The organism is Aurantimonas aggregata (genome assembly GCF_010500835.1).
Classification (GTDB): domain Bacteria; phylum Pseudomonadota; class Alphaproteobacteria; order Rhizobiales; family Rhizobiaceae; genus Aurantimonas; species Aurantimonas aggregata.
Window position 1 is genome coordinate 112,837 of record NZ_JAAAMJ010000009.1, and the last position, 42,004, is coordinate 154,840.

The 42,004-nt window shown below is 64.2% G+C and carries 35 protein-coding genes and 3 pseudogenes (1 of these 38 cut by a window edge); 19 read left to right on the forward strand and 19 right to left on the reverse strand.

From position 1 onward, the window contains the following. The 5 genes from solA to GTW51_RS13220 form a co-directional block, all read left to right on the forward strand. Window positions 1-962, forward strand: the 3' portion of a protein-coding gene (gene solA / locus GTW51_RS13200; protein WP_163044402.1) for an N-methyl-L-tryptophan oxidase. 202 nt of this gene lie to the left of the window's left edge; only the last 962 of its 1,164 coding nucleotides appear in the window; the start codon falls outside the window, past its left edge; its stop codon occupies window positions 960-962. 47 nt (window positions 963-1,009) lie between these two features. Then, window positions 1,010-1,822, forward strand: a complete 813-nt coding sequence (locus GTW51_RS13205) for a transporter substrate-binding domain-containing protein (protein WP_163044403.1) — start codon at window positions 1,010-1,012, stop codon at window positions 1,820-1,822. A 63-nt stretch (window positions 1,823-1,885) separates the two neighbouring features. Beyond that, a complete protein-coding gene (locus tag GTW51_RS13210) occupies window positions 1,886-2,635 on the forward strand; it encodes an amino acid ABC transporter permease (RefSeq protein WP_163044404.1) in 750 nt (249 codons plus the stop codon). Further along, entirely contained in the window at window positions 2,632-3,471 is an 840-nt protein-coding gene (locus GTW51_RS13215; protein ID WP_163044405.1) for an amino acid ABC transporter permease, read from the forward strand. Before GTW51_RS13210 ends, GTW51_RS13215 begins: the two co-directional genes overlap by 4 nt. Further along, complete coding sequence (locus GTW51_RS13220; protein WP_163044406.1) at window positions 3,464-4,228, forward strand: amino acid ABC transporter ATP-binding protein; 765 nt, start codon at window positions 3,464-3,466, stop codon at window positions 4,226-4,228. Before GTW51_RS13215 ends, GTW51_RS13220 begins: the two co-directional genes overlap by 8 nt. A 54-nt stretch (window positions 4,229-4,282) precedes the next feature. Here GTW51_RS13220 and argE read toward each other — a convergent pair whose 3' ends face one another. Together argE and GTW51_RS13230 are read right to left on the reverse strand one after the other, a co-directional pair. After that, a complete protein-coding gene (gene argE, locus GTW51_RS13225) occupies window positions 4,283-5,485 on the reverse strand; it encodes an acetylornithine deacetylase (protein WP_163044407.1) in 1,203 nt (400 codons plus the stop codon). A gap of 49 nt (window positions 5,486-5,534) precedes the next feature. Next, window positions 5,535-6,458, reverse strand: a complete 924-nt coding sequence (locus tag GTW51_RS13230; RefSeq protein ID WP_281354605.1) for a LysR substrate-binding domain-containing protein — start codon at window positions 6,456-6,458, stop codon at window positions 5,535-5,537. A 148-nt stretch (window positions 6,459-6,606) separates the two neighbouring features. On the opposite strand from GTW51_RS13230, the gene GTW51_RS13235 reads away from it, so the two are divergent. From GTW51_RS13235 to GTW51_RS13260, 6 genes are all read left to right on the forward strand, one after another. Continuing rightward, complete coding sequence (locus tag GTW51_RS13235) at window positions 6,607-8,208, forward strand: ABC transporter substrate-binding protein (RefSeq protein ID WP_163044409.1); 1,602 nt, start codon at window positions 6,607-6,609, stop codon at window positions 8,206-8,208. Window positions 8,209-8,376: 168 nt separating this feature from the next. Further along, window positions 8,377-9,354 (forward strand): ABC transporter permease, encoded by a 978-nt coding sequence (locus GTW51_RS13240; protein WP_163044410.1) that lies wholly within the window; start codon window positions 8,377-8,379, stop codon window positions 9,352-9,354. Further along, entirely contained in the window at window positions 9,351-10,283 is a 933-nt protein-coding gene (locus GTW51_RS13245) for an ABC transporter permease (protein WP_163044411.1), read from the forward strand. The genes GTW51_RS13240 and GTW51_RS13245 overlap by 4 nt, the downstream gene beginning before the upstream one ends. Next, complete coding sequence (locus tag GTW51_RS13250) at window positions 10,280-11,332, forward strand: ABC transporter ATP-binding protein (RefSeq protein ID WP_163044412.1); 1,053 nt, start codon at window positions 10,280-10,282, stop codon at window positions 11,330-11,332. The genes GTW51_RS13245 and GTW51_RS13250 overlap by 4 nt, the downstream gene beginning before the upstream one ends. Beyond that, complete coding sequence (locus tag GTW51_RS13255; RefSeq protein WP_163044413.1) at window positions 11,329-12,327, forward strand: ABC transporter ATP-binding protein; 999 nt, start codon at window positions 11,329-11,331, stop codon at window positions 12,325-12,327. Before GTW51_RS13250 ends, GTW51_RS13255 begins: the two co-directional genes overlap by 4 nt. Before the next feature lie 61 nt (window positions 12,328-12,388). Continuing rightward, on the forward strand, window positions 12,389-13,822 hold the full coding sequence (locus GTW51_RS13260) for a M20 family metallopeptidase (protein ID WP_163044414.1): 1,434 nt from the start codon (window positions 12,389-12,391) through the stop codon (window positions 13,820-13,822). Window positions 13,823-13,912: 90 nt separating this feature from the next. Here the strand turns inward: GTW51_RS13260 and GTW51_RS13265 are convergent, their stop codons facing one another. Both GTW51_RS13265 and GTW51_RS23935 read right to left on the reverse strand, forming a co-directional pair. Continuing rightward, complete coding sequence (locus GTW51_RS13265; RefSeq protein WP_163044415.1) at window positions 13,913-15,025, reverse strand: FAD-dependent monooxygenase; 1,113 nt, start codon at window positions 15,023-15,025, stop codon at window positions 13,913-13,915. A gap of 257 nt (window positions 15,026-15,282) precedes the next feature. After that, window positions 15,283-15,504: pseudogene (locus GTW51_RS23935) on the reverse strand (winged helix-turn-helix domain-containing protein); the annotation flags it as partial. A 230-nt stretch (window positions 15,505-15,734) separates the two neighbouring features. Between GTW51_RS23935 and GTW51_RS13275 the strand changes: the two are divergent. After that, entirely contained in the window at window positions 15,735-16,448 is a 714-nt protein-coding gene (locus tag GTW51_RS13275; RefSeq protein ID WP_163044416.1) for a GntR family transcriptional regulator, read from the forward strand. Then, window positions 16,445-17,884: an amidohydrolase family protein gene (locus tag GTW51_RS13280; protein WP_163044417.1), complete on the forward strand. Its 1,440-nt coding sequence runs from the start codon at window positions 16,445-16,447 to the stop codon at window positions 17,882-17,884. The genes GTW51_RS13275 and GTW51_RS13280 overlap by 4 nt, the downstream gene beginning before the upstream one ends. Before the next feature lie 324 nt (window positions 17,885-18,208). Here GTW51_RS13280 and GTW51_RS13285 read toward each other — a convergent pair whose 3' ends face one another. From GTW51_RS13285 to GTW51_RS13300, 4 genes and pseudogenes are all read right to left on the reverse strand, one after another. Continuing rightward, complete coding sequence (locus tag GTW51_RS13285; RefSeq protein WP_163044418.1) at window positions 18,209-19,354, reverse strand: adenylate/guanylate cyclase domain-containing protein; 1,146 nt, start codon at window positions 19,352-19,354, stop codon at window positions 18,209-18,211. 49 nt (window positions 19,355-19,403) lie between these two features. Then, a pseudogene (locus GTW51_RS24620) lies at window positions 19,404-19,628 on the reverse strand (DUF2306 domain-containing protein); the annotation flags it as partial. Window positions 19,629-20,355: 727 nt separating this feature from the next. Continuing rightward, a complete protein-coding gene (locus tag GTW51_RS13295; RefSeq protein ID WP_163044420.1) occupies window positions 20,356-20,778 on the reverse strand; it encodes a DUF6220 domain-containing protein in 423 nt (140 codons plus the stop codon). 4 nt (window positions 20,779-20,782) lie between these two features. Next, complete coding sequence (locus GTW51_RS13300) at window positions 20,783-21,364, reverse strand: NAD(P)H-dependent oxidoreductase (protein ID WP_163044421.1); 582 nt, start codon at window positions 21,362-21,364, stop codon at window positions 20,783-20,785. 124 nt (window positions 21,365-21,488) lie between these two features. On the opposite strand from GTW51_RS13300, the gene GTW51_RS13305 reads away from it, so the two are divergent. Further along, on the forward strand, window positions 21,489-22,364 hold the full coding sequence (locus GTW51_RS13305) for a LysR family transcriptional regulator (RefSeq protein ID WP_343034012.1): 876 nt from the start codon (window positions 21,489-21,491) through the stop codon (window positions 22,362-22,364). Between the two features lie 477 nt (window positions 22,365-22,841). Here the strand turns inward: GTW51_RS13305 and GTW51_RS13310 are convergent, their stop codons facing one another. The 5 genes from GTW51_RS13310 to GTW51_RS13330 all read right to left on the reverse strand — a co-directional run bounded on the left by GTW51_RS13310 (window position 22,842) and on the right by GTW51_RS13330 (window position 28,487). Continuing rightward, window positions 22,842-23,441: a TetR/AcrR family transcriptional regulator gene (locus GTW51_RS13310; protein WP_163044423.1), complete on the reverse strand. Its 600-nt coding sequence runs from the start codon at window positions 23,439-23,441 to the stop codon at window positions 22,842-22,844. Between the two features lie 56 nt (window positions 23,442-23,497). Beyond that, the gene (locus GTW51_RS13315) at window positions 23,498-24,064 is read right to left on the reverse strand and encodes a GNAT family N-acetyltransferase (RefSeq protein WP_163044424.1); all 567 of its coding nucleotides are present in this window, start codon (window positions 24,062-24,064) and stop codon (window positions 23,498-23,500) included. A 320-nt stretch (window positions 24,065-24,384) separates the two neighbouring features. Continuing rightward, complete coding sequence (locus tag GTW51_RS13320; RefSeq protein WP_163044425.1) at window positions 24,385-26,022, reverse strand: ATP-binding protein; 1,638 nt, start codon at window positions 26,020-26,022, stop codon at window positions 24,385-24,387. A 122-nt stretch (window positions 26,023-26,144) separates the two neighbouring features. After that, window positions 26,145-26,762 carry a TVP38/TMEM64 family protein gene (locus GTW51_RS13325; protein ID WP_203566061.1) on the reverse strand — a complete coding sequence of 206 codons (618 nt, stop codon included), beginning with the start codon at window positions 26,760-26,762 and terminating at the stop codon, window positions 26,145-26,147. 36 nt (window positions 26,763-26,798) lie between these two features. Next, on the reverse strand, window positions 26,799-28,487 hold the full coding sequence (locus tag GTW51_RS13330; protein ID WP_203566062.1) for an MOSC domain-containing protein: 1,689 nt from the start codon (window positions 28,485-28,487) through the stop codon (window positions 26,799-26,801). A 626-nt stretch (window positions 28,488-29,113) separates the two neighbouring features. On the opposite strand from GTW51_RS13330, the gene GTW51_RS24495 reads away from it, so the two are divergent. The 3 genes from GTW51_RS24495 to GTW51_RS13340 all read left to right on the forward strand — a co-directional run bounded on the left by GTW51_RS24495 (window position 29,114) and on the right by GTW51_RS13340 (window position 31,649). Beyond that, window positions 29,114-29,464: an SOS response-associated peptidase family protein gene (locus tag GTW51_RS24495; protein WP_343034013.1), complete on the forward strand. Its 351-nt coding sequence runs from the start codon at window positions 29,114-29,116 to the stop codon at window positions 29,462-29,464. Further along, a complete protein-coding gene (locus GTW51_RS24500; RefSeq protein ID WP_343034014.1) occupies window positions 29,455-29,604 on the forward strand; it encodes a hypothetical protein in 150 nt (49 codons plus the stop codon). Before GTW51_RS24495 ends, GTW51_RS24500 begins: the two co-directional genes overlap by 10 nt. 1,859 nt (window positions 29,605-31,463) lie before the next feature. Further along, window positions 31,464-31,649 carry a hypothetical protein gene (locus GTW51_RS13340; RefSeq protein ID WP_163044427.1) on the forward strand — a complete coding sequence of 62 codons (186 nt, stop codon included), beginning with the start codon at window positions 31,464-31,466 and terminating at the stop codon, window positions 31,647-31,649. Window positions 31,650-31,732: 83 nt separating this feature from the next. On the opposite strand, the gene GTW51_RS13345 is transcribed toward GTW51_RS13340, so the two are convergent. The 6 genes from GTW51_RS13345 to GTW51_RS13370 form a co-directional block, all read right to left on the reverse strand. After that, window positions 31,733-31,924, reverse strand: coding sequence for a hypothetical protein (locus GTW51_RS13345; protein WP_163044428.1), 192 nt, complete (start codon window positions 31,922-31,924; stop codon window positions 31,733-31,735). A 467-nt stretch (window positions 31,925-32,391) separates the two neighbouring features. Further along, window positions 32,392-35,226 carry an FAD-linked oxidase C-terminal domain-containing protein gene (locus GTW51_RS13350; RefSeq protein WP_163044429.1) on the reverse strand — a complete coding sequence of 945 codons (2,835 nt, stop codon included), beginning with the start codon at window positions 35,224-35,226 and terminating at the stop codon, window positions 32,392-32,394. A 26-nt stretch (window positions 35,227-35,252) separates the two neighbouring features. After that, complete coding sequence (locus tag GTW51_RS13355) at window positions 35,253-36,536, reverse strand: TRAP transporter large permease (protein ID WP_163044430.1); 1,284 nt, start codon at window positions 36,534-36,536, stop codon at window positions 35,253-35,255. After that, the gene (locus GTW51_RS13360) at window positions 36,533-37,027 is read right to left on the reverse strand and encodes a TRAP transporter small permease subunit (RefSeq protein ID WP_203566063.1); all 495 of its coding nucleotides are present in this window, start codon (window positions 37,025-37,027) and stop codon (window positions 36,533-36,535) included. Before GTW51_RS13360 ends, GTW51_RS13355 begins: the two co-directional genes overlap by 4 nt. Before the next feature lie 67 nt (window positions 37,028-37,094). After that, the gene (locus tag GTW51_RS13365) at window positions 37,095-38,117 is read right to left on the reverse strand and encodes a DctP family TRAP transporter solute-binding subunit (protein ID WP_203566064.1); all 1,023 of its coding nucleotides are present in this window, start codon (window positions 38,115-38,117) and stop codon (window positions 37,095-37,097) included. A 32-nt stretch (window positions 38,118-38,149) separates the two neighbouring features. Continuing rightward, on the reverse strand, window positions 38,150-39,016 hold the full coding sequence (locus GTW51_RS13370) for an amidohydrolase family protein (RefSeq protein WP_203566065.1): 867 nt from the start codon (window positions 39,014-39,016) through the stop codon (window positions 38,150-38,152). Window positions 39,017-39,975: 959 nt separating this feature from the next. Between GTW51_RS13370 and GTW51_RS13375 the strand changes: the two genes are divergently transcribed. Next, on the forward strand, window positions 39,976-41,022 hold the full coding sequence (locus GTW51_RS13375; RefSeq protein ID WP_163044433.1) for an SMP-30/gluconolactonase/LRE family protein: 1,047 nt from the start codon (window positions 39,976-39,978) through the stop codon (window positions 41,020-41,022). Between the two features lie 405 nt (window positions 41,023-41,427). Then, window positions 41,428-42,004: pseudogene (locus GTW51_RS13380) on the forward strand (sorbosone dehydrogenase family protein); the annotation flags it as partial.

Genomic DNA, 42,004 nt, shown 5'->3' on the forward strand with positions numbered 1-42,004 from the left:
ACGCGATCTGGCGGGAACTCGAGCGTGAAACCGGCGAGCCGCTGCTGACCGAATGCGGCACGCTGATCGTCGCGACCGCCGGCGGTGAGACCTGGCACCATGGCAAGCCCGCCTTCGTCGAGCGGACGCGGCTCGCCGCCGAGCGCTTCGCCATCCCGCACGAGATGCTCGACGCCAGCGTCCTCCACGCGCGCTATCCACACCTGATCGGGCTCCGCGGCGACGAGATCGGCTATTTCGAGCCGGGTGGCGGCTATGTGCGCCCCGAAGCCTGCATCGCCGCCCAGATCACCATGGCGCGTCGGAACGGCGCCGAGGTGAGAACCGAGACGATCGTGCGCTCGATCCGGCCGGTCTTCGGCGGCAGCGAGATCGAAACCGATCGCGGGACGATGACGGCCGAAAAGGTCGTCGTCGCGGCCGGCGCCTGGATACCCGGCCTGCTCGGCGACGGCTTCCCTCCCATCCTGTCCGTCTCGCGGCAGGTCCTGCACTGGTTCGAGATGGAAGACACGGCACCGCCGGCTACCGACTGGCCGGTGACGATATGGATGCACGGCGCGGGGGAGGAGGATTATCTCTACAGCTTTCCCTCCCAGGAGGGGGAACATACGCTCAAGGTCGCGACGGAGCAGTATTCGGTGACGACAGACATCGAGACCATGAGCCGAGAGGTCACCGCCGGCGAGTCGGCGGTCATGTTCGATACCCACGTCAAGGGACGCCTCGCCGGCGTGTCGCCGCGCGTCGCGAAGGCGGCCAGCTGCGTCTATTCGACGACGCCCGACCGCGGCTTCGTTCTCGATCACCTGCCGACGGCGCCGGGCACGTTCGTCGTGTCGGCCTGCTCCGGCCACGGCTTCAAGCATTCGGCGGGGATCGGCCTTGCGGTCGCCGGCGCCGTCGCCGGACGCTCCGCCGATTTCGACCTGTCCGCATTCTCGATCGCCCGTTTCGGGTGATGGGGATGATACACCACCGGAACGTTCAACAACCCACGGAGAAAGTCATGCGAAACACCACGTCATTCGTCCTTGCGATGGCCGCGACGGCTCTTGCCAGCGGATCGATCGCAAACGCTGCGAGCCTCGATGAAATCAAGGAACGCGGCAAGATCGTCATCGGCGTGAAGGCCGACTACAAGCCGTTCGGCTTCCGCGATCCTTCGGGCGCCATCGTCGGCATCGAGCCCGATCTCGCCGCAGCGCTGGCCGAAACGCTCGGCGTCGAGCTGGAACTCGTGCCGGTCATTTCCGCCAACCGCATCGAATTCCTGCAGCAGGGCCGGGTCGACGCCCTGATCGCGACGATGTCCGACAAGCCGGAGCGCCGCAAGAGCGTCCAGGCGATCGAGCCGCTCTACTATTCCGACTCCGTCAACGTCCTCGTCAACGACCGCGCCAACATCACGTCCTGGGAAGATCTCAGCGGCAAGCCGGTCTGCGCCACCAGCGGCGCCTGGTACAACAAGAACGTCGAGCAGGAGTACGGCGCCGAGATCGTCGCCTTCGACGGGTCCGACAAGCCGCTGCTCGCCCTCCAGCAGGGCAAGTGCGTCGGCTACGTCTACGACCAGAGCTACATCCAGGGCCAGCTTCTCGACCCGTCCTGGGAAGGCAACTACTCGATGCCGCTCGAGGGCATCCTCGAAACGCCATGGATGATGGCCGTCGCCAACGGCAACGACAGCCTGCAGAAGGCCATGGAGGAAGAGACGGTGAAGTGGCTGAAGGACGGCACCATCGTCGAGCTCGAGGAAAAATACGGCATCCAGCCTTCCGCCTATTCCCAGCGCATGCACCAGGAATACGAAAGCAAGTAAGCCTCGATCGGAGCCGGCCGGGCAACGCGGCCGGCTCCCGTCTTCCTCGCCCGGGATTCCTCCATGCTTTTGACCATTGCGGACTGGTTCCGTGAGCTGAACGAGACCACCGGTCTCAACTTCACGGTGTTCTACGACGCCTACGACGCCCGCAATTTCTTTGAAGGCATCTGGGTCACGATCCAGCTGACGATCGCTTCCGTGCTGATCAGTATCGTCATCGGCGTCGTCGGAGCGTTCGTGCAGACGGCCGGCCCGTTCTGGGCCCGCGCGCTGATCGACGGTTTCGTCTCGGTGTTCCGGAACACGCCGCCGCTCGTCCAGATGTTCTTTTTCTACTTCGGCATCGGCAGCCTGCTTCCGGCCTCCTACAACGACATCGGCCTCATCGAGCCATGGCTCACCAGCTTCCAGTGGGCGGTGCTCGCTTTGTCGCTGTTCGCCGGCGCCTTCAACATCGAGATCTTTCGCTCCGGCATCGAGGCTGTTCCGCGCACGACCGCCGAGGCCGCCGAGGCGCTGGGCTACACCAGCTTCGGCCGGTACCGCCATGTCGTCCTGCCGCTGGCCCTGCGCATCTGCCTGCCGGCGCTGACCAACAATCTCGTCAACCTGCTCAAGACGACCACGCTCGCCTACACGATCGCCGTGCCCGAGACGCTCTACGCCGTCAGGCAGATCTGGACCGAGGCCCAGAACGTGCCGGAAATGATGTCGCTGCTCCTGATCGTCTACATCGTCCTGGTCGGGATCCTCGTCTGGATCATGCACATCTGGCAGCGCTCGCTCGAAATACCCGGATATGGCCGATGACCGAGGATTTGCGTTCCGGCCGCCTGGCCGTCCTTCTCCCGCCCCGCCAGAGAACCGCCGCGGTCCGCTCGGGCGCGATCTTCGGCTGCGCCGCCCTGGTCATCGCCCTCGTCGCCATTGCCGGCGTCGCACGCTCGCAGGGCGTCGAGACCGGGCCGGATTCATGGGTGACGGTGCTGATGCGGTGGAGCCCGCTGCTGCTCGGCGGGTTCGCCTTCAACATCGCGATCTCGCTGATCGCCATGACGATCGGCACCGTTCTGGGCGCCGGTCTCGGCATCGGCCTGCTCAGCGAGAACGCGTTCATCCAGAGGGTCTCCTGGTGCGTGATGCAGTTCTTCCGCAACTCGCCCTGGCTCGTCCTCTTGTTCTTCGCCATGTTCCTGGTGCCCTTCCAGATCAGGATCGGCGACACCGTCATCCCGCTGCCCGGATGGATCAAGGCCTGCGTCGGGTTTTCGCTGCCGGTCATGGCCAATGTCGCGGAGATCGTGCGCGGCGCGGTGAAGTCGCTGCCGGCGACCCAGTGGGAAGCGGCGGAGTCGCTTGCCTTCACCCGCCGGCAGACGATGTGGATGATCATCCTGCCGCAATGCTTCCGGCGCATGCTGCCGCCCTGGATGAACCTCTATTCGCTCATCACCATGGCGACCGTGCTCGCCTCGGTCGTGGGGGTCTCGGAAATGCTGACCCTGACCTCCGACGTCCATGCCGCCGAAGGCGGCCGCCCGTCGCTGTTCGCGCCGCTCTACGGCTTCGCACTGGTCTGCTTCTTCCTCTATTGCTACCCGATCGGGCGGCTGACCGTTTACCTTGAGAGACGCCTTCATGTCTGAGAACGCCGCCGCGGATCGGCCGTCGCCCCGCCCCCTCGTCCAGTTGATCGACGTCCACAAATCATTCGGCGAACTGGAGGTGCTGAAGGGGATCGACCTCAGCATCCAGAAGGGCGAGGTTGCCTGCGTGATCGGCCCGTCCGGGTCCGGCAAGTCGACCCTGATCCGGTGCATCAACGCCTTGATCCCGGTGACGTCGGGAACGATCCGCGTCGACGACATCGAGGTGAGCGATCCGAAGGTCGACAAGCTGACGCTGCGCCGGCGCGTCGGCATGGTCTTCCAGCAGTACAATCTCTTTCCCCACAAGACGGCGCTGCAGAACATCATGATGGCGCCCTGCCACGTCCTCAAGCAGGACAAGGCCGAGGTGGAGGTGCGTGCCCGCAAGCTGATGGCGAAGGTGAAGCTGGAAGGAAAGGAGAACGTCTATCCGGGCGAACTTTCCGGCGGACAGCAGCAGCGGGTCGCGATCGCCCGAAGCCTGGCGATGCAGCCCGACGTGATGCTGTTCGACGAGGTGACGGCCGCGCTCGACCCCGAGACCGTCCAGGAAGTCCTGTCGACGATCCGCGAGCTCGCGGAGGAAGGAATGACCTGCGTCCTCGTCACCCACGAGATGGGCTTTGCCCGCGAGGTCGGCGACCACGTCTATTTCACCGACAAGGGCACCATCGTCGAGCACGGGCCCCCGCAGGAATTCTTCGCCGCCCCCAGGGACGAGCGAACCCGGAAGTTCCTTTCGCAGGTTCTCTGAGCGGGCGACGGCCACGCTCGACCGGATGCAGGGGTTGCACGCTCGGCCTGGCGCTCAGGCGCGAAGGCGACGGGGCTCCTGCCGGCCTCCCTGCGCTGCGTCCGCCGCCCAGTTGATCAGGCCGGCGAGGAAGGCGTCGCAGCGTTCAAGCTGGGCGATCTCGACATATTCGTCCGGGCGGTGCGCCTCGGCGATGCGGCCGGGGCCGCAGATGACGGTCTCGATGCCGAGGATCTCCTTGAAACGGCCGGCCTCGGTGCCGTAGGCGACCTTGGCGTGGCCATTGCTGCCGGCAAAGCGCTGGGCGAGCTTGACGAGTCCGCTCTCGGGCGCGGTCTCGATTCCCGGCACGGCGGCGAAGACCTCGATCGCGATCCCCGCCTCGGGGGCGATGGCCCGCATCTCCGTCTCCAGCACGTCCCGGGCGTAAGCCGCGATCTCCGCAACCAGCGCGTCCGGGTCCTCCCCCGGCATGACGCGGAACTCGAACTCGAATTGGCAGGCATCGGGCACGATGTTCAGCGCGGTCCCGCCGTGGATCTTGCCGGTATGCGCCGTGGTGAAGGGTACGTCGTAGGCCTCGTCGCGCTTGCCTTCGCGGGCGAGGCGCGCGCCGATTTCCCGTAATCGGGCGATGAACAGGGCCGCATATTCGATCGCGTTGACACCCTGTGGCGCCAGCGAGGAGTGGCAGGCGCGGCCGGTCACCGTGACCCTCGCCGAGCGCTTTGCCTTGTGCGCGACCACGACTGCCATCGAGGTCGGCTCGCCGACGACGCAGTATTGCGGCAGGGTGGCGCGGCCCTTCAGGGCTTCCAGCAGCCCGACGACGCCGACGCATCCAACCTCCTCGTCATAGGAGAATGCGAGATGAATCGGACGCGCGAGATCGGTGGCAAGCATGTTCGGCACCGCGGCAAGGACGCAGGCGATGAAACCCTTCATGTCGCAGGCGCCGCGGCCATGGAGCCTTCCGTCCCGCTTCGTTAGGGTGAAGGGGTCGCTCCGCCATTCCTGCCCCGCCACCGGCACGACGTCGGTATGGCCCGACAGGACGATGCCCGGCACGTCTGCCGGGCCGATCGTCGCCCAGAGATTGGCCTTCTGGCCGCTGGCGTCATAGACGCGCTCGCTCGCCACCCCGAAACCCGCGAGATAGGCCTCTACGAAATCGATGAGCGCGAGGTTGGAGCCGCTGCTGGTCGTATCGAAGCCGACGAGATGGCGCAGGAATTCGGGGCTCGACTGGAGATGCATGGAAGAAACTCCGACGGGCGCCGTTCGGGAGACGGCGCGGGGACGACGATCAGATGAGGGCCTTGCGCACCAGCGCCATGAAGTCCGCGGCGGCCAGCGACAAGGGCCGGCTGGCGGGCGACAGGAAGCAGGCGCGATAGGGAATGGCCGGCGCGAACGGCCGCACGACGATGCCGCTGCCGAGCTGGTGGACGATCGGGAAGGGATTGAGCAGCGCCACCCCCAGCCCTTCGCGAACAAACTCCGCCGCCGAGACCGCCGTGGCGGTTTCGATGACCATGTGGCGGCGCACCCCGACCTTGTCGAAGAACCGGTCGATCTGGCTGCGGCCGGAATGGCGACGGGTCAGCGCGACGAACGGCTGGCCTTCCAGATCCTGCGGCCGGATGATCTCGTGGTCGGCCAGTCTGTGCCGGCTCGGCAGCGCACAGATCGCCTCCGTCGCGACCAGCAGATCGCTGCGCACGCCGTCGTGCACGACGGCAGTGTCGGTCAGGCCGATATCGTGACGGTCCTCGGCGATGCCGGTCACCAGCACATCGCTCGAAAGGACCTCGAAGACGATTTCGAGTGCCGGATTGGTCTTGGTGAACCGGGCGACGATCGGCGGCAGGAACCGGTGCGCGATCGTCGGCGGCGCGGCGATGCGCAGCGTCCCGCCATGCGAGCTGGCGGCGCTCGAGCGATCGACGATCCGGCCGAGGGCCGCGAAGATCGGGCCCAACTCGTCGTTGACCGCCAGCGCGTCGGGATTGGGGACCAGCCGGCCCCCCGATCGATCGAAAAGCTGCCGGCCGAGCGTCGCCTCCAGCTCGGCGAGCGCCCGGCTGACCGCCGATTGCGACAGGCCGAGCCGCTGCGCCGCAAGCGTCGTCTTGCCGGTCTCGACCAGCGCGCGCAGCACCTCGAGCTCACGAAGCGTGAACCCCGCGCGGCGCGGCTCCTGTCGGACGGGCGATGATTTTTCAGGCATATCTATGCGGTAAATGTATATCTTTTGCTCTTTCAAATTCAACTACAGCATAATAGCCTCACTGCCAACAGTCGGATTGACCCGGCGGTGCGGCGCTCGGACAGAGGTCCGGCGCGCCGGAATCCTCGTATGTTCGTGGAGAGACAAGATGAAAACAGGTGCCCTCTTTACCTGCCTCGTCGCCGGCACTGTCCTTTCCGGCGCGGCCCAGGCGGCTGACCTCGTCGTCGGTCTCAAGTCGGAAGCGACGTCGATGGACCCGCAGTTTCACCAGCTGTCGACCAACACCCAGGTGCTGCTCAACATCTTCGAGGGGCTGACCAACCAGGACGCGTTGCAGAAGGTGACCCCAGCGCTGGCGACCGAATGGGAGGCGGTCGACGACACCACCTGGCGCTTCACCCTGCGCGACGGCGTCAAGTTCCAGAACGGCAGCACGTTCTCGGCCCGCGACGTGATCTACACCTATTGCCGCGTGCCGCTGGTGGAGAACTCGCCCTCGTCCTTCACCATCTACACGGCGACCATCACCGACGTGAAACCCGACGGCGACAATGCCGTGCTGATCAGCACCGACGGCCCGAACCCGCTGCTGCCGACCGACGTCGCCAACCTGCCGCTCCTCTCGGCCGACGCCGCCGGCGCCGAAGACACCGTCACCTACAAGCCGGGCGGCGAATGCGAAGGCATGGGGACCGTGCCGCAATCGGCCGACTTCAATTCGCCCGAGATCACCGTCGGGACCGGGCCCTACCGGCTGGAAAGCTTCGTGCGCGGCAGCCAGATGGTGCTGACGCGCTACGACGACTACTGGGGCGAGCAGCCCGACTGGGACAAGGTGACGCTGCGGCCGCTGACCAGCGACGGGCCGCGGGTGGCCGCGCTCCTGTCGGGCGACGTCGACATGATCGAGTCGCCGCCGATCCAGGATCTGCCGCGTATCGAACAGGCCGGCTACAGCGTCGTCGACGCGCTGTCGAACCGCATCATCTATCTTGCGATGGACCAGGACGGCGAGGCCCCGAGTATCGGCGGTACGGACGGCAAGAACCCGCTGCTCGACAAGAAGGTCCGCGAGGCGATCTCGCTGGCGATCAACCGAGACGCCATCGTCGAGCGCATCATGGGCGGCTATGCCCAGGCCGCCGGCGAATTGCTGCCGCCGCCGATGTTCGGCACCAACGGCCGTGCCGTCGATGCCTACGATCCGGAAAAGGCCAAGCAGCTCCTCACAGAGGCCGGCTATCCCGACGGTTTCGAGATCACGCTCGGCACGCCGAACGACCGCTACATCAACGATGCGCAGGTCGCCCAGGCGGTCGCCCAGATGCTGGCGCGGATCGGCATCCGGACCAATGTCGACGCGCAGACGGCGAGCCAGTTCTTCTCCCGCCGCAACGCGCTCGACTTCCCGATATATCTCGCCGGCTGGAGCGCCTCATCGGGCGAGATGTCCTCGCCGCTGAAGTCGCTGGTCGCCACCTACAACAAGGAAGCGGGGACCGGCCCGACCAACGCCGGGCGCTATTCCAATCCGGCGATGGACGAACTCCTGAAGACGGCGATGACGACGATCGACGATGCGGAGCGCGAGAAGATGCTGCAGGAGGCCGAGCAGATGGTGCTCGACGATTTCGGCATCATCCCGCTGCATTACGAGCAGACGGTCTGGGCCCTCAAGGAGGGGCTGACCTACGAGCCGCGCGTCGACCAGTACACGATCGCCTCGCAAGTCCACGCCGCGGAATAGGCCAGCCCCGATCCGCACCGCCGAACCAGGCAGAGGCGGCCCCGACAGGTGTTAGGCGCCGTCCTCGCCCGACGACTTCGCCACCCCCGGCGAGCCGTCGACCGCCAGCCCCGGGCGCCCTGATGCGCGCCGGTCGCTGGATGGCCCGATCCAACCCGGACGCCGACGATGACCGTCTATCTCCTGCGCCGTCTTGGTCAGAGCCTCATCGCCCTCGCGGCGATGGCGATCATGGTGTTCGTCGGGGTCTTTGCCATCGGCAACCCGGTCGACATCCTGATCAACCCGGAGGCGAGCCAGGCCGAGATCGCCGCAACCACGGCGCGGCTCGGTCTCGACAAGCCGCTATGGGAGCAGTTCGCGCGCTTCGTCGGCAATCTCTTCCAGGGCGACCTCGGCACCTCCTTCGTCTACGGCCGGCCGGCGGCGGAGATCATCCTGGAGCGGCTGCCGGCGACGATGGAGCTGGCGGTGACGGCACTGCTGATCTCCGTGCTGATCGGCGTGCCGCTCGGCGTCTATGCCGGGCTTAAACCGGACAGCATCGGCGGCCGCTCGGTCATGGCCGGCTCGATCTTCGGCTTCTCCCTGCCGAATTTCTGGCAGGGCATGCTGCTGATCCTGGTCTTCTCCGTGCTGCTCGGCTGGCTGCCGGCCGGCGGGCGCGGCGAGACGGTGACGGTGCTCGGCGTCCGGCTGAGCTTTCTCACCTGGGACGGACTGCAGCACATGCTGCTGCCGGCGCTGAACCTGGCTCTCTTCAAGATGTCGCTGGTGATCCGGCTGACGCGGGCCAACACCAGGGAGGTCTGCCTGCAGGAATACATCAAGTTCGCGCGGGCCAAGGGGCTCTCCTCGCGCCGCATCGTCCTCGTCCATATCCTGAAGAACATCATGATCCCGGTGGTGACCATCCTCGGCCTCGAGCTCGGATCGATGATCGCCTTCGCCATCGTCACCGAGACGGTTTTCGCCTGGCCCGGCATGGGCAAGCTGCTGATCGACTCGATCAACCTGCTCGATCGCCCGGTGATCGTCGCCTACCTGATGCTGACGGTGGTGATCATCGTCTCGATCAACCTCGTCGTCGACCTGCTCTACTCGGCGCTCGATCCCCGGATCCGGCTGTCGCAGGTAAAATCATGAGCGACGACGCCTTCGTCTCCGGCCTCGCGCCCGCCGCGACATCGCCTGTCGCGGTCGACAGCCCGCTGAAGCGCATCGCGCGCGCCTTCTTCGAGGACCGGCTCGCCGTCGCCGGCCTCGTGCTTTTCCTCGCCATCCTGCTGCTGGCGGTCTTCGCGCCGCTGATCGCGCCGCAGAACCCCTACGACCTCGCCCAGCTCGACATCATGGACGGCGGCCAGCCGCCGGGCGCGGCGAGCTTCGCCACCGGCGGCACCTATTACCTCGGCACCGACGAGCAGGGCCGCGACATGCTCTCGGCGATCCTCTACGGGCTGCGCATCAGCCTCGTCGTCGCGACGGTGTCGCTCGCCTTCGCCATCGCCATCGGCGTCACCGCCGGCATCGCCGCCGCCTATTTCGGCGGCCGGATCGACGCGCTGATCATGCGGGTCGTCGACCTGCAGCTGTCCTTCCCGGCAATCCTGATTGCCCTCATCCTGCTGGCGCTCTGGGGCCGCGGCGTCGACAAGGTGATCATCGCGCTGGTCATCGTGCAATGGGCCTATTACGCTCGCACCGTCCGCTCCTCGGCGATTGTCGAGGCCCGCAAGGACTACGTCGAAGCGGCACGATGCCTGGCGCTGTCGCATGGCCGGATCATGTTCCACCATCTCCTTCCGAACTGCCTGCCGCCGCTGATCGTCGTCGCCACGGTGCAGATCGCCCAGGCCATCGCGCTCGAGGCGACCCTGTCCTTCCTCGGTGTCGGCGTGCCGATCACCGAGCCCTCGCTCGGGCTGCTGATCGCCAACGGCTACGACTATTTGCTCTCGGGCCGCTACTGGGTCAGCCTGTTCCCCGGCATAGCGCTGGTCGTCACCACCCTGGCGATCAACATCGTCGGCGACCGCCTGCGCGACGTCTTCAATCCAAGGCTGCAGAAATGACCCCGCTGCTCAGCGTCGACGGGCTGCAGACGCATTTCTTCACGCGCGACGGTGTCGCCAAGGCGGTCGACGGCGTCAGCTTCAGCCTCGAGCGCGGCCAGATCCTCGGCCTTGTCGGCGAATCCGGCTCCGGCAAGTCGGTCACCGGCTTCTCGCTTCTCGGGCTCGTCGACCCGCCCGGCCGGGTCGTCGGCGGTACCATCACCTTCGACGGCGAGGACCTTGTGAAGGGCGGCGAGCCGATGCTGCGCACGCTGCGCGGCAAGCGCATCGCGATGATCTTCCAGGATCCGATGATGACGCTGAACCCGGTGCTGCGCATCGACACGCAGATGGTCGAGACGGTGCTGGCGCACGAGAGAATGTCCCACGCCGAAGCGCTGAAGCGTTGCCGCGAGGCGCTGGTGATGGTGGGGATCTCGTCTCCCGACGAACGCCTGCAAAGCTATCCGCACCAGTTCTCCGGCGGCATGCGCCAGCGCGTCGCCATCGCCATCGCGCTCCTGCACAAGCCGGACCTGATCATCGCCGACGAGCCAACGACGGCGCTCGACGTCACCATCCAGGCGCAGATCCTCGCCGAGGTGCAAAAGCTGTGTGCCGAGACCGGCACGGCGCTGATCTGGATCACCCACGATCTCGCCGTCGTCTCCGGCCTCGCCGACCGGCTGGCGGTGATGTATGCCGGCCGCGTCGTCGAGGAGGGCGAGACCGCCCGCGTCATCGAGCGGCCGCTGCATCCCTACACCAAGGGGCTGATCGACTCCGTGCCGCAGGGCAAGACGCGCGGCGCCCGGCTGCAGCAGATCAGCGGCATGACGCCGTCGCTGCTCGCCCTGCCGCAGGGCTGCGCCTTCCGGCCGCGCTGCGCGCGCGCCGACGCGGCCTGCCTCGAAGAGCCGGCGCTCGAGGAAAAGCTTCCCGACCGCAAGGTCCGCTGCTTCCATCCCTGGACGCTCGACGCGGCGGCGGATGCGCACATGCCCACCGTGACGGAAACGGCCGACCAACGGAGCGGGGCCGCCGCCCGGACGGGGACACGGGCATGAGCGAGGCAATCCTCGAGATCGACGGCGTCTCGAAGCGCTTCGTCAAGACTCTCGATCTTGCCGAGAGAGCCGCGCGCATGCTCGGCGCCACGGTGCGCGAATTGACCGTACACGCCGTCGACGGCGTCGACCTGTCGATCCGCAAGGGCGAGGTCATGGGCCTCGTCGGCGAATCCGGCTGTGGCAAGTCCACCCTCGGGCGCATGGTTGCCGGCCTGCACCCACCCAGCGCCGGGCAGATCCGCTTTCGGGGCCGCGACGTGGCAAGCCTGAAGGGCGCCGATGCTCGGGAAGCCGCACTGAAGGTGCAGATGGTCTTCCAGGATCCGATGTCGTCGCTCAACCCGCGAATGCGGGTCGACCAGATCGTCGGCGAGGCGCCGCGCGTCCATGGCCTTGCCGGCAGCGGCGAGATCGACGCCTATGTCGAGGCGGCGCTGCAGCGTGTCGGCCTCGATCCGGCGATGCGCAAGCGCTATCCGCACCAGTTCTCCGGCGGCCAGCGGGCCCGCATCGGCATCGCCCGCGCGCTCGCGGTGCAGCCGGATTTCATCGTCTGCGACGAATCCGTCGCCGCCCTCGACGTCTCGATCCAGGCGCAGATCCTCAACCTGTTCATGGACCTGCGCGAGGAGCTCGACCTCACCTACCTATTCATCAGCCACGATCTCGGCGTCGTCGAGCACATTTCCGACCGCATCGCGATCATGTATCTCGGGCGGATGGTCGAGCAGGGCGCCAGCGAGGAGATCTTCACCGCGCCGAACCATCCCTACACCCAGGCGCTGCTCGCCGAGATCCCGACCTTCGCCACCACCAAGAAGACCTATTCGGCGATCAAGGGCGAGATCCCCTCGCCGATCGATCCGCCCCCCGGCTGCCATTTCCATCCGCGCTGCCCGCACGCGTTCGAGCGCTGCCGCGTCGAGCGCCCGGCGCTGAAGGAAATCGCCGCGAACCGCTATTCGGCCTGCCATCTCAACGACATGAGCTGACCGGCCATGTCTCTCGCCGCCAAGCGCGTCGGGACGCACCGCACAAGCCAAGAGAAAGACCATGACCCAATCCAACGCCGAGCGCATCTGGAACCTCGTCGACGCCAGGCGCGCCGACTACGAGGCGCTGAGCGATCGCATCTGGGGCATGCCGGAGATCGCCTACACCGAATACCGGTCGAGCGCCGAGCACGCGAAGATGCTGCGCGACGAGGGATACAAGGTGACGGAGGGGCCGGCCGGCATTCCCACCGCGGTCATCGGCGAGGCCGGCTCCGGCGGCCCGGTGATCGCCTTTCTCGGCGAATACGACGCCCTGCCCGGCCTCAGCCAGGAGGCCGACATCGCCGAGCCGAAGCCGCTCGACGGCAATGGCCACGGCCATGGCTGCGGCCACAACATGCTGGGCTCGGCGGCGCTCCTCGCCGCCACGGCCTTCAAGAACTATCTCGCCGAGAACAAGCTGCCGGGGACGGTCCGCTATTACGGCTGCCCGGCCGAGGAAGGCGGCGCAGCCAAAGCCTTCATGGTCCGCGACGGCCTCTTCGACGACGTCGACGCCGCCATCACCTGGCATCCGGCGTCGCTGACCCGGGTCGACGACGCCAAGTCGCTCGCCAACACCCGCATCGACTTCACCTTCAAGGGCCGCGCCTCGCACGCGGCAGCGGCGCCGCATCTCGGGCGCTCCGCGCTCGACGCGGTCGAGCTGATGAATGTCGGCGTCAACTATCTGCGCGAGCACGTGCCGGCGGATTCGCGCATCCACTACGCCATGATCGACGGCGGCGGCATCGCGCCGAACGTCGTGCAGGCGCGCGCCAAGGTACGCTACGCCGTGCGATCGCGCGACATCCACGGCATGAAGGCCCTGAATGCCCGGGTGATCGACGTCGCCCGCGGCGCGGCGATGATGACCGGCACCGAGGTCGAGGTCACCATCCTCAGCGCCGTGTCCAACCTTCTGGCCAACACGCCGATGGAGGAGACGATGCAGGCCAATCTGGAGCGGCTGGGGCCGGTCCCCTTCGACGCCGACGACCGGGCCTTCGCCGCCAGGATCCAGGCGACGCTGAGCCAGGAGGACATCGCCAACGACTATCTCAGCAACGGCGTCGACGAGCGCTCCGACACCCCGCTCTGCGACTTCATCGTGCCGTTCGGCTCGGTCGGCGAGCCGATGATCGGATCGACCGATGTCGGCGACGTTTCCTGGGCGGTGCCGACGGTGCAGGCGCGCGTCGCGACCCACGCCATCGGCTCGCCCGGTCACTCCTGGCAGATCACCGCGCAGGGCAAGGCGCCTGCCGCCAAGAAGGGCCTCGTCTACGCCGCCAAGGCGATGGCGGGCACGGCGGTCGACCTGCTCGGCGATCCGGCGCTCCTGGCGCGGGCCAAGGCGGATCATCAGGCGCGGCTTGCCCGCAAGCCCTACGCCTCGCCCATTCCCGCCGAGGTGAAGCCGCCGATCCAGCCACGACCGCAAGGCGGCTGAGGCGCCCGGCGGCGGAACGCGCGATCGTCGCCCCGGCACGCGGGCGCATTCACAGCGTGTCGAGGCGGTCGTCGGAGGCTCCGACGGACGTCAGGCCTCGATCAGCAAAGGCTCGTAGCTTCTTCGGTAGAGAGAGCCGCCGGCAAACCGGAGAAGCCCGCCGCTGAGGGCCAGTGGCAGCCAGCGAATTCTGTCGCGGGTTTGGGATTGCTTCTGGACCCAGGCCACGCGCGATTGACGCCGCGGCGCGTAGGCCTCCAGCGCGGCGTCGAGATCGTGCGTTCCGGTGACCGCGTCGGCCAGCAGAACCGCGTCCTCGCAGGCCAGGCCTGCCCCCTCTGCCATGCTGGGAGACATCGCGTGCGCCGCATCGCCGATCAGAACGACCCGGCCGCTGACGGTGGTTTGCGGCTGCACGGACTCGATCCGGCTGAAATGCATTTCGGTCGCGGGAGGCAACCGGTCCAGCAGAGGCCTCAACGGCACGCCAAAATCGGCAAAGATTTTCTGCAGGTCCGCGGCCGCGCCAAAATCGCTGAAGTCGCCGGAAGGATGGGCGATCCCGGCATTGACGTAGAGCGTCGAGCGATCCACCGGGATGACCAGCAGGGACCGACCTTTGGCCAGCATCACCGTCCAGGAGGAAATCCCGATCATGTTCGGAACGAAGAAGCGCCAGCAAGCATCGCCGGTGTAGGACGGCGGCGCCGGATCGACGGCAAGACGGCGGACCGTCGAGTTCAGGCCATCGGCACCGACGACGAGATCGTAGGTCGCGGTGCTCTGGTCATCGAACGTCACGACGCAGCCGCCGGAGGTCTGCCGGAGGTCCGAAAAGGTGACGCCGGTGCGGATCGGCAGCGTCTCGATCGATTCACGCAGGATCGCGTGCATTTCGGCGCGGGGCAGCGACAGGCAGGGCCCGCAGCCGGCCCAGAAGGCCGCCGCGTCGATGCGGCTGAGCAGCCTGCCGCGGAAATCGAGAAAATCCTGCCGGACGATCGGCACGGCCGACTGCATAATGAGCGGCATCAGCCCGAGTTGGCCGAAGGCTCGCGAGGCATTGCCGGGAAGGAACAGCCCGAAGCCCGGCGTGCGCCAATCCGAGCGCCAGTCGATGATGTCGGCGCTGATGCCGCGGTTCAGCAGCGCGCGCGCCAGCGAGAGGCCGCCGATACCGGCGCCCACGATGAGTATCTTCACGATTGCAGACCTTGTGTTCCGCGGAAAAAAAGATCTCGCCGATGCGAGATGACCGGCACGAGACGGTTGATCGGCCAGATGGCCTTCCCGTTTCGATGGACAGAAAACCTGCGGGAAGATCGCCGCAGGCTCCTCAAGAGGATTGTCCAGACAATCGGTGCCGCAAGTTTGCCGGACATTTCAGTTTGCGCGCGTTCCGCTACATCTGAAATCCTGAGGCCTTGGCCAGCGAAGGTCCCGCGCCTTCCTGTCGCGCGCTACCGGACGGTCTCCACATCGGCGGTCAGCATGTATCCGACCCCCCGCTCCGTTCTGATGAGCCGAGGATTACTCGGGTCGGCCTCCAGCTTGCGCCGCAACCGCAGGATCAGCACGTCTATGCTGCGGTCGAACACCTCCTCGTCGTGCATGCGCGTGGCGGCGATGAGCTGCTCGCGGCTCAGGATCTGCTGCGGCGATCGCAGGAAGGCGATCAGGAGGCCCGGCCGGAGGCGATCGCCATCGTCTGCACCAACATGCGTGGGCCGCTGGTTGCTGCAGCGCTGGAGCGGCGTCTGGGTATCCCGGTTCTCGACTCGGTCGCCTTTACCCTGTGGGGCTGCCTCGACGCCATCGGCGTTCCGACGGAGAAGCTGGCCGGCTTCGGGTCGATCTTCGCGCCGCGCGTCCAGCCGTCAGGGAAGGTATCGACGTTGGCTTTGGAAAGCTGATGCAGGATCTGGAGGACGATCGCCTGAACGAGGCGCCGACGAGGCCGGGCCCGACCAACCTCCACGATCAGGTCATCGCCGAGTTGCGCGACCTGGTGACGAGGGGCGAACTGGTGGAAGGCAAGCGCGTGCCGGAGGCAGCGCTCTGCCAGCGCCTCGCCATCTCCCGCACGCCGTTGCGCGAGGCGCTGAAGGTGCTTGCCGCAGAAGGTTTCATCGCGCTCAGACCCAATCGCGGCGCCGTCGTGGTGCCGATCGACCGCGCGGCGGTCGCAGCGGTGTTCGAGGTCAAGGGCGGACTGGAACGCCTGATCGGGTTGCTGCTGCCGGAGCGCATCGGGCGGCCGCAACTGGCGCATCTGGAGCAGCTTCACGAACAGCTTCGCTCGCACTACCAGGACGGCGGCGTCGCCGCCTATACGCGGCTCAACCACGAGTTCCACGCAGCCCTCGCCGCCGCGACCCGGAACGATGCGCTCGTGCAGGTCTATTCGGGACTGCAGCAGAAAATCCTGCGGGCGCGCTTCGCCATCAACGAGCAGCCGGCACGGATCGGGCAATCGATGGCGGAGCATGACGGCATCATGGTCATGCTGCGCGCCGGCGCGGCCCAGGACCTCGCGCATCGCCTCGAAGAGCACAACCGCCTGACCGGCGAAGCGATCCTGCGCCAGCTCGGCGAGACGCTGGCCGAACCGGGAGCCGCCGGATGATGATCCTTGCGGCCGACCACATCCTGCCGGCCGCCGGTTCCGCCTGGATCGAAGACGGCGGCCTCCTTATCGCCGACGGACGCATCAAGGACAGCGGCAGTCGCGCCGAAATCGTGGCGCGCTGGCCGCAGGTATCGGTAATCGATCTCGGGCATGCGGCGATCCTGCCCGGCTTCGTCAACGCCCACCAGCACGGCCGCGGCCTCAGCCAGATGCTGCTCGGCTATGCGGACGATGCGCTAGAGCCTTGGATCGCGGGGCGTCGCCGCCACGGCCCGCCCGACATCTATGCCGTGACCCGCCTTGCCGCCGAGGCGATGCTGGCGAATGGCGTCACGGCGACGCTGCACGCCAACTATGCCTACGGTTCCGGCGACTACGAGCAGGAACTTGACGCGACGATCCGCGCCTATGCCAATAGCGGGCTCCGGGCGACGATCTGCGTCGGCTACCAGGATCGCGGCCATCGGTTCTATCCTGGAAACGATGGGACGCGGAGCGACGATGTCCCTCTCAATGCGCCTTATGCCTCCAACCTGAAGGCGACATTCGCGCTGATGGACCGGCTGCAGGCGCAGTGGGCGGGTACGCCGACGCTCTCCTTCGCCTACGGCCCGGCCGGGCCGCAATGGGTGAGCGACGAAGCGTGGCGAGCGCTCGCGGCGGATGCGGTGGAGCGGCAGGTCGGGCTGCACTTCCATCTCTTGGAGTCGCCGGCGCAGGCGCAGGCCTGTCGCGACCTCTACCCGGAAGGCACGCTTGCCCGGCTCAGCTCGCTGGGCGTCTTCCATGCCCGCACGAGCTGCGCCCATGGCGTCTACCTCGGGGAGCCGGACCTGCGGGTCGCCCGCGACAACGATCTGGTGATCGTCGCCAATCCAGGCTCGAATTTGCGCCTGTTCAACGGCATGCCGCCGCTGGCCTCGATCCTGGCGGCCGGTTGCACGCTCGCCGTCGGGACGGACAACTGCGCGCTATCCGACGACGAGGATTATCTGCGCGAGTTGCGGCTCGCCACCGTCGCTGCGCGGGTGCCCGGCATCGAGGGCGCGGGACCCTCGGCGCATCAGGCGCTGGCGCTCGCCACCCGCAACGGCGGTCGGGCGGCATTCCTGCCTGAGAACAGCGGCGTGCTTGATGTCGGTGCGCCGGCAGACCTCATCGCCCTCGCCCTCGATCGCATCGCCGGCGCGGAGACCACCCCGCCGATCGAGCTTCTCGACCTCATCCTTGGACGCGGTCACGGCGGCGACGTGGTCCTTACCATGACCGATGGCCTGATCCGCTATCGTGCCGGCGAGGCAGACCGGCAGCGCCTCGCTCGCTGGCAGTCGCTCGCCACTCGGTCGGCCCGAGCAAGATCCGTAGCGGAGACCGCCGAAACGGTCGCGGCTCTCCAGAGCCGGATCCGGGATTACTACACGCGAGCCCAATAGGCCTTGCTGGACGGCGACGCTGGCGCAACGGCATGTTTGCGAGGCGGCAGAAGTCGAGCGTGAGGTTCCGTCGGATATTTCAGCAACCGGATCAGGATCATGGCTCTGAACCGGCGGCAGATAATATGACAAAATCATACCGACGCCGTCGAACGGTGACTTATGTTACAGCTCGGCCGACCCTATTGATGGTCGCTCCGTGGACCCCCGGCCTAGTCCGCCCATGAACGTACCATCCGAGATGTCATGATCGCATCCCATGGGGAAGACACCGACCGATTTGAATTAATCTCGGTGGAGAGAGCATGTAAAGCCGGACAGATTTTATACATTGTCGCATAAACGGACGGATAACATCGTACGTATCAAATTTAACGCTCTTACGTAATCCCACTTGTACTTCAGAAGGCGCATACGTTCATAACGAACCCCTGTGGTAAGCCGCCGGAAATAATTCCCCTCACTAAGCGAATGGACTTTCATAACTTCGTTGCGGCCCCGGAAATGGTGTCCACCGATATCTTCGACTGAAATGTACCGAGGCAGAAACGAAAGTCGGCCCAGCAGATCGCCGGAAATCAAAACGGCCCTTCCGGTCTCACGACAGAGCCCTTCCAGGCGCGCTGTCGCGTTCATCACATCACCGAAATAAGCGATCTTGTGCCGATCAACGCCGACTTCCGCAGTGACGACGCTTCCGCCATGAAGGGCTGCCCGTAGCTCCGGTACGTGGCCGAAGCGTTGGATCCATAGATGGCGATCCCTTTGCAATACGGCCCTGATCGTGAAGGCGCAGGCGACGCAACGTGCGTTCTCCGTTCCGCGCTCGAGCGGCCACGACACGATGATCTGGTCACCGATATAGTCGTCGACTTGCCCTCTATGACGCCGCACCGGTTCCGCGATTGCAGCGAAAACGGCCTTGAGCAGCTCCTGAGCGGCAAAGTCGCCATGCATTTCGGCATAAGCCGTCGAGCCGACGACGTCGAGAAACAGGAACGCCCGTTCCTCGCTGACGGGGCGGTGGTAACGGCCCAGCATCAGTTTGGAAAATGTTCCCGCCCCCAAAAGATCACGCATGCGAATGACGAAAATGAAGGCTGCACAGACGAGAAGCGAATAAGCCACCGCCGATCCGGAAGGGGTGATCGCCTGCGAGAGCGTCTCCCACCCAAGTCCAAAAATCCAGCATATCGAACCGGCAGCGATCATCGCGATCAGCACAATGACAAGAAGGACTGCCTCGGCGGCGAGGAAGGAGACCGGGGCGGGTAGTCCCCGGAGCGAGTCCCGTATCTGCCCGAGAAACAGTCCACGTTCGTGCATCGTCGTAAGGGTGGCGATGCAAATGCCGAACACCGCTCCCCGCGCGGGCGAACCGCCGCCCTCCAAAAAGGATTCGTACAAGGCGCCGGCCGCAGCCCCGGCAAGTACGATGATCAACCAAAACGTAGCTTTGAAGTGAAGCATGGATACTCCGCAGGCGCCGCCTTCTTCCGGAGTCTCGACCCATAATGGGTCACGAGATCTGTTTTCGGAACGGCATCGCAATGTCGCGCACCTCGGTGCGCAAAAAGATTTCGGCGATAAGCAGGTTAGGCACCCAGCAACGGACCGAGATCGCTCCACAGGCGGGAAGCGGTGGCAGGTCCGCCACTTCCGCCAACGGCCTCAGCAATCGCAGCGTGACTGACGCCGGCGTCAGGGCCCAGGATCGAACCATCCAGCGTCGATCCGAGGCAAAACGCCCGTTCGCAGCGCGTTGTCAGCCGAGCAGGTAGACCACGCTCCAGGCGACGGCGAGCATGCCGAAGCCGGCGGACGTGATTGGTCCGCAGTCGATCCAAACTCCCATAAGAGACCACTCGCAGCCCCGACAAGGCAGTAGACAACGGAAGCACGGCCCACGAGGCGGTGGACTGACGATGTTCCCCGCCACGGTATGGCGGCGAACTGCACGGCCCCCGGCATGGGGCCGTCGAGGCGAATCCCGCGTGGAGAACCAGCCGGGGATCACGGAACGCGTTTGCGCCGATGTTATCCGGGACAGGAGGAGATCGAGTACGTAGCGGTAGAAGCCCGGCGCGACGATCGTGGGTACGAAAGAGGTGATCACGCTCACCCTCCATGACCATAGGGATCCTGCGCCATTTTCAGGGGTTGAAGATACTGCCATTGACGGGTGGCCGACGCCGATCATGTCGAGTTCCTTCCACATTGGGAAATGAATTACCGACAATGATCCGTACGGATTTCTCGCACCTTCACCATTGCATTAGATGATGAAACGTTGCGGGGCTGGTTGGTCAGGTGTCATGTACGCGTTATTTTAAACTCGACCTGGCCGTCAGGTCATCAAAGCTATGCGTTTCCGGAAGCTGCTGGCGACGTGATTTTGCTGACGAGCGTCTCCGCTGCGCCCGCGCATGATTATTCGGTCGCATGGGCAGGGAATTCGCGTCTGGAAGGAGTCATGGATCAATGTCTCTCCCGTGGCCCACTTCTCGCGCGCGCCGCCGCTCGACCTTGAACAGAAGCACGAGGGAAGCGGACAGGAGCAACGCGGCGTTGAAGGTGTGGAAGACGAGCGCCACCGGCCCGGACGCGGCAAGCGCGAATTGAGCAAGGTAGGTCAGAACGATCACGCATGCCCACCATCCGAAGCCACGCAATCGGGACATGAAGAACGCATATCCTGCGATGACAAGCACCTGAAAGCCGACCAAGTCGCCGATCAGGGCGTGGATGTCTCCCAAGAGGCCGCCAGACAACGGCTGAGCGACCAGCAGGAACCGGATGGCAAGGAGCCCAGGCAGGATTCTGGCGGTGAGGGTGAAGAATACGGGCGTGCCGAGATCGAGGTGGCGAAACGTATCGTGCGTCACAGTCGGCATCGGATCACGCCGCCCACTGCACGGCCCGCCCCGGCGTCCTGGAAATGAAGTTCCTGAGTGCCCTCTCGTAGCCGCGCGCCGCCTGCTCCAGCGCCTCTGGCTGGAGCTTGTCGGCGGTGAAGACAATGTGAGGCTCCTGCCACGGCAGACTGCAACGATGGGCCGTCGCCTTCAGTGGCGTCAGTATCTCGTCGATGGAGAAATGGTTCCCGCCGTCCCTCCCATATGCCTCCGGCGCGTTGCCCGCCGTCGCGGCGACCATCAGGGGCGTGCCGGCCAGCCGGCCGCCCTCTTCCCGCGGGTACACGTAGTACATGCGGGTCAGAACCGCATCTTGCCACGCCTTGAGCAGCGCCGGGGTCGAGTACCACTGGATCGGGAACTGCAGGACGATCCGTTCCGCGCCCAGGAGCTTTTCGGCCTCGCTGCCGGCCGCCTTCGTCATGTCGATCACACCATCGCGATAGCGTGCCTGCACGTCGACGACCTCGACTCCATCGATTCCATCTGCCGCAATGGCGAGTGCGGCATTCGCCTTCGACTTCGACAGGTCGCGGTGGAAGACAAGTACAAGTGCCTTGGCCATGTCGGCCTCCTTGGCTTTGGTCATGACGCCAAGGTAGGGAGGCGGAAGAAATCACTCCAACTGATAAATCTTATAGCGCAATATACACCGCATGAATTTGAGAGCGCTTGACCTGAACCTGCTGGTGATACTCGACGCCCTGCTTGACGAGGCGCATGTCAGCCGCGCGGCCCGCCGGCTGAACCTCTCGCAGCCTGCCGTGTCCAATGCACTCCAGCGCTGCCGCGACCTGTTCGGCGATCCGCTTCTCGAACGCGGCGGTGGCACGATGCGCCGGACGCCGAAGGCCGAGAGCCTGCGCACGCCTCTCAGGTCGCTTCTCGCGAACGTGGCGGATCTGATCGATCCGCCGGAGCCGGCGCTGAAGGACATCCGCCAGGTGATCAGGGTGATCAGCGCAGACGATCCGATGTCCTTCGTTGCTTCAGCCCTGATATCGACCTTGCAGGAGACGGCACCCGGGATCACGATCGTCTTCCGGTCATGGCAGGGGGCGGATGCGGCCATACGGGACTTGCTGGACGGAGAGGCCGATCTTGCGATTTCGGTCTTCGATTGGGAGGAGGAGAACGTCGAACGCCGGGCACTTTTCGAGGAAGATTATGTGGTGGCGATGCGACGAGGCCATCCGGCCGCATCCAATTTCGGCCTCGACAGCTGGCTCGAGTGGGCGCACGTGCTCGTATCGGGCCGCGGCGATCTGCGGTCACCACTCGATCCGCGACTGAAATCCCTCGGACGATCGCGTCGCGTCGGGATCGTCGTACCTTCCTTTCAGGTGGTCCCGCGCATTCTTCTCGCGACGGACCTGATCGCCACCATGCCCCGCCGGAGCTTTCACCTGCATGCGGAAGGCGGCCTCGTGGCTTTCGAGCCACCGATCCCAACTGAAGGCTTCCCATTGCACCTCGGGTGGCATGCGCGGCACGCGAACGATCCAGGCATACGCCACGTCGTCGAAACCATCGCGACGATACTCGCGCCAGCGGCGGACGAGTGAATATACCGCCCGGCCTCGGTTTGTGCGACCGTCTCCTGTATCCGCCGTGCCGCAGCTCTGCGGTCAAGCTGTGCCGGGACGCCGGGGGGATCATGACCGAAGGGCCTGGTTCGAACGTGTATCGGCTCGACCAGCCCTTTCAGCGCATGGGGGGGACATCAACACCATGTCGCCCCCGATCTTGGCGCGTGCAACGAACTTCACGGACGGGTCTTGCTGGAATGCCGCCAGACTCGACCGTCTATTACCGCTGACGTTCGGGCAATTCGCCAGCACCATCAAGCGCGAGCCGGATCGGCGGCAACGCGCGTCCTGATCTCGACACAGAAGCCATCCTGCCGTCTTGGGGTCGAATCATCCGGTAAGATCGTCGATCAGCAGACGCCGTTCCTGACGGTGAATAGCGGAGTTGTGGACCGATCTGGGCATTCGGCTTGCAGGGGAGGAAGCCGAAGGAGCGGCAGGCGCCTCACCATGTCAGGGAGCACAACCCAAATAGCCGAACACACTCTTGCTGACACGCGACGTGAGGGACGAAATATCCGTTTCGCCTCGCCGTTCCGCCGCATCGACCATTCCCTTGATGATGGCGACAATGTCACCCACGGCTTCCGGAGCGCGAGCGGATTCGGGAAGATCGGGAGCGGCAAGACAGCGATGAACGATCTTGTCGATCTGACTTGCCAGCCGCTCGACATCCTCATCAGGCGGCAACCGGGCTTCCTCCAGATCCAGCACGCGCGCCAGCACCGGCCGTCTGAGTTGGCAGTTTATCGCCGCCGCAAGCAGATGATGAAGGCCGGAATGGCCGCTGTGAAGGAATGCGACGTCCGCCAGGGTGTCGCGCAACTGTTCCATCTCGCGGGCGATCAGCTTCCGGGTGATGGCATCCTTCCCGGGGAAATACTGATAGAGCGAGCCGATACTGACTCCCGCTCGTGCGGCGATCTCGTTGGTGTTGTAGTTTTCCAGACCGGAGGTCTCGAGGATGAGAGCCGCCGCCTCAAGGATCGCAGCAACCGTCGCAGATGAACGCTTCTGGGTAGGTTTCTTACGGAGCGAGATGAGCGAATTCATCGGTGCCGTTCCAGACCGCTGCGGCGGGAGGACGGCCTCCCGCTATATGCCCGTTCCTATACAGCATCCATCGCCAGGGGTTGAGCCAATCGTTTCGTCATCGACTCCAGCGTCAAGGACAGGCCGTTGGGCAGCGGCACGACATAGGCGCCCGTCGGAAGGTACCCGTATCTCGCATAGAAACGCACGGCAGGCAGCGTGGCCGTGAGCTCCGCCCGGGTAAACCCTGCCTCCCGCGCGGCGTCCTCGCTGAGCCGGAGCAGGAGGGCGCCGACGCCGCGGCGGGTAAGGCCTGGCTCGACGTAGAACGCGCGCACCCTCGCCGCGTGGGAGGAGGGGTGCAGGGGATTGCCCGGGGGATCCTCCGGCCCATGCGCACCGGCAATTGTTTCTCGATAACTCCAGCCGCCAGCGCCCGCGAGGGCCCCGTCCAGTTCGACGACGAAATAGGTCCGGTCATGCACCAACTGCCAGTCCACGCCGTAAGCGTGCTCGATCGCGACGGTGATGACCGCATCGTCATAGCTTCCAGTATGAAGGGCGCGAATAGACCGGGCTGCCAACGCGTTGATTGCAAGGGCGTCATCCGCTTCTGCCAGTCTCCAGAACATCTCGTCTGCCATCGGTTTACCTCGCTCCTGTCAGGCCGAAGCCAGCTTGCTTCATTCTTCTTCGCCGAGACCGCCTCTCCCTGAAGCGCCACAGAAACAGATGCCCTTGCCTCGGCATGAGGCCGACGGCGCAGTTGGACCGGGCGACCTTGGAGCTTTTTCCAGACCGGCGGCGATCCACTATTCGCCGCGGGTGACCGGCGTGTTTCAGCATGTTCTGCTTTCACAGCTTAGAGCCTGCCAATCTGCAGACGCCGTCGAGGCGACGACGCTCGAGATCATGCCCAACTGGCTACGCAGCAGATTTGCGGCATGCTGTTCGATGGCGTGACTCAGTCGCTGAGGCGCTCGGGCAGATGGAGCCTGACGATCAGTCCCCTGGGTCGATTGTCGTCAAGCTCGATCCGGCCGCAATGCGCCCGCACGACATCGGAGACGATCGATAGGCCCAGTCCGAATCCGGGACTTTTGCTCGATTCGCGGGACGCGTCCAGCTTGGAGAACGGCTCAAGAACCAGTTTGCGCTGGTGCGCCGGAATGCCGGGACCGTCGTCGGCGACATCGATCCTGATCGTCTCGTCGACCCGCGTCAGCGAGATCTCGGCACGGGTGCCGAACTTGAGCGAGTTCTCGCAGAGATTGGTTACGGCCCGCACCAGTGCTTTCGGCTTGCAGTCTGCCGCAAGCTTGTCGGGCCCGAGGTAGGTCACGGCAAAGCCGACATCGGCGAAGTCCGCCTGAACCGTCTGCAGGAGGCTGGCGATGTCCGTCCGCTCGGCCTTTTCTCCCGTGGCGTCTGCCCTCAGATAATCCAGTGTCTCCTCGACCAGCGCGTTGATCTGGTCGATGTCCGACATCATCCCCTTGCGCAGTTCAAGGTCCTCCAGACGTTCCGAACGCAGCCGCAAACGGGTGAGCGGGGTACGAAGATCGTGGCTCACGCTCCGGAGCATCCGCGTCCGATTATCGATCATCTCCCGGATGCGGGACCTCATTCCATTCAGGGCTCTTACCAGGCTGTCCAACTCGGCCGTGCCGCTTTCGGCAAGCATCATGTCCTCGCTCACACCGTCGGATCGATCCAATTCCCGGGATATCGTGGCAAGCGGGCTGGCGACCCTGCGCATGGCGAATATCGACAGGAATGCGAACATGGTGACGAAGCACAACGCGAAGTAGACGACCGGTCCGAGGAAGCCGTCGCTGTAGAGGATGTAAGGCAAGTCCCTGACGAGCAGCACCGAGTTCCCGTCGATCGGGAGGGATAGGGCGGGACGACCTTCCAGCGCGATCCGCCTTCCGCCTGAAGGCAGGACGTATTCCGGCGAGAAGATATACGCGGCGACACGTTCGGAACGGCTGAGCGTCGGAGAGGCTGCTGTCATGCGCGCTGCCGCAGAGGCGCTGACAAGAGTGACGTCGATGTCTCTCTGTCTGGCCCTCGCCACGATCAACGCGCGCTCGGGCGGCGTCGAGACCTCGAGCATCGATGCGACCGCCAATGCTCTCTCGACGGTCCTTTCCGTGTCCGAGAAGGTGAGGTAGCTGTCGGAACTGAACTCTTCCTCGACGACGTGCCCAAGGAGCATCGCAGCGATGATCGCGACGATGATGACGACAAGCATCTGTCCCCGGATCGTGCGAGGCGCGAACCGGCGGGGAGAAACCATCGCGGCCGGACGGCGGCCACGTCGACGGAGCCGCCGCCGCGCGTGCCCCGGACGGACCCATGAGTCAGCGTCGGCAAGGCGCCGATGCGTGACTTCCGCTCCCGGAGGTTTTGGCGTGCCACCGGACGCTGCCGACGACTGGAGACGAACGGCGAACTCCTGGCCTGCACCTGCGTCAGCATCGATAAGACGGTGAAACCGAACGCTTTCGATAATCGTTCGGGTGACGGCGCGCCAAACCACGCTGAGGTGGTTTGCGTGGAAAACCGCGCGCTTATTCAGGCAAACGACACCGATCATAAGAAGTGCCTCTTATAGCAAGGGTTACCGCGGGTGCCGCGGGCAGCCTTTCCGGATTCGCCCGGACTGTTCTGCCGATCACCGGATCTCGTTCAGCACGAAGCCAGGCGCCGACTTTGCGCTCAGTAGGAGCGGGCGAGAACCAACGTGAATATTCCCAGCATGAGGACGGGGATCGCGATGGAGATGGCAAAGAGGACGTAGCCCGGCACGCTGTCCATCGAGCCCAACGTGCTGTAGGCGAAACCGACGGAGAGGCTTCCGATAAGGTTGCCCGCCATGAATCGCCACTGCGCCATTCGGGCCGCTCCGGCCAGTGACGAGATGACCTCCGGCACCAGCGGAATCCAGCGCGACACCGCGATCGACCAGAATCCATGGCGTTCGAAGAAGGACTTCAGTCGCGCCGCATCCTCTTCGCCGGCAATGAAGTTCACCGCCCTCTGCCCCAACAGACGGCAGAGCCAGTAGGCGAGAAATCCGGCGGTAAAGGTCCCGGCCGAACCCAGCAGGCCGCCCATGAACCACCCCCGGCTCATGCCGAAATTGGTCATGATGGCTTGGGCGGGAAACGGGATCACCAGATCCGCGGCCATCGCTGCGACCCCGAGAACGGCAGCCCAGGGGCTGTCGGATTGTATGAACGCCAGGAACTCTCCCGCCTCGAAGCGTTCGCCGAAGGCCATGAATGGGATCGCCGAGAGACCGACCAATCCCGCCAGGAGTAACAGCAGACGCATCCTATGCTCCTCGTTCCGATTTCAGCCGGGTCTGGGTCACAGATCGATCCGCAGCGTCGTCGAGGCCGGCCGGGCGCAGCAAAGCAACACGGAGCCTGGCTCCTGCGGGTTCGCAGGCGTCGGGTTGTAGTCGACCGAGCCCTCGACAAGGCGCTGAGCGCAGCTTTGGCACCCGCCCGTCCGGCATGCGTAGGGTGGTTCGAGACCGCCCGCCTCGGCCAGGTCCAGCAATGTCAGTCCGTCGTCGGCATGCCAGTCCATCCAGACGCCGGATTTCGTGAAGTGCACCCTCGCCCTGTCGACCGCGGCAGGAGCCGCTCTTCCAACCGCCGCAAACGTCTCGGAGCGGACGAGGCCGGGCCGAACCGCAAGCCCGAGCAGGGCCGATCGGATCATCGCTTCCAGTCCCGTTGGTCCGCAGACGTAGAATTCGGTCTCGGTGCCGGGAAGAGGGACATCCTTGCCAAAGGGCCGGACAACGTATTGTGGCCGAACGATTTCCTCGATCTGGGCCGCGGTCGGTCGTCCGGCTCGATCGTAGTCGAGGCCCGGGACGTCATCCGCCTCCGGATGGGTGTACCAGATGACACGCTGCACCAGCGGCGCCTTTGACAGCAGCGCCTGCACCTCCAAGGCGAAGGGATGGAGGCGGCTGTTCCGGACGACCTGCAACCAGAGCAGCGGCGGGGCCTGCTCACCCAGTGCGACGTAGTCCTTCAACATCGCGAGGAGTGGCGTCACGCCGATCCCGCCGCTGATCATGGCGATACGCCGGAACCCGCCGCGGTCCAGCGTGAACTGCCCGGCGGGCGGGCGGAGGAAGAGCCGGCTCTTCGGCACGATGCGTTCGTGCATGATCTGCGAGGCGTGCCCGCCCTCCATCCGTCGAACGGTGATCCGGTACTCGTTCCGCTCGAGGTCGAAGCCGCTGATAGTCCAGGGGCGGACGACGTCGCCCTTGCCGGGAAGATCCAGCCGGACGGTCAGGAACTGTCCGGGAGCCGGCGGCGCGATCGGCTTTCCGTCCTCGGGCCGCAGATCGAAGGAGGAAATGCCCTCGGCTTCCCTGCGGACAGCGCCGACGGTGAACGGGCGCCAGCCGCGCCAGCGGCCGGTTCCCAGCCGCTGCTTGTCCTCGATCAGGTTGATCCGTTGCCGAACGGCGTTGCGCGCCTTGTAGCCCAGCGCCGGAAGGGCAAGCACATCCTTCAGCCGTGGCAGCGCATCCGGCGATTGAGACAGCAGCAGCCGCGCAAGTTCCGCGACCGTTATCGCCTGCGTCTCCCGGGCGCTCACCGTGAGCACGTCCGTCATCCGAACCGTGCCGGGCCTCAACACTTCGAGGTGGAACCCAACGCGCCCGGTCTCCAACAGCTTCGGCAGGATGCTGTCGGGCTGCCCGATCCGCCAGGCCACCTTGAAGCAGGGAATGCGTGGCGACGTAACCCGGAAGCGGGCCGTACCGATGTCGACGACATCGCCGACATGCAGGTCTTCCTCGGAGATCCCGGCGACCGTCAGGTTCTCGCCGAACCAACACCAGTCCCAGCTCTCGCGGGGCGTCCCCAGTCGATCGCTCCAGTAGTCGTAGTGCTCGGAGGGAAAGGCGAGGACGTGCTCTGTGTGCACGGCAGGCTCATTTTCGGAGATACCCCCCTCGATCACGGCCAGCGGCAGATTGGAAGGCGAACGGACGATCGAGGTCGTCACCTCACGCCCGTTCATGTTCACCACGCTGGGCCGTGCGACGCTGAGCGCAACGATGGTTGCGGTTGGAGGCGCGGGTGGCTGCATCTTGTCTCTCTTGTCTCTGGACCCGCCGGTGCCGGTCGCCATGGCTCAGAGGTAAGAGACAGAGGATCATGTCCTCAACTCGCATTGCCCGGAGCGATCGCGGGGACAACAAAGCCTTGAAGCTTCGCGGAATGGCTGCTCTTCCAGCATCTGGACAAGCGCTGCTACTCGCGTTTCGCGCCGGAAGTCGCCACATTTCAGCGTCTCGACCACGACAGGGCCACGCAGCCCGCTAGCAGTGCTCGATAGGCAGGGCCGCAGCGCGATGCCTGCCTGGAATGAGCGAGAGTGTGTTGACCTGCCACTGAGCGGCCGGGACGACTATTCGATGCCCTCGGGCAGTTCCTCGACGGCCGTAGCGGCCTGTGCTCTCCTGCGGTGATGTGCAATCTCTACTCGATCACCAAGGGCCAGGCAGCAATCCTCGAGTTCACCCGCGCCCTGCGGGATCGAACAGGCAACCTGCCGCCGCTGCCGGGTGTCTTCCCTGATTACTCGGCCCCGGTCGTGCGGAACGCCGATGGGGAGCGCGAACTGACGATGATGCGTTGGGGGGCATGCCATCGGCGCAGTCCGAACCACAAAGTAAGATCGTTGACTGCCGCGTAACCAAAGTCGACGATGTGACATCGCCGCATCGGGCGCGCTGGCTTGGCCCTGCGAACCGCTGCGTCGTGCCGTTCACCAGCTTCTCGCAGTATGAGAAGACCGCTCAGAACAAGAAGGTGCCGGTCTGGTTCGCGCGCAATAAGAGCCGCCCCCTGATGGTGTTCGCCGGAATCTGGACGAACTGGATCGGGATCTGGAAGGCCGGGGACGGCGAGACTAATGCTGACCTATTCGCTCTCTCCTCACCTGCGAGCCGAAGGCGGTCGCAGCGTCGATCTACCCAAATACGATGCCGGTGATCCTGACGGAGCCGGCGGAGATTTACGTCTGGATGCGCGCGGAGTGGTCGGAGGCGTCGGCCTTGCAGCGCTTGCTGACCGATGACAAGTTGCAAATCGTGGCGCATGGGGAGAATAACAACGTGAAGGCGGCGAGATAGAAAATAATCTTCAAGCACTCGAGGTCTTGGATCAGTTGGCTGTCAACGCAGCACTGCAACCGAAGAATGCGTCAGCGACGATTTAATATTCATTGCCAAATATACAGCGGATCCTAAAAAACAAATGGTCAAAAGCTAGACGAATAGAGCACGGAAATTACGCGGAATCCGCCAGAAAAGCGAGTTGCGGACAGTAATAAGCGTTAAGAGTGATAAATATCATCGATATATATCCAAGATAAGCATCTATTACAGCATATTTCTTTTAGCGATTCATTGATTTCTTTGATATTAGTAGGAATACAATTGTTAATGGCCAGTAACTCTGTAGCAGTAGCAAAATCGCCATTGTTGATGGAGTAACGGCTTGGAAATATATTTATGATACAGGAGTTCATATCGAGTGCGTGTTATCGCATTGGCATAACCAAGGAAAATCTATGGTCCGAAGTCCGGAGGAATAGAAAGAAAATGAAGGATGCACCTTCGGACTTCATCTATAGGGAAGATAAAAAGGACCGGCTCGACACCGATAAACTTGCACGACTTATAAATCACGCCATTGCATTTGATAAATAGAACGAAATACAATACAGATATGCTGAAACAACGGTTAGTCTTGCAGATGCATAATTGTCTAATTTGCTTCTAGGTTCCGAATTTCCAACTGAAGATTTTCAGATGATCGACATGTATTGTGCAACTTCGAACACATCTATGACTTTTCAGATTGATGGTGTTGAAATCGAATTTCAACAAAAGGTACCGGATGGATTTGAGTATTATAATTAACGTCAAGAGACAGTGCTGTTTCGCACGTCCCGTCGAGCGCTTTGTCGGCTAACGACGCGCTGCAGCTGCCGTCCCTACGGTTCCGACATCAAAAGTCGACGCTCCTTGCCGCCCGGCTATGCTCCAGCGGCCCCGGACCCTCACGTCTGGTAGCGGTTCGTCATGGGGATCACTCGGAACCAAATGCGAATAATATATTCAACAAGCTGAAGAGTATAAGTAACCGGATAACACTTCGGGAATATTCCTCATACGCCGCTGGAGCCACCTACTCTTGAAATTGGTCGAGAGCCCGACGCCCGTCGATTATCGGCGCAACGCGGGGGGATTTTAGCGGACCACGACTTGCCCGACATCTGGAAAGAAAAGCTTGTGAGGCTCGATGCCGCGGAAGCGCTTACAGGTCCGGCACCGAAATTGATCGATAGCTGAGTGTTGTTCGCTCTGCTAGAGGACCGTGTGGCGCGTGTCAGCAGCCCACCGAACCGCTGCCGACGTGCCGCGATCGTGGCCCCGGCAGCGGCATCTCAGTCCGCGTGCGGCAGCTTCACGAACTTGTCGGCTTGAGCCCTTGAATGGAATGACGTTTATGGCGGGGGGCACTCCGCCAAATAACGCCAAAACCCTATTCTTCCGGCGATCTGATTTCTCAGCGCGCCGACCGTCGATACCCCGCTAGATACACGAGCCGATACACCGGGCGCAGCCCCATCTGCCCGACCCGCCGCTGTCGAAGCAGAAATTATTTCTTACGGACAGTGACGCTCAGCCACCTGCAAGCGGCAGCGTTTCATCGTCGGAGAACCCGTTATTCGCCGTCTCACGCGGCGACGATGCGGCTGAAAGAGCCCGCGGCAGGGCGATGCGCACGGATCGCAGGGATTAAGTCCAGACCGTCACCGGTCCGCCCAAAAGCGCTGCGGCCACCGCGGAATCCTGCGATTCCGCTTCACGCCGACCCTCTTTCACGGGCGGTGAAATAGCTCCCCGAGAGCAGCAGCTCCATCGAGCTTTACCGCGGCAGCGCGTTGGGTTCTAAGGGCCGCTCAGCATGAGAAGGACTCAACATGGCCGCTTCCCCCGGGCGACTGCATTTCCTCGACACCAACAATCAGAAGATCGTCGTCGTCATCCAGATGATCACCCACCTGAAGCAGGCTGGCGCGGAACGGACCGAGATCTTCTTCGTCGGCGGCAACAGCGTCGTCACGCAAGGAGCAATCGACGAGGTTTTCAGACGGCTCTGGCCCTGATCATCACCCGCGCGGAGCAACGTCTCGTCATGTTCCACTGGCGCTGCGGCCGATGATGCCCAGTCGGATCACGCCTGCGCGGATCAGCGCGAGCGCTCCCGGGCCGGGTCATTTTCGGGAATCTCGGTCTCCTCGTCCATCGTCTCGTCGATGGCGTCACCAAGGGACTCGTCGACGTCCTTGGGCGGAAGCTTCTTGCCGGTGTTGACGTCGGGCGATTCCGGATCCTCGAAGACGCTGTTCTCTCTGGAAGCTTCGCTCTTCATATTCGACATCCCTGTCCCTCCTCTGGTTATCAGCGAAAAGCCGCAGGAGCGTAGATGTTCCGGACAAAAGAAGGGCCTGCAGCGAGCCGTGAAATGACGAAGGCGGGCACTTTGCCGCGATAGCGAGTTCCCAGCATCCAAGTCGGGCTTTTCCGTATCATCACGACCTTCTACCGTGCCGCTCAGCATTGAACCCTTCGGCCCAAAGGGCATGATCGGGAGAGTGGGGTGAATGCGGATTGAGAGCCAATATGCCGCTGGCGCGAAACGCTTTCCGACCCTCTGCCCACACCGCCCGCTCTCGTTCGGCGAGGGCAATTTTGTCGGCAAGATCCTTCGCGGCGTCGTCCATTTACTGTTCCCGTGTCTGCGGTCGAACTAAACAAAAGCCCACAGCCGCCGGGTCAAGCCTCATTGGGCTGTGAACCGGATCAAGCCGGATGTGCTCTGGTCCAACGGGCGTTTCTTCCGCCCCCTCAGACCAGTGCCTCGACCGGGTGACGCAACCGGTAGGCCAGTCGCGCCGACTGCTCTCGACAGGAAAAGCCAGTAGCCAGGGCCTCGCCCTCCCCGTCGACCTTGTCGCGCCATGACAGATCGAACAGGCGACGCGACATCGCGCCATGCTCGCTTTCGTGACCGAACAGTCCCGCCATCCCACAGCAACCCGTCCGTTCGACGACGAGCCGGTGGCCGCATGCCGCGAATACGCGCGACCAGCTTTCGGCGGAGGTCCGGCCGGCCGTGCTTTCCGTACAATGGCTGAGCAGCCGGAACGTCCTGCCTTCTCGACCGGCGACCAGGTTTCCCCGGTCTGCCAGATTGCGCAGGAGGTCTTCCAGGCTCCACACGGACCCGGGGGCGCTGCAAGCTTCCCGGAGCGCCGTGGTCGCGACAGGTTCCACCGACACAAGACACATGCCGGCATCAACGAGATCGTCGAGCCGTTTCCGCATAGCCGCGCGCACCGCCCTGTGCTCCGCGCCGAATCCACGAACGTCCAGCGCCTTGCCGTTGGCCATGGGCGGGTGCCATGCGAGCGCGATACCGGACCGATGGAGCAGTTCGGCCGCCGCGGCCAGAACGTCTACGTCAAAGACGCCGACGAAGCTGTCGGCGAGCAGCACGTGGGTAGCCCCCTGCTGGCGATCGAAGCGCGGGATGCCGAGCAGGCGCATGCGGTGCTCGAACGTCTGCCCGGGGAAGCGCGGCAGATCCGACAGCGCGGCGATCCGCTCCAGCGGCTTCGCTCCCATGGCGAGCGCCAGGTTGGCCAGTCGCGGAAATCGCCGGGCGAACAAGGTGACGCGTTCGGATCGGCGGATGATCCGGTCGCGCAGGCTGCGTGGCCTGCGTTGATGGACCCGCTCCAGCACGGTCGACTTCATCGTCGGGATATCGACACGCACCGGGCATCGGTTCGTGCAGGCGCGGCACGAAAGACAGGTCTCGAGCGAGACAAGAAGCGCTTCTTCCGCCGCCGCGCGATCGTCATCGTCAAGCGGCCGGATGGCGGACAGGCGCGCACATTCGCGGAGCAGCGTCGCCCGCCCCTTGGGCGATTGAACAGGATCTCCCGTTGCCTTGAAAGAGGGACACATCGCGTTGGACGAGTCCCAGTCGTGACAGGCGCCGTTGCCGTTGCAAGAGATCGCCTTTGCGAGGAACTCCCGCTCGGCCGCCGGAATATCGGCATCGGCCTCGCCGCGAAACGGCGTGCCGTCGATCGTCATCAGGGCGCCCTGGACACCGTCCGGCACGGCGAGCTTCCCGGGATTGAGGACATTGCCGGGGTCGAAGGCGCTCTTGATGCGACGCAGGACGCCGTAGAGTTCGTCGCCGAAGAACAGGGGCCCGTATTCGCCCCTTACACCATGGCCGTGCTCGCCCCAGAGCAGCCCACCATGGCGCTTGGCAAGAGCGGCAACCTCGTCCGACACCGTACGAAAGATCAAGCGATCCGCCGGCTCGATGAGGTCAAGCGTCGGGCGCACGTGAAGACAGCCGACATCGGCATGACCGAACATCCCATAATCGAGGCCATGCCGGTCGAGGATCTCGCGAAAACCATCCACGAAGGCCGGCAGGTTCGCGGGCGGGACGGCACAATCCTCGACGAAAGGGCTCGCCCGGCGTCGTCCCTCCAGTGCCCCCAGCAGGCCGACGCTCTGGCGCCGAAGGTCCCAGACACTCGCGACGGACGATGGCTCGTCGAGAACGTTGATCGACGAGACGGCCCCCGGATCAACCTTCAGCATCGACGTCAGCGCGGCGACGGCGGCTGCCACCTCGCCCCTCTCCTCTCCTGCAAACTCCACGAAAAGCAGCGACGCCGCACTACCGAGGTCGCCCAGCGACTCGCCGAGGCCGCCCCAGACCGGGTCGTTCCGCGCCAGCCGGAGGATCTTGTCGTCAACGATCTCGATCGCGAGCGGATCGGCCTCGAGAATCCGGCCGACATCCCCGAGCGCGTCGCGAAAGTGCTCGTATCCGAGCACGACGACCGACGAGATCTGCGGCCGCCTCGTGACCTTGAGGACGAGGCGCGTCGTCAACGCCAGCGTGCCTTCCGAGCCGGCGAGCAGCTTGACGAGGTCCACCGACCCGTCCGGGGCTATCGCTTCCTTCAGATTGTAGCCCGTCAAGCCCCGATTCATGTCCGGGAAGACCCGGGTGATCTCCTCGCGTCTCGGCAGCACGTCCCGGAGCAGTGCGCGCATCACGGATGCCATCCGGCCGTTTCCGTCCGCGAGTGCCTGGACGTCCGACGCGGAAAGGTGCCGACCGATCTGATGGATTTCGCCATCCGCCGTGACGATTTCGGCGCCGACGACATGATCCGAGGTTCGCCCGTAGCGCCGCGAGCCCTTTCCCGATGCGTCGGTCCCGAACATCCCGCCGACGGCGGCGCGCGAGGCCGTCGAGACGGTCGGGGCGAAGAAGCATCCGTCCGGGGCGAGATGCGCGTTCAGCCGGTCGAGCACCACGCCGGGGCCCACGCTGATGGTCATTGCCTCCGGGTCGAACGGACCGATTTCCGCCATGTGGCGCTTGAAATCCAGGACGACACCGTCGGTCAGCGACTGGCCATTGGTGCCGGTTCCGCCGCCACGCCCCACCAGCGGCAAGGACAGTTCGGAGGCGGCGCGGCATGCAACCGCGACATCGGTAGCATCACGCGGAAACAGCACCGCCGCCGGCGACAGCCGGTAGACACTGCCGTCGGTGCTCCAGACCGGCAGGCGGCCGCCATCGGCGACCACGTCGCCCCTGAAGCCGTCTCGCCGAAGACATTCGAGGAGCGCGCCCACCTCAGGCTGTCTAGCCGCAGCAAGCATCAGCCGAACGCTCTGGGAATCGCCAACGTGATCCACGGAATGTAGGTGACGAGCCCGAGCACGAAGAACATGACGAGCAGCATCGGCCACAGCGTCTTGGTCATGGTCTCGATCGGGACACCTGAGATCGCCGACCCGACGAACAGCGAATAGCCGAAGGGTGGCGTCGCCATTCCGATGGCGAGGTTGATGACGACGATCGCGCCCAGATGCGTCGGATCGAGGCCGAGGCTTGCGCCCATGGCGGTCAGGATCCCGCCGAGGATGATCATGGCCGCGATGTTGTCCATAACGGCGCCGATAAAGAGCAGGCACAGATTCATCATCAGAAGGATGATGATCGGGTTGTCAGACACGCCGAGGACGATCTGGGCGATCGTGTTCGGAAGCTGCTCGACGGTGATCAGCCAGCCGAATGCTGCGGCGGTGGCGATGATGAAACAGACGATGGTCGTGGTCCGCATGGACCGTTTCACGATCGACGGCAGATCCCGGTAGTTGAGTTCGCGGTGGATGAAAAGACCGACGAGCAGCGCGTAGACGACGCCGATCGCTGCCGCTTCCGTGGGCGTGAACACGCCCCCATAGATGCCGCCGAGAATGACGACGGGGGCCGCGAGGGACCACTTGCCCTGGTTGAGCGCCGAACGGAGTTCCTTCCACGTGGCGCGCGGTTCGTTGCTCATGATGTTGCTGCGGCGTGCCGTCACATAGCAGACGCCCATGAGACCGCAGGCGATCAGAATTCCCGGGATGATGCCGGCGAGGAAGAGTTTTCCGATCGATTGCTCGGCAACGACGCCCCAGATGATCATGGGGATCGACGGCGGGATCATCTGACCGATCGGCCCCGAGGCAGTCGCCAGCGATGCCGAGAAATCGCGTCGCCAGCCGCGCTTCTCCATTTCGGGGATCATGATGCCGCCGATCGCCGCCGTCGTGGCCGGCGCCGAGCCCGAGATCGCGGCGAAGAAGGTGGCGGAGATTACCGTCACCATGCCGAGCCCGCCGGTGATGTGCCGGACGAGCGCCTGGCCGACCGCGACGAGCCGGCGGGACAGGCCGCCGTGCATCATCAGATCGCCGGTAAGGACGAAACCCGGGATGGCTAGCAGAGAGAACACCTGCGTCCCCGCGATGATCCTCTGCGAGAGGATCACCCAGGGAAAGTCGGCCATGTAGATTCCGGCGACCGCTGCCAGGCCGATCGCGATGGCAATCGGGACACCTGTGAACAGTCCGCCTGCGAAGACCAGCAGAAGCGCCCATGCCGTCGCCGTCATGCGAAGCTGTCCGTCTTGGTGAGGTCGAGCGGCACCAGCAGCCTGACCAGTGCGTGGAAAGCCCCGAGAAGGCCGGTGACCGGGGCGGCGAGATAGACATACGATACGGGGAGCCGGAGCGCGGCCGTCACCTGTCCCAGCGATTCCTCGACGTACAACGTGCCGGTCCAGGCGAAGACTAGGCAGAACGCCAGGACGAGAAAGGCAACGAAGCTCGACCAGACGAGGCGCGCCCTGGGCGGCAACCAGCTCACGATCATGTCGAGCTTGACGTGGGCGACGTCGCGGATGGCGGTCGTGGCCGCCAGCAGGATCGTCCAGGTGAACAGGCCGAGTGCTGCTTCTTCAGTCCAGGAGAAGGCGGAGCCGAGAACGTAGCGCGAGAAGACCTGGAGAACCAAGGCGAGAATCATCGCGGTCGCGGCCGCGATGACCAGCACCTCCGTGATCGCAGCGACGCGCGCCGAGATTCTGTCGAGACGTGACAGCACGAGCTTCTCCCGGGACTGGAACATGAGGGGCTGTGCTGCACGAGCGAGCCGCGCAGCACAGGAGGGCTTAGTTTGCGGCTGGACTGTCGGCGCCTACCGCCGCGAGAGTCTTGTCGAACAGATCCTCACCGATCGAGGAACGGAATGCCTCGTAGACCGGCACGACCTTCTCGCGGAAGGCGGCAACGTCACTGACGTCGTTGACGGTCATGCCCTGCTCCTCGAGCGTCGTGACCATCTCGCTTTCATTGGCAGCCACCTGATCGCGCTGCGTGTCGATCGCAGCCGCTGCCGCCTCGCGAAGGGCTTCCTGCTGTTCGGGCGTCAGCTTGTCGAAGAACCGCTTGGAGACGAGGACACCCAACGCCGAGTAGGTGTGTTTGGTCAGTGACAGATACTCCACGACTTCCGAATACTTGTTGGAGGCGATGACCGCGAGCGGGATCTCCAGCCCGTCGACCGTGCCCTGCTGGGCAGCAGTGAACGTTTCTCCCCAGCCGATGGGAACGGCATTGCCGCCCAGCGACCGGAACATGTCGATGAAGACCGGGTTCTGCATGACGCGGAACTTGACGCCCTCGACATCCGAGGGTGCGGTGACCGGACGGACGTTGTTGATCATGTGACGGAAGCCACCCTCGGCAAAGCCGAGCCCGATGATTCCGCTATCCTCCAGGCTTCGCATGAGTTCCTGACCGATCGGTCCGTCCAGAACCTCATGTGCCTTCCCGGCATCCTCGAAGAGGAACGGCATGTCTACCACCTGGAAGCCAGGTTCGACGGTGGCGATCAGGGCGTTGGTGACGATGGCGGCCTCGATCGTTCCGAACCGCAGGCCTTCCATCATCAGCTTCTCGTCGCCGAGCTGGTTGTTCGGATAGAACTGGACGTTGATGGCGTCGGGGATGCGCTCGGCGATACCGTCGGCGAAGGCATGCGCGACGATCGCGTAGGGGTCCTTTGGTCCATCCGACGTGTTCCAGGTCAGCTTCATCGGAAGCTGCTGCGCGAGGGCTGGCGCCCCGAGCATGCCGAGCGAAACCGCCGCCAGCGTGGTGGCGGCAAAAGCGCGTCTTGTGATTGCGAGCACTATGAGGTCCTCCCTTGGAGCCTGTTCGGATGTCAGGCGAAGCCGTAGAGCTTCGCCGGGTTGGCGACGAGAATGTTGTTCCGCGTCGCTTCGTCGGGCACCCAGTCGGCAAGTATGTCGAGAAGGGCCCCGTCGTTGGGCATCGGTATGGTGACGGAAGGGTGCGGCCAGTCGGTTGCCCACACGCACCGCTCCGGGTCGGCCTCGACGATGGCGCGGGCGAAAGGCAACACATCCGAATAAGGGGGCTGCGTCTCGCCCGTGAAGCGATAGGCTCCGGACAGCTTGGCCCAGGCGCGACCCTCGCGGATCAGGGCGAGCATGTCCGTGAAGCCGGGATCCGACGTTCCCTTCGCGGTGGGTAGATGGCCCATGTGGTCGAACACGACATCGACCGGAAGCTCGCCGAGACGGCGGCGCAGATCTCCGAAGGTCGAGACGTCAATCAGCACCTGAAGATGCCAGCCCAGCGGCGCGATGCGTTCGGCGAGACGGCGCACGTCGGAGACCTCGCTGCCACTGCGATAGAGAAGATTGAGGCGGACGCCCCTCGCTCCACCAGCCGCCATTTCCTCCAGTTCGCTGTCCATGACCGTGTCGTCGACGACGACGACCGCGCGGAAGTCGCCGTTGGCCCGGGCGACGGCATCCATGGTCACGCGGTTGTCGGTGCCGTGGACGCTCGGCTGGACGATCACCGCCCTGTCGAGGCCCAGTACGCGAAGCATTTCCCGATAGGATTCGTAGGAGGCCTCGGGCGGCGTATAGGAGCGATCCGCCACGAACGGATAACGATCGATCGGTCCGAAGACATGCGCATGGCAGTCGCAGGCACCGGATGGCGGGATGATCTTCGGGCGGCGAGGTGCCGGGTCGGGGCCGGCGCAGGCGGCGATCATTGCGTCCCCCGATAGCCGGCACGCCACGGACGATCGGCAGAAACACTTCGCAGGGAGTTTTGCAGTATTGGAGTCGCCGAGCGCCGACGGATCAGCGACCAATAGATGCGGGCCCATGCCGGTCCCCAGGCACTCCTCGGCGCGGGCACGGTGTCCGGCGCGCGGTGAGAATGCAATTCGGTACGCTGGTCAAGTTGAGGTTGCCCCTGGAGTGGAGACTCCAGGAATGCAGCAGCTCGGCACGTCATATTCCCTCCCGTCGCGTCTCCCGATCACGCGATGGCGGCAATCAACGGGTTCGAGGATTGATTGTCAACAACTACGTCGACAATCGTCCTTGGATGCCCTTGGTCGAAACGAAGCAACTGCCACTTGGGCGGGCAAGAGCCCCGAAAAGCGGCTTCGGCAATAATTTCCTTCCGCCTGCGTGAAACGTCTTCGGGACGGGCTAGCGTCCAGGTGAGTACGGAAAAGAGCAAGCGGCCGTCTGCTCTCAAAGGACGATTGAGAAACAATTCGCATGGCGAGACCGGGCCGAAACCGGACTGTCCGCTTCTGGATGATTAAGACCGAAAGCTGCCACTCCCCAAACGACCTTTCAGGGCATTCGGCCTCTCGACCCATAGTCTCTATCGCAGATGTAGCGTTGCTCCGCCGAGAGCGTGTAGATGCGAGCCAGCAGAGGTCTCAATTCGTGAACTATGCCTTAATTAGTTGGGGAGCGGCGCAGCGCCTGGGCACGGCGCATATACGGTGAGCAGCCACTGAAGCGGCGTCGTTCCTGTTAGCACCCAACCGTCATGACGAAGTACGCGGCTGACGCAAACACGCGCCGCCGGTGCCTGCACGTCGATCGATCGGCTGGCCAAGCCATTCCATAATACTTAGTCTTCGTGTGCCGATCAAAGGGAGAAAGAAAGTCGGCCGCAAGATCGGCAGGCCGAATATGGGAGGAATACATGGACATTGATCGACGTGCACTTCTCGCTGGCAGTGCGGCATTAGGCGCCGCGCTCGCCGTTCCCAAGATTGCCAATGCCCAGGCCGAGCCGCTTGGCACGCAGCCGTCCCGCTATCCCGACGGCGCCTGGGAAGTTCTCGATCCGCGTTTCTCCAAGTACATGATCGGCAACACGCCCCTCCAGCGCCAGTGGAGCGGGGCCTTGTGGGCTGAAGGGCCGGCCTGGAACGGCGTCGGTCGCTACGCCGTCTTCAGCGACATTCCCAACAACCGTCAGATGCGATGGGACGAGGTGACGGGGACGGTGACACCGCTCAGGCACGCCTCGAACTACTCAAACGGCAACACGTTCGATTTCGAAGGACGGCAGATCAGTTGCGAGCACTCCACGGCGCGAGTCGTCCGCTATGGCCGTCAGGGCCCGCCCGAGGTGCTGGCCGAGACCTTCGAAGGGAAACAACTGAACGCGCCCAACGATGCGGTCGTTCATCCCGATGATGGCGGCATCATCTTCACCGATCCCGGCTACGGCAGCCACTGGTACTATGAAGGCAATGTCCGCGAACTGGAACTGCCGACGAGCATCTATCACATCGACGCCTCGGGCGGGGCGGTGACCCGGCTGACCGACGAGATCTTCAAGCCGAACGGGCTTTGCTTCTCGCCCGACTACCGAACTCTGTACGTCGCAGATTCAGCCGCGACGCATCATCCCGAGCCGTCCCGGATCATCGCCTGGACGGTGGAGGACAACGGCCGACGGCTGACCGGCAGACGCGAATTTGCGACCCTGGAGAACGGGTTTCACGACGGGCTGCGGGCCGATGTCGACGGGAACGTCTGGGCAGCGACCGGATTTGCTGGCGAGGGTCTGGACGGCGTCCACGTGTACGCGCCCGACGGTACCAAGATCGGGCAGATCAAGACGCCAGAAGGCTGCGCCAATCTGGCCTTCGTCGGCGAACACCGAAATCGGCTTTTGCTGACTGCCAGCCAGTCGATCTACACGATCTATACTGCTGCCCAAGGCGCGCACATCGCGTGAACCGCCTCATCCGGCAAGCAGTCAGTCGACAACGGGCGGGCAGCTTCTGCTGCCCGCCTAGCAGGAAGCCGACGGAGTGCATTCGTGCCGATAGCGGAGGCAACTCCTGGAGCTCATTTGCGGATAGCTGCGGTTCTCCTCACGAGCCATTACAGTCTTTCCCTTCCAACCACATATTGTTGAGCGCGGTCATGTTCGCGGCTCGCGCATTCGGAGACGGTCTATGGACCGTCCTGCTAAAAGAGCTTCGACCCGGCCGCCCGATGTTGGGATGGCTGGAGCCGATGCGGCAGCCTGAGACGCCTTGACGTAGCCTCATGTCATGATGAAAACCGCATATCGATGCCAATGCCCTACAGGTGTTGGAGCTCTCCATACATCCTCCTGAGGACAAGGCGGTCGACTATGGGAATTGTCGCGAAGGCGACTGAAATCGTGGGTGGCGCTGTCGCGCTCGTCAGGCGCTTTGGTTCTCCGTCGCATCAAGCCGTCGGGCTGACACCCCGGATTCCGGCAGCGCGAAAACAGGGAATCATGACCCTGAAACTTCCCGCCGCAGAGGGCTGGAAGGAAGGGCGCCTGCCGACCTGCGCGCCGGGGCTTCAGGTCAATGCCTTTGCGTCGAACCTCGATCATCCCCGCTGGATCGAGGTCCTTCCGAACGGCGACGTCCTCGTGGCGGAGTCGAAGGAGCAGCCGGAGAGGCCGCGCACCCTCATGGACCACGCTCAGCAGGCCACGATGCGCCGCGTCAAGGCGATCGGCCCCAGCGCCAATCGTATCACCCTCTGGCGTGACGCGGATGGGGACGGTGTCGCCGAGCGCCGCGAGGTTTTCGTGGAAAACCAGAACCAGCCCTTCGGCATGGCGCTGGTCGGCGACCGGTTCTACCTCGGGAACACGGACGGCATTCGGTGTTTCGACTACCGGCCAGGCGATACGAGCCTCAGAGGCGGTGGTGAAAAGCTCGTCGACTTCAAGC

What these genes read in the sequence shown, in the direction of transcription:
- GTW51_RS13240 (WP_163044410.1), top strand. Translation starts at nt 8,377, where the DNA reads ATGACCGTCTATCTCCTGCGCCGTCTTGGTCAGAGCCTCATCGCCCTC.
- GTW51_RS13295 (WP_163044420.1), bottom strand. Translation starts at nt 20,778, where the DNA reads ATGCCGACTGTGACGCACGATACGTTTCGCCACCTCGATCTCGGCACG.
- GTW51_RS13220 (WP_163044406.1), top strand. Translation starts at nt 3,464, where the DNA reads ATGTCTGAGAACGCCGCCGCGGATCGGCCGTCGCCCCGCCCCCTCGTC.
- GTW51_RS13370 (WP_203566065.1), bottom strand. Translation starts at nt 39,016, where the DNA reads ATGATCGCCGCCTGCGCCGGCCCCGACCCGGCACCTCGCCGCCCGAAG.
- GTW51_RS13320 (WP_163044425.1), bottom strand. Translation starts at nt 26,022, where the DNA reads ATGATCGGTGTCGTTTGCCTGAATAAGCGCGCGGTTTTCCACGCAAAC.
- GTW51_RS13250 (WP_163044412.1), top strand. Translation starts at nt 10,280, where the DNA reads ATGACCCCGCTGCTCAGCGTCGACGGGCTGCAGACGCATTTCTTCACG.
- GTW51_RS13230 (WP_281354605.1), bottom strand. Translation starts at nt 6,458, where the DNA reads ATGCCTGAAAAATCATCGCCCGTCCGACAGGAGCCGCGCCGCGCGGGG.
- GTW51_RS24500 (WP_343034014.1), top strand. Translation starts at nt 29,455, where the DNA reads ATGCCGGTGATCCTGACGGAGCCGGCGGAGATTTACGTCTGGATGCGC.
- GTW51_RS13215 (WP_163044405.1), top strand. Translation starts at nt 2,632, where the DNA reads ATGACCGAGGATTTGCGTTCCGGCCGCCTGGCCGTCCTTCTCCCGCCC.
- GTW51_RS13210 (WP_163044404.1), top strand. Translation starts at nt 1,886, where the DNA reads ATGCTTTTGACCATTGCGGACTGGTTCCGTGAGCTGAACGAGACCACC.
- GTW51_RS13260 (WP_163044414.1), top strand. Translation starts at nt 12,389, where the DNA reads ATGACCCAATCCAACGCCGAGCGCATCTGGAACCTCGTCGACGCCAGG.
- GTW51_RS13285 (WP_163044418.1), bottom strand. Translation starts at nt 19,354, where the DNA reads ATGCTTCACTTCAAAGCTACGTTTTGGTTGATCATCGTACTTGCCGGG.
- GTW51_RS13235 (WP_163044409.1), top strand. Translation starts at nt 6,607, where the DNA reads ATGAAAACAGGTGCCCTCTTTACCTGCCTCGTCGCCGGCACTGTCCTT.
- GTW51_RS13255 (WP_163044413.1), top strand. Translation starts at nt 11,329, where the DNA reads ATGAGCGAGGCAATCCTCGAGATCGACGGCGTCTCGAAGCGCTTCGTC.
- GTW51_RS13330 (WP_203566062.1), bottom strand. Translation starts at nt 28,487, where the DNA reads ATGAACGGGCGTGAGGTGACGACCTCGATCGTCCGTTCGCCTTCCAAT.
- GTW51_RS13345 (WP_163044428.1), bottom strand. Translation starts at nt 31,924, where the DNA reads ATGTCGAATATGAAGAGCGAAGCTTCCAGAGAGAACAGCGTCTTCGAG.
- GTW51_RS13355 (WP_163044430.1), bottom strand. Translation starts at nt 36,536, where the DNA reads ATGACGGCGACGGCATGGGCGCTTCTGCTGGTCTTCGCAGGCGGACTG.
- GTW51_RS13275 (WP_163044416.1), top strand. Translation starts at nt 15,735, where the DNA reads ATGCAGGATCTGGAGGACGATCGCCTGAACGAGGCGCCGACGAGGCCG.
- argE (WP_163044407.1), bottom strand. Translation starts at nt 5,485, where the DNA reads ATGCATCTCCAGTCGAGCCCCGAATTCCTGCGCCATCTCGTCGGCTTC.
- GTW51_RS13280 (WP_163044417.1), top strand. Translation starts at nt 16,445, where the DNA reads ATGATGATCCTTGCGGCCGACCACATCCTGCCGGCCGCCGGTTCCGCC.
- GTW51_RS13340 (WP_163044427.1), top strand. Translation starts at nt 31,464, where the DNA reads ATGGCCGCTTCCCCCGGGCGACTGCATTTCCTCGACACCAACAATCAG.
- GTW51_RS13315 (WP_163044424.1), bottom strand. Translation starts at nt 24,064, where the DNA reads ATGGCAGACGAGATGTTCTGGAGACTGGCAGAAGCGGATGACGCCCTT.
- GTW51_RS24495 (WP_343034013.1), top strand. Translation starts at nt 29,114, where the DNA reads ATGCCATCGGCGCAGTCCGAACCACAAAGTAAGATCGTTGACTGCCGC.
- GTW51_RS13325 (WP_203566061.1), bottom strand. Translation starts at nt 26,762, where the DNA reads ATGCGTCTGCTGTTACTCCTGGCGGGATTGGTCGGTCTCTCGGCGATC.
- GTW51_RS13310 (WP_163044423.1), bottom strand. Translation starts at nt 23,441, where the DNA reads ATGAATTCGCTCATCTCGCTCCGTAAGAAACCTACCCAGAAGCGTTCA.
- GTW51_RS13375 (WP_163044433.1), top strand. Translation starts at nt 39,976, where the DNA reads ATGGACATTGATCGACGTGCACTTCTCGCTGGCAGTGCGGCATTAGGC.
- GTW51_RS13245 (WP_163044411.1), top strand. Translation starts at nt 9,351, where the DNA reads ATGAGCGACGACGCCTTCGTCTCCGGCCTCGCGCCCGCCGCGACATCG.
- GTW51_RS13300 (WP_163044421.1), bottom strand. Translation starts at nt 21,364, where the DNA reads ATGGCCAAGGCACTTGTACTTGTCTTCCACCGCGACCTGTCGAAGTCG.
- GTW51_RS13205 (WP_163044403.1), top strand. Translation starts at nt 1,010, where the DNA reads ATGCGAAACACCACGTCATTCGTCCTTGCGATGGCCGCGACGGCTCTT.